At 71.6% G+C, this 55,652-nt stretch carries 53 protein-coding genes (1 of these 53 running past the window's edge); 28 read left to right on the top strand and 25 right to left on the bottom strand.

What is annotated here, in order from left to right; translation table 11 throughout:
• Positions 1 to 234 precede the first annotated feature (234 nt).
• The gene (locus tag ABEA26_RS08035) at positions 235 to 1,572 is read left to right on the top strand and encodes a hemolysin family protein (RefSeq protein WP_345590517.1); all 1,338 of its coding nucleotides are present in this window, start codon (positions 235 to 237) and stop codon (positions 1,570 to 1,572) included.
• On the top strand, positions 1,569 to 2,588 hold the full coding sequence (locus ABEA26_RS08040) for a hemolysin family protein (protein ID WP_345590518.1): 1,020 nt from the start codon (positions 1,569 to 1,571) through the stop codon (positions 2,586 to 2,588). Before ABEA26_RS08035 ends, ABEA26_RS08040 begins: the two co-directional genes overlap by 4 nt.
• Positions 2,589 to 2,797: 209 nt before the next feature.
• Here the strand turns inward: ABEA26_RS08040 and ABEA26_RS08045 are convergent, their stop codons facing one another.
• Together ABEA26_RS08045 and ABEA26_RS08055 are read right to left on the bottom strand one after the other, a co-directional pair.
• Complete coding sequence (locus ABEA26_RS08045) at positions 2,798 to 3,952, bottom strand: WD40/YVTN/BNR-like repeat-containing protein (RefSeq protein ID WP_345590519.1); 1,155 nt, start codon at positions 3,950 to 3,952, stop codon at positions 2,798 to 2,800.
• A gap of 436 nt (positions 3,953 to 4,388) precedes the next feature.
• Positions 4,389 to 5,468 (bottom strand): NADH:flavin oxidoreductase/NADH oxidase, encoded by a 1,080-nt coding sequence (locus tag ABEA26_RS08055; RefSeq protein ID WP_345590521.1) that lies wholly within the window; start codon positions 5,466 to 5,468, stop codon positions 4,389 to 4,391.
• Between the two features lie 181 nt (positions 5,469 to 5,649).
• On the opposite strand from ABEA26_RS08055, the gene ABEA26_RS08060 reads away from it, so the two are divergent.
• Entirely contained in the window at positions 5,650 to 6,012 is a 363-nt protein-coding gene (locus ABEA26_RS08060) for a helix-turn-helix domain-containing protein (protein WP_345590522.1), read from the top strand.
• A 34-nt stretch (positions 6,013 to 6,046) separates the two neighbouring features.
• Here the strand turns inward: ABEA26_RS08060 and ABEA26_RS08065 are convergent, their stop codons facing one another.
• Positions 6,047 to 7,393: an FAD-dependent oxidoreductase gene (locus ABEA26_RS08065; RefSeq protein WP_345590524.1), complete on the bottom strand. Its 1,347-nt coding sequence runs from the start codon at positions 7,391 to 7,393 to the stop codon at positions 6,047 to 6,049.
• 318 nt (positions 7,394 to 7,711) lie between these two features.
• Here ABEA26_RS08065 and ABEA26_RS08070 point away from each other — a divergent pair, with 318 nt between their 5' ends.
• The gene (locus tag ABEA26_RS08070) at positions 7,712 to 8,167 is read left to right on the top strand and encodes a DUF6214 family protein (RefSeq protein WP_345590526.1); all 456 of its coding nucleotides are present in this window, start codon (positions 7,712 to 7,714) and stop codon (positions 8,165 to 8,167) included.
• Positions 8,168 to 8,185: 18 nt separating this feature from the next.
• Here the strand turns inward: ABEA26_RS08070 and ABEA26_RS08075 are convergent, their stop codons facing one another.
• Complete coding sequence (locus ABEA26_RS08075; RefSeq protein ID WP_345590528.1) at positions 8,186 to 8,842, bottom strand: DUF305 domain-containing protein; 657 nt, start codon at positions 8,840 to 8,842, stop codon at positions 8,186 to 8,188.
• Positions 8,843 to 9,051: 209 nt separating this feature from the next.
• On the opposite strand from ABEA26_RS08075, the gene ABEA26_RS08080 reads away from it, so the two are divergent.
• Positions 9,052 to 10,554 carry an LVIVD repeat-containing protein gene (locus ABEA26_RS08080; protein ID WP_345590530.1) on the top strand — a complete coding sequence of 501 codons (1,503 nt, stop codon included), beginning with the start codon at positions 9,052 to 9,054 and terminating at the stop codon, positions 10,552 to 10,554.
• On the opposite strand, the gene ABEA26_RS08085 is transcribed toward ABEA26_RS08080, so the two are convergent.
• From ABEA26_RS08085 to ABEA26_RS08105, 5 genes are all read right to left on the bottom strand, one after another.
• The gene (locus ABEA26_RS08085) at positions 10,542 to 11,360 is read right to left on the bottom strand and encodes a TetR/AcrR family transcriptional regulator (protein ID WP_345590532.1); all 819 of its coding nucleotides are present in this window, start codon (positions 11,358 to 11,360) and stop codon (positions 10,542 to 10,544) included. The two genes, ABEA26_RS08080 and ABEA26_RS08085, sit on opposite strands and share 13 nt — an antisense overlap.
• A gap of 185 nt (positions 11,361 to 11,545) precedes the next feature.
• On the bottom strand, positions 11,546 to 12,205 hold the full coding sequence (locus ABEA26_RS08090; protein ID WP_345590611.1) for an HAD family hydrolase: 660 nt from the start codon (positions 12,203 to 12,205) through the stop codon (positions 11,546 to 11,548).
• A 297-nt stretch (positions 12,206 to 12,502) separates the two neighbouring features.
• Positions 12,503 to 13,180, bottom strand: coding sequence for a phosphatase PAP2 family protein (locus ABEA26_RS08095; protein WP_345590534.1), 678 nt, complete (start codon positions 13,178 to 13,180; stop codon positions 12,503 to 12,505).
• A 76-nt stretch (positions 13,181 to 13,256) separates the two neighbouring features.
• The gene (locus tag ABEA26_RS08100; protein WP_345590536.1) at positions 13,257 to 14,192 is read right to left on the bottom strand and encodes a M56 family metallopeptidase; all 936 of its coding nucleotides are present in this window, start codon (positions 14,190 to 14,192) and stop codon (positions 13,257 to 13,259) included.
• A 157-nt stretch (positions 14,193 to 14,349) separates the two neighbouring features.
• Positions 14,350 to 14,952, bottom strand: coding sequence for a DUF5134 domain-containing protein (locus ABEA26_RS08105; RefSeq protein ID WP_345590538.1), 603 nt, complete (start codon positions 14,950 to 14,952; stop codon positions 14,350 to 14,352).
• A 189-nt stretch (positions 14,953 to 15,141) separates the two neighbouring features.
• Between ABEA26_RS08105 and ABEA26_RS08110 the strand changes: the two genes are divergently transcribed.
• Both ABEA26_RS08110 and ABEA26_RS08115 read left to right on the top strand, forming a co-directional pair.
• Positions 15,142 to 16,830 (top strand): FUSC family protein, encoded by a 1,689-nt coding sequence (locus tag ABEA26_RS08110; protein ID WP_345590540.1) that lies wholly within the window; start codon positions 15,142 to 15,144, stop codon positions 16,828 to 16,830.
• Positions 16,827 to 17,384: a MarR family winged helix-turn-helix transcriptional regulator gene (locus ABEA26_RS08115; RefSeq protein WP_345590542.1), complete on the top strand. Its 558-nt coding sequence runs from the start codon at positions 16,827 to 16,829 to the stop codon at positions 17,382 to 17,384. The genes ABEA26_RS08110 and ABEA26_RS08115 overlap by 4 nt, the downstream gene beginning before the upstream one ends.
• Before the next feature lie 188 nt (positions 17,385 to 17,572).
• Here the strand turns inward: ABEA26_RS08115 and ABEA26_RS08120 are convergent, their stop codons facing one another.
• Complete coding sequence (locus ABEA26_RS08120) at positions 17,573 to 18,337, bottom strand: VOC family protein (protein WP_345590543.1); 765 nt, start codon at positions 18,335 to 18,337, stop codon at positions 17,573 to 17,575.
• A 103-nt stretch (positions 18,338 to 18,440) separates the two neighbouring features.
• On the bottom strand, positions 18,441 to 18,833 hold the full coding sequence (locus ABEA26_RS08125) for a VOC family protein (RefSeq protein WP_345590545.1): 393 nt from the start codon (positions 18,831 to 18,833) through the stop codon (positions 18,441 to 18,443).
• 76 nt (positions 18,834 to 18,909) lie between these two features.
• On the opposite strand from ABEA26_RS08125, the gene ABEA26_RS08130 reads away from it, so the two are divergent.
• Positions 18,910 to 19,449, top strand: a complete 540-nt coding sequence (locus tag ABEA26_RS08130; protein WP_345590547.1) for a GNAT family N-acetyltransferase — start codon at positions 18,910 to 18,912, stop codon at positions 19,447 to 19,449.
• Positions 19,450 to 19,534: 85 nt separating this feature from the next.
• Here the strand turns inward: ABEA26_RS08130 and ABEA26_RS08135 are convergent, their stop codons facing one another.
• Positions 19,535 to 20,218: a glycerophosphodiester phosphodiesterase gene (locus ABEA26_RS08135; RefSeq protein ID WP_345590549.1), complete on the bottom strand. Its 684-nt coding sequence runs from the start codon at positions 20,216 to 20,218 to the stop codon at positions 19,535 to 19,537.
• 227 nt (positions 20,219 to 20,445) lie between these two features.
• On the opposite strand from ABEA26_RS08135, the gene ABEA26_RS08140 reads away from it, so the two are divergent.
• The 4 genes from ABEA26_RS08140 (at position 20,446) to ABEA26_RS08155 (ending at position 24,403) form a co-directional block, all read left to right on the top strand.
• A complete protein-coding gene (locus ABEA26_RS08140; protein WP_345590551.1) occupies positions 20,446 to 21,849 on the top strand; it encodes a DUF6421 family protein in 1,404 nt (467 codons plus the stop codon).
• Positions 21,850 to 21,920: 71 nt separating this feature from the next.
• Positions 21,921 to 22,667: an SDR family NAD(P)-dependent oxidoreductase gene (locus tag ABEA26_RS08145; protein WP_345590613.1), complete on the top strand. Its 747-nt coding sequence runs from the start codon at positions 21,921 to 21,923 to the stop codon at positions 22,665 to 22,667.
• Entirely contained in the window at positions 22,664 to 23,734 is a 1,071-nt protein-coding gene (locus ABEA26_RS08150) for a threonine aldolase family protein (protein ID WP_345590553.1), read from the top strand. Before ABEA26_RS08145 ends, ABEA26_RS08150 begins: the two co-directional genes overlap by 4 nt.
• 96 nt (positions 23,735 to 23,830) lie before the next feature.
• Positions 23,831 to 24,403, top strand: a complete 573-nt coding sequence (locus tag ABEA26_RS08155) for a transglutaminase-like domain-containing protein (RefSeq protein WP_345590555.1) — start codon at positions 23,831 to 23,833, stop codon at positions 24,401 to 24,403.
• Between the two features lie 10 nt (positions 24,404 to 24,413).
• On the opposite strand, the gene ABEA26_RS08160 is transcribed toward ABEA26_RS08155, so the two are convergent.
• Positions 24,414 to 25,142 carry a lysophospholipid acyltransferase family protein gene (locus tag ABEA26_RS08160; protein WP_345590557.1) on the bottom strand — a complete coding sequence of 243 codons (729 nt, stop codon included), beginning with the start codon at positions 25,140 to 25,142 and terminating at the stop codon, positions 24,414 to 24,416.
• A 299-nt stretch (positions 25,143 to 25,441) separates the two neighbouring features.
• Here ABEA26_RS08160 and ABEA26_RS08165 point away from each other — a divergent pair, with 299 nt between their 5' ends.
• From ABEA26_RS08165 to ABEA26_RS08185, 5 genes are all read left to right on the top strand, one after another.
• Complete coding sequence (locus ABEA26_RS08165; RefSeq protein ID WP_345590559.1) at positions 25,442 to 25,822, top strand: TlpA family protein disulfide reductase; 381 nt, start codon at positions 25,442 to 25,444, stop codon at positions 25,820 to 25,822.
• Between the two features lie 145 nt (positions 25,823 to 25,967).
• Positions 25,968 to 26,477, top strand: coding sequence for a flavin reductase family protein (locus ABEA26_RS08170; protein ID WP_345590561.1), 510 nt, complete (start codon positions 25,968 to 25,970; stop codon positions 26,475 to 26,477).
• A 221-nt stretch (positions 26,478 to 26,698) separates the two neighbouring features.
• A complete protein-coding gene (locus tag ABEA26_RS08175) occupies positions 26,699 to 27,484 on the top strand; it encodes an electron transfer flavoprotein subunit beta/FixA family protein (protein ID WP_345590563.1) in 786 nt (261 codons plus the stop codon).
• 82 nt (positions 27,485 to 27,566) lie between these two features.
• Positions 27,567 to 28,529, top strand: a complete 963-nt coding sequence (locus ABEA26_RS08180) for an electron transfer flavoprotein subunit alpha/FixB family protein (protein WP_345590565.1) — start codon at positions 27,567 to 27,569, stop codon at positions 28,527 to 28,529.
• A 158-nt stretch (positions 28,530 to 28,687) separates the two neighbouring features.
• Entirely contained in the window at positions 28,688 to 29,986 is a 1,299-nt protein-coding gene (locus ABEA26_RS08185) for a DUF6986 family protein (protein WP_345590567.1), read from the top strand.
• 132 nt (positions 29,987 to 30,118) lie between these two features.
• Here the strand turns inward: ABEA26_RS08185 and ABEA26_RS08190 are convergent, their stop codons facing one another.
• Entirely contained in the window at positions 30,119 to 31,195 is a 1,077-nt protein-coding gene (locus ABEA26_RS08190; RefSeq protein ID WP_345590568.1) for a LacI family DNA-binding transcriptional regulator, read from the bottom strand.
• A 213-nt stretch (positions 31,196 to 31,408) separates the two neighbouring features.
• On the opposite strand from ABEA26_RS08190, the gene ABEA26_RS08195 reads away from it, so the two are divergent.
• From ABEA26_RS08195 to ABEA26_RS08205, 3 genes are all read left to right on the top strand, one after another.
• Positions 31,409 to 32,362, top strand: a complete 954-nt coding sequence (locus ABEA26_RS08195; protein WP_345590569.1) for an ROK family protein — start codon at positions 31,409 to 31,411, stop codon at positions 32,360 to 32,362.
• A gap of 134 nt (positions 32,363 to 32,496) precedes the next feature.
• Positions 32,497 to 32,691: a hypothetical protein gene (locus tag ABEA26_RS08200; RefSeq protein WP_345590570.1), complete on the top strand. Its 195-nt coding sequence runs from the start codon at positions 32,497 to 32,499 to the stop codon at positions 32,689 to 32,691.
• 163 nt (positions 32,692 to 32,854) lie between these two features.
• Entirely contained in the window at positions 32,855 to 33,898 is a 1,044-nt protein-coding gene (locus ABEA26_RS08205; RefSeq protein WP_345590571.1) for an NUDIX hydrolase, read from the top strand.
• Positions 33,899 to 34,012: 114 nt separating this feature from the next.
• Here ABEA26_RS08205 and ABEA26_RS08210 read toward each other — a convergent pair whose 3' ends face one another.
• Positions 34,013 to 35,368, bottom strand: coding sequence for a dipeptidase (locus ABEA26_RS08210; RefSeq protein WP_345590572.1), 1,356 nt, complete (start codon positions 35,366 to 35,368; stop codon positions 34,013 to 34,015).
• Between the two features lie 145 nt (positions 35,369 to 35,513).
• Here ABEA26_RS08210 and ABEA26_RS08215 point away from each other — a divergent pair, with 145 nt between their 5' ends.
• The gene (locus ABEA26_RS08215; RefSeq protein WP_345590574.1) at positions 35,514 to 36,845 is read left to right on the top strand and encodes a geranylgeranyl reductase family protein; all 1,332 of its coding nucleotides are present in this window, start codon (positions 35,514 to 35,516) and stop codon (positions 36,843 to 36,845) included.
• Here the strand turns inward: ABEA26_RS08215 and ABEA26_RS08220 are convergent.
• Positions 36,835 to 37,287, bottom strand: a complete 453-nt coding sequence (locus tag ABEA26_RS08220; RefSeq protein WP_345590575.1) for a nitroreductase family deazaflavin-dependent oxidoreductase — start codon at positions 37,285 to 37,287, stop codon at positions 36,835 to 36,837. The genes ABEA26_RS08215 and ABEA26_RS08220 overlap by 11 nt on opposite strands.
• 243 nt (positions 37,288 to 37,530) lie before the next feature.
• On the opposite strand from ABEA26_RS08220, the gene ABEA26_RS08225 reads away from it, so the two are divergent.
• Complete coding sequence (locus ABEA26_RS08225) at positions 37,531 to 38,271, top strand: TetR/AcrR family transcriptional regulator (protein ID WP_345590576.1); 741 nt, start codon at positions 37,531 to 37,533, stop codon at positions 38,269 to 38,271.
• Between the two features lie 196 nt (positions 38,272 to 38,467).
• On the opposite strand, the gene ABEA26_RS08230 is transcribed toward ABEA26_RS08225, so the two are convergent.
• Positions 38,468 to 38,752, bottom strand: coding sequence for a DUF6332 family protein (locus tag ABEA26_RS08230; RefSeq protein WP_345590578.1), 285 nt, complete (start codon positions 38,750 to 38,752; stop codon positions 38,468 to 38,470).
• A gap of 75 nt (positions 38,753 to 38,827) precedes the next feature.
• On the opposite strand from ABEA26_RS08230, the gene ABEA26_RS08235 reads away from it, so the two are divergent.
• Positions 38,828 to 39,226 (top strand): MarR family winged helix-turn-helix transcriptional regulator, encoded by a 399-nt coding sequence (locus ABEA26_RS08235; RefSeq protein WP_345590580.1) that lies wholly within the window; start codon positions 38,828 to 38,830, stop codon positions 39,224 to 39,226.
• Positions 39,227 to 39,317: 91 nt separating this feature from the next.
• On the opposite strand, the gene ABEA26_RS08240 is transcribed toward ABEA26_RS08235, so the two are convergent.
• The gene (locus tag ABEA26_RS08240; RefSeq protein ID WP_345590581.1) at positions 39,318 to 40,058 is read right to left on the bottom strand and encodes a maleylpyruvate isomerase family mycothiol-dependent enzyme; all 741 of its coding nucleotides are present in this window, start codon (positions 40,056 to 40,058) and stop codon (positions 39,318 to 39,320) included.
• Positions 40,059 to 40,212: 154 nt separating this feature from the next.
• Here ABEA26_RS08240 and ABEA26_RS08245 point away from each other — a divergent pair, with 154 nt between their 5' ends.
• Positions 40,213 to 41,052, top strand: a complete 840-nt coding sequence (locus ABEA26_RS08245; protein ID WP_345590583.1) for an aldo/keto reductase — start codon at positions 40,213 to 40,215, stop codon at positions 41,050 to 41,052.
• Between the two features lie 111 nt (positions 41,053 to 41,163).
• On the opposite strand, the gene ABEA26_RS08250 is transcribed toward ABEA26_RS08245, so the two are convergent.
• A complete protein-coding gene (locus tag ABEA26_RS08250) occupies positions 41,164 to 42,336 on the bottom strand; it encodes an MFS transporter (RefSeq protein ID WP_345590585.1) in 1,173 nt (390 codons plus the stop codon).
• A 213-nt stretch (positions 42,337 to 42,549) separates the two neighbouring features.
• Here ABEA26_RS08250 and ABEA26_RS08255 point away from each other — a divergent pair, with 213 nt between their 5' ends.
• A complete protein-coding gene (locus ABEA26_RS08255) occupies positions 42,550 to 43,716 on the top strand; it encodes an ROK family protein (RefSeq protein ID WP_425587798.1) in 1,167 nt (388 codons plus the stop codon).
• A gap of 110 nt (positions 43,717 to 43,826) precedes the next feature.
• Here the strand turns inward: ABEA26_RS08255 and ABEA26_RS08260 are convergent, their stop codons facing one another.
• From ABEA26_RS08260 to ABEA26_RS08290, 6 genes are all read right to left on the bottom strand, one after another.
• Entirely contained in the window at positions 43,827 to 45,206 is a 1,380-nt protein-coding gene (locus tag ABEA26_RS08260) for a GH1 family beta-glucosidase (protein ID WP_345590587.1), read from the bottom strand.
• A gap of 55 nt (positions 45,207 to 45,261) precedes the next feature.
• A complete protein-coding gene (locus ABEA26_RS08265; RefSeq protein ID WP_345590588.1) occupies positions 45,262 to 46,089 on the bottom strand; it encodes a carbohydrate ABC transporter permease in 828 nt (275 codons plus the stop codon).
• A 5-nt stretch (positions 46,090 to 46,094) separates the two neighbouring features.
• A complete protein-coding gene (locus ABEA26_RS08270) occupies positions 46,095 to 47,048 on the bottom strand; it encodes a carbohydrate ABC transporter permease (RefSeq protein WP_345590589.1) in 954 nt (317 codons plus the stop codon).
• Between the two features lie 12 nt (positions 47,049 to 47,060).
• A complete protein-coding gene (locus ABEA26_RS08275; RefSeq protein WP_345590591.1) occupies positions 47,061 to 48,347 on the bottom strand; it encodes an ABC transporter substrate-binding protein in 1,287 nt (428 codons plus the stop codon).
• A 2,654-nt stretch (positions 48,348 to 51,001) separates the two neighbouring features.
• A complete protein-coding gene (locus ABEA26_RS08285) occupies positions 51,002 to 52,204 on the bottom strand; it encodes a cysteine desulfurase-like protein (protein ID WP_345590593.1) in 1,203 nt (400 codons plus the stop codon).
• Between the two features lie 295 nt (positions 52,205 to 52,499).
• Positions 52,500 to 52,838 carry an aspartate/glutamate racemase family protein gene (locus ABEA26_RS08290; protein WP_345590594.1) on the bottom strand — a complete coding sequence of 113 codons (339 nt, stop codon included), beginning with the start codon at positions 52,836 to 52,838 and terminating at the stop codon, positions 52,500 to 52,502.
• Positions 52,839 to 53,138: 300 nt separating this feature from the next.
• Here ABEA26_RS08290 and ABEA26_RS08295 point away from each other — a divergent pair, with 300 nt between their 5' ends.
• The 3 genes from ABEA26_RS08295 to ABEA26_RS08305 all read left to right on the top strand — a co-directional run.
• Complete coding sequence (locus ABEA26_RS08295; protein WP_345590595.1) at positions 53,139 to 53,420, top strand: hypothetical protein; 282 nt, start codon at positions 53,139 to 53,141, stop codon at positions 53,418 to 53,420.
• Between the two features lie 89 nt (positions 53,421 to 53,509).
• Positions 53,510 to 55,072, top strand: a complete 1,563-nt coding sequence (locus ABEA26_RS08300; RefSeq protein WP_345590596.1) for a hydantoinase/oxoprolinase N-terminal domain-containing protein — start codon at positions 53,510 to 53,512, stop codon at positions 55,070 to 55,072.
• Positions 55,065 to 55,652, top strand: partial view of an S-methyl thiohydantoin desulfurase family protein gene (locus tag ABEA26_RS08305; RefSeq protein WP_345590597.1) — the 5' portion only. It continues 492 nt past the right edge of the window; the window shows 588 of its 1,080 coding nt (coding positions 1–588); the start codon lies at positions 55,065 to 55,067; its stop codon lies off the right edge, out of view. The genes ABEA26_RS08300 and ABEA26_RS08305 overlap by 8 nt, the downstream gene beginning before the upstream one ends.

Below are 55,652 nucleotides of genomic sequence, written 5' to 3' on the forward strand. Positions count from 1 at the left end.
GTCGGCATGGGCTCCTTCTTCGGCGTCCTGCTGACGGGGATGGGGCGACGTGCCCGTGCCGGTCCGGCGTGGGCGGCGATCGGGAACCTGTTTTCGGCCACAATCGTTTTCGTACCGACACGTCCAGACGAGGAGTCATCGCTTGTCCGCCAGATCGACGGACCCTTCGGGGCGCAGTCCCCGGCCATCCCGCCCGGTACTTCCTGAGCTCGGCTCGCGGCGGGGTGGTGTCGGATGAGTGCCGTGGAAGCCTGGCTGGGTGTACTGGCGGTGTTCGTGCTGACCGCGGGCACTGGCTACTTCGTCGCCCAGGAGTTCGCGTACGTCTCCGCGGACCGGCTCGCCCTCGCGCGTGAGGCCGACGCCGGGGACCGGAAGGCCGCCCGCGCCCTGACGGTGCTGGAGCGGTTGTCGTTCATGCTCTCGGGCGCCCAGCTCGGCATCACCGTGACGGGTCTGGTCGTCGGTTTCATCGCCGAGCCGTCCGTCTCCGCGCTGCTGAGACCGGTCCTGTCCGGAGTCGGCATCCCCGACGGCGCCGTCACCGGCATCTCCGTCGTGCTCGCCTTCGTCCTGGCCACCATCGTGCAGATGGTGCTGGGCGAGCTGGCCCCGAAGAACCTCGCCATCGCCGTCCCGGAACGGTTGGCGAAGTCACTGGCCGGCTCCACGCTGGCCTATCTGAAGGTCGTCGGCCCGGTGGTCCGGATCTTCGATGGCGCGGCGAACAGGCTGCTGCGCAAGGTCGGCATCGAGCCGGTCGAGGAACTGCACCACGGCGCCACCCTGGAGGAGCTGGGCCATCTGATCGGCGAGTCCCATGAGCAGGGACAGCTGCCGCGCGGCACAGCCGAGCTGATCGACCACGCGCTGGAGTTCTCCGACCGGACGCTGCACCAGGTGATGGTGCCGCGCGTCGACGCGGTCTTCGTCCGCAAGGAGGCCACCGCGGCCGAGGCCATCGACCTCATCGGCAAGCACGGCCACTCCAACTACCCCGTGCTCGGCGACCACCCGGACGACGTCGCGGGTGTGCTGGGCGTACGGGAACTGATGGGGCTGCCCGCCGACCGGCTCACCTCCACCGCGGCCGGCGCGTTGGCCCGGGGGCCGCTGCTGCTGCCGGACACTCTGCCGCTGCCGGACGCCGTGGAGCGGATGCGGGAGCGGGACGACGAGTTCGCCGTGGTCCTCGACGAGCACGGCGGCGTTGCGGGCGTCGTCACCTACGAGGACGTCGCCGAGGAGCTCGTGGGTGACATCGCCGACGAGTCCGACACCGTCACCGAGGTCGCGGTCGCGGACGACGACGGCTGGCTGGTGGACGCCGGGCGGCGTCTGGACGAGGTGGCCGAGGTCACCGGCGTCGAGCTGCCCGAGGACGACGACTACGACACCGTGGCGGGCCTGATCGTCGACCGCCTCGGCCGTTTCCCGGCCATCGGCGACCACCTCACGGTGACACTGCCCGACGGCGAGGACGTGGCGATCGACGTACGCACCCTCGACCGGCACGTACCGGAACGAGTCCGGATCGAGCGGCTGCCCGAGAAGACGGAGAAGCAGGCATGAGTTTCCCGATGGCGCTCTTCGTCACCGTCCTGCTGCTCGTAGGCAGTGGATTCTTCGTCGCGGCCGAGTTCGCGTTGGTCGCCGCCAAACGGCACCGCATGGAGAAGGCCGTGGCCGACGGGCAGCGCGGCGCCAAGGCGGCCCTGGCCGGTATGCGCGAGCTCTCGCTGATGCTGGCCGGCGCCCAGCTCGGCATCACCGTGTGCACTCTGGGCCTGGGTTCGGTGTCCAAGCCCGCGATCTCCCACGAACTGGACCCCCTGCTGCACAAGCTGGGTCTGCCCACCGCGCTCAGCTACGGTGTGGCCTTCGCCGTGGCGATGATCGTGGTCGTGTTCCTGCACATGGTGCTCGGCGAGATGGCACCCAAGTCCTGGGCCATCGCCCACCCCGAACGCTCCGCGATGCTCCTCTCCGCGCCCTTCCGGGCGGTCGTGAAGGCCGTACGTCCGCTCATCTGGGTCCTCAACCGGATCAGCAACGCCCTGGTCCGGCTGTGCCGCGTCAGCCCGCGCGACGAACTGGCCTCCGTCCACAACCGGGAGCAGCTCACCCACCTGGTGGAGGAGTCGGAACGCCTCGGCCTGATCAGCGAGACCGACTCCGACCTGCTCACCCGCTCACTGACCGAGCCGGAGACCCCGGTGCGCGACCTGCGGGTCCCGGCGGCCGACATCACCGCGGTCGACGCCGACGCCCACGCGGAACAGATCCTCGCCCTGGCCGCCGGCACCGACCGCACCCGGCTACTGGTCCGCGCGGGCGGGGAGGTGCTCGGCTCGGTGCACGCCCGCGACGTCCTGGTCGCCCGGGCCCAGGGCCGGCCCACCAACGCCCGCGCCCTGGCACGCCCCGTGCCCGAACTGGCCGAGGAGACCACGGTGGCCGAAGCGATCGAGTTGCTGCGCCGACGTCGGGCCTCCCTCGCGGTGGTCCGCGACGGTACCGGCGCTCTCACCGGCATGGTGAGCCTGGACGACCTGCTGGCCCGCTACCTCCAGCCCCAGGGGGCCTGACCGCCCGTCTCGCACCGAGCGCTCCGCCCCGCCCCACTCGGGTCGGACCGGGGCGCACTCGTCCCCGCCCCCATCCCCTCCCCCACCGGGGCCGTCATCGCCTCGCCTCCGGCCAGAGGCCCGCGAGACGGACCGGAGGGGCCGCCGACAGAGCCACCGCGCCTGAACCCCACCCGGAGGAGCGCCGGCCGCCGGGGTGGCCCGACGGTTCATCCGACGGCCGCGGCCCGCACGCACAGCACGTCCGGGAGGTGCGAGGCCAACTGGCGCCAGCTGTCCCCGTCGTCGGCCGACGCGAACACCTCGCCGTTGCGGTTGCCGAAGTACACGCCCGCCTGTTCCGCGTCGTCGGTCCACAGCGCGTCGCGCAGCACCGTGCCGTAGTGGTCCTCCTGGGGAAGCCCCGCCGTGAGCGGTTCCCAGGTCCTGCCCGCGTCCGCCGTGCGGTAGACCCGGCAGCGGCGGCCGGCCGGGACCCGGTCCGAGTCGGCGGTGATCGGGAACACGTACGCCGTGTCGCCGCGGTGCGGATGGGCCGCCACCGCGAAACCGAATGTGGACGGCAGGCCCTCGCCGATGTCCGTCCACCGGGCACCGGCGTCGTCGCTGCGGTACACACCCCAGTGATTCTGCAGATACAGCCGGTCCGGTGTCACCGCGTCGCGTGCGACCTTGTGCACGCACTGGCCGAACTCCGGGTTCGGGTCCGGCAGGAACACCGCGGAGACCCCGGAGTTGGACGGCGCCCAGCTCGCTCCGCCGTCGCCCGTGCGGAACACGCCCGCGGTCGAGACGGCGACCGTCACCGACTTCGGGTCCCGCTCGTCGGTGAGGACGGTGTGCAGCCCCTCGCCCCCGCCGCCCGGCACCCACTGGGACCGCGTGGGGTGCTCCCACAGGGGGCGGACCAGCTCGAAGCTCTCGCCGCGGTCCTCCGAGCGGTACAGCGCGGCCGGTTCCGTGCCCGCGTAGACCACGTCGGGCTCCGCGACGGACGGGTGCAGCTGCCAGACCCGCTCCAGCGAAGCACCCGTCTCCTTGGGGAACCTGACGGCCGGCCGTGCCGGTTCCGTCCAGGTGCGGCCCAGGTCGTCGGAGTGGAACACCGACGGTCCCCAGTGCGCGCTGTCACCGCCGGCCAGCAGCCGCGGGGTCCCGCCGCGCGTGTCGAGGGCGACCGAGTAGACGGCCTGTGCGTTGAAGTAGGGACTCTCGTCGAACTCCCAGGCGCCACCCCGCCGGCGCCCGATGAACAGGCCCTTGCGGGTGCCCACGGCGAGCAGTACCTCGGTCATGCCGATCACCTCCGCGGCGTCGTCGTCGACGCCTTTGTCCCGGACACGGGCCAGTCTGCACCCCGGCACTGACAGTCACCTCCGGAAAGGCTGTCGCCGCAGGTCGGGACGATGGTCTCGGGTCCGGCGAGAGGACGCGCGCGCCGTTCAGGTCTCGCCGGACAGCGCCCGCGGACGACGTGCGCCATCTGCTCGCAGACCCGGTCCTGTCCTCGGAACTCCTCCCGGCCCACTGCCCGGGCACGGCCCTGCGTGAGCCCTGTACGGACTACCCGCGGGAGCGGGGGCCGGTCAGGTCCGGGCGAGGGACACCCGGACCTGAGGCGACGGGATCAAGCCACCGTCACGCGTCACTCATAGGCGGTGTCGGACGTCGCGTACGTGCGATGCGTGCCGTCGGGCCCGAGTCGTTCGAGTCCGGCTCGTCCGGGCGGCGTGCGTCCGGGCGGGCCGGACTCGGCGGTCGCGCGCGGGCGCGTGCCGCAGCGCGCGACGACGCTTCGCCTCACATGCCCCAGCCGTACTGGTCCGGCATCCGGACGTCCTCGCCCAGCTCCCGCGCCGCGTGCTGGGCCCAGGACGGGTTGCGCAGCAGCTCGCGGCCCAGCAGCACCGCGTCGGCCTCGCCGTTGGCCAGGATCTTCTCGGCCTGCCCGGACTCGGTGATCAGGCCGACGGCGGCGACCGGAAGGGTGGTCTCGGCCTTCAGGCGCGCGGCGAACGGGACCTGGTAGCCGGGTCCGGTCGGGATCCGGACGCGCGGGACGTTGCCGCCGGTGGAGACGTCGAGGAGGTCGATGCCGTGGGCCTGGAGGTCGCGGGCGAAGCGGACGCTGTCGTCGGCCGTCCAGCCGCCCTCCTCCAGCCAGTCGGTCGCGGAGACGCGGAAGAACAGCGGCTTGTCGTCGGGCCACACCTCCCGTACGGCGTCGACGACCTCCAGGGCGAACCGGGTGCGGTTCTCGTACGAGCCGCCGTAGGCGTCGGTGCGGTGGTTGGAGTGCGGGGAGAGGAACTCGTGGATCAGGTAGCCGTGGGCACCGTGGACCTCGACGATCTCGAAACCGGCGGCGAGGGCCCGGCGCGCGGCGTCCGTGAACTGGCCGACCACGTCCTGGATCTGTGCGACCGACAGTTCGGTCGGCACCGGGTGCCGCTCGTCGAACGCCAGGCCGCTCGGGGCCAGCGGCTGCCAGCCGTACGCGTCGGGGCCCACGGGCGCCCCGCCCTTCCAGGGCTGCGCGGTCGAGGCCTTGCGGCCGGCGTGGGCCAGCTGGATCGCCGGGACCGTGCCCTGGGAGCGCAGGAAGTCCGTGATCCGGCGGAACGCCACGACCTGGGTGTCGTTCCACAGGCCGAGGTCCTGCGGGGAGATGCGGCCCTCCGGCGACACGCCGGTGGCCTCGACGACGATCAGCCCGGTGCCGCCCATCGCGCGTGCGCCGTAGTGCGCGAAGTGCCAGTCGCCGGGGACGCCTGCCGACGGGCCCTGCGGTGCGGCGGAGTACTGGCACATCGGCGGCATCCAGACCCGGTTCGGGATCGTGGTGTCACGCAGCTGTAGGGGCTGGAAGAGGGCGGTCATCAGAGCTGCTCCCTTGGTCGCGGCAGGACGGAACGGCTCGTACGATAACTCTCGTAGTACGGAGGCTGTCAAACTACGACGCCCTTCGTACAATGTTCTCGTACACTGAAGACCGATGAACGCCCAGACAAGGCCCTCCTGCTCCTGAACGGTGGGCCTTCCCGGACGAACTGGAGCCGCCGTGACCCCCGCTGCCACTGCCGCCGGCACCCGCGACCTGCCGCACCCGGCGCGCGAGGAGATTCGGCTGGAAGGGGTGCTGCACGCGCTCTCGGACCCGGTGCGGCTGCGGATCGTGCGGGATCTCGCCGTCGACAGTGACGAGCTCTTTTCCTGCTCGTACTTCGACCTGCCGGTCACCAAGTCCACCACTACGCATCACTTCCGGGTACTGCGCGAGAGCGGGGTGATCCGGCAGACCTATCGGGGCACGGCCAAGATGAACGGTCTGCGCAGGGGTGACCTGGACGCTCTCTTCCCCGGCCTGCTCGACGCCCTTCTGGCCGCCGCCGCCCGCCAGGTCTCCCGCCTCGGCACCGGCTGACGGCGGGCTGGGCCAGGCGTACCGGCCGGCGTACTCAGGCCGTCGCCGTCCGTGCCGCCGCCAGCAGTGCCTCCCAGTCGGGCAGCTTCACCACGCGCCGTCCCAGTGCGGCGCCGAGGCCCGCCTCGGCCCGCTCGATGGCCTGCCAGCCGGCCCACTCGACCGGCTCGACGCCTTCGGTGCGCAGGAGGCGGAGGGGGTCGGCGGGGAGGTCCCGGCGTACGAGCGAGGCGGCGTCCGCCAGCAGGGACGTCACCGTCTCCTTCGCGCACGGGCGGTTGGTGCCGATGACGCCGGTGGGCCCCCGCTTGATCCAGCCGGACACGTACTCGCCGGGGGCCACGGCGTCCGCGCGCAGGACGCGCCCCGCCCGATGCGGCACCGTCCCGCTCGCCGCGTCGAACGGCAGTCCCTCCAGCGGCACCCCGCGGTAGCCCACCGACCGCAGCACCAGTCGGGCCTCGATCTCCGTGTACCGTCCGGTGCCCGTCACGCCGCCGCACCCGTCCGGCACCGTCCGTTCGAAGCGCACGGTGCCCACGCGGCCGTCGTCGTCCGCCGTCAGCTCCACCGGGCGCAGGAAGAAGCGCGGCCGGATCCGGCGGGCGGTTTCCGGCGCGGTCCGCTCGGCCCAGCCGCGCAGCACCTCCACGTTGCGGCGCTGCGTACCGGGCAGCCCGGAGGGGTCCCCGTACGCCGGGTCCAGTGCCAGCTCCGCAGGGTCCACCAGGACCGCCGTGTCCGGCAGAGCGCCCAGCTCGCGCAGCTCCTTGGTGGTGAAGCGGGCCTGCGAGGGGCCCCGCCTGCCGACCATGTGCACGTCGGCCACCCGGCCGGCGGCGAGCGTGTCGAGCGCCGCCTGCGGCATGTCGGTGCCGCTCAGCTCGGCCACCCCGCGGACCAGTATCCGCGCCACGTCCACGGCGACGTTGCCCACCCCGATCACGACCGCCGACCGCGCCCCGCGCAGGAAGCCGTCGTCCACGGCGTCCGGATGGGCGCTGTACCAGGACACGAACTCGGTGGCAGACCAGCTCCCCGGCAGATCCTCGCCGGGGATGCCCAGCCGCCGGTCGGTGGCGGCGCCCACGCAGTAGACCACCGCGTGGTACAGCTCCCGCAGCCGGGCGGTGGGCACACCCCCGGGGCCGACCGGGACGCCGCCCAGGAACCGAACCCGCTCGTCCTCCAGGATCGTGCGCAGGGTGTTCTGGAGCGACTTGATCTTCTCGTGGTCCGGCGCCACGCCGTATCTCACCAGTCCGTACGGGCAGGGCAGACGGTCCAGGACGTCCACGAGCACGTCACGGTCGAGCTGGACGAGGCTCTGGGCGGTGTAGCACCCACTCGGTCCCGAGCCGACGACGGCGACACGCAGCACGGCGGAACTCCTTGTCCGGGAGCCGGAGGGTCCGAGAGCCGGAGGGCGCGGGAGCCGGGACGGCGCGGGAGCCGGGACGACACGAGGGCCGGAGGGCGCGGGAGTCGGACGGTCCGGAAAGTCGGAGGGGTACTGATGTCTCCAGCATCCCACCGCTTCGGCTCCGCTGACAGGGTGCTGCGCCCGGTGAACGGTGTGTGTTTACGCGTGTGCTGTTCTTATGGAATGTGATCATGAGGTTACGTACGGTGTGTGCTCGAAGCGTCCTTCGTTGATCGTTCTCTTCAGCTTTCCGACCGCTGTCCGGACGACGGTGAGATGTCCGTGCGGCACACTTGGGTGGTGAGCGAGGGCGGCACCACCGCCTCGTGGTTCGACGTGCGGCTGACGTTCGCCGACGGCGCCCGGGTGGACGCGCTCGCCGTGCTGTCCGGCCAGGAGGTGCGGGTCGAGGACGTACGCGCCGAGCCGCCGCTGTCCCTCGACGACCTGGCCGTGCTCGCCGAGTGGCTGGAGAATCCACTCTTCGAGGCCTGCGTGCCGGCCTCCGCCCGTGCCGTCCCGGCCGCCACGCGGCGTGCGCGCCCCGCGTGGCCGGGCGGCAGGGAAGGGCGTCGGCTCGTCGCGCGGGAGTACCGGGCGGCCCGGGACGAGGGCGGCGACCCGGTCCTCGCGGTGATGTGCGCGACCGGGCACAGCCGGCGGAAGTCGCTCAGGCTGATCGGCCAGGCGCGCGACGAGGGCTTTCTGGCTCCGCGTCGCGCACGGCGCTGACGCGCTTCGGGCGGGCCGTCACAGCATTTCGCGCATCCGGGAGATCTCGCTCGTCTGCTGGGCGACCACGTCGTCGGCCATCTCCTCGACCTGCACGTTGTTGCCCTGCGACTTCACCTCCGTGGCCATGGTGATCGCGCCTTCGTGGTGAGTGATCATCAGCGTGAGGAAGAGCTGGTCGAAGGCCTTGCCCCGCGCCGTGCGCAACTCCTCCAACTGGGCCTCGGTCGCCATCCCCGGCATGGCGGCGTGATCGTGGCCGCCGCCCGCCTCCTTCTCGCCGTGGTTCCTCAGCCAGCCTTGCATCGCCGTGATCTCCGGTCCCTGTGCGACGGAGATCCGTTCGGCGAGCGCTTTTACCTGGCCGGACTCGGCGTGCTCCGGGACGAGTCCGGTCATCTCCAGCGCCTGTGCGTGGTGCTGGATCATCATCCGCGCGTAGGAGACGTCCGCCGAATTGGGGGAGTCGTCGTCCGCACGCTGTTCCTCGGCGTCCTTGGCGGAAAGTGTCCGGTTGCCCTCGCCCGGTTTGCCCGGAGCGATCACCGAGGGTCCGGCCGCGGCCGCCGCCCCGGTGTCCGAGCCGGAGTCGCAGGCCCCGAGCGCGAGCACGGCCAGCGCGGTCAGTGAGGCCACGACGAGCGAGGCACGGGACGGCGCAGGGCGAAGGGACACAACGACCTCCTGTGGCTGGGGGCGCCCCCGATGGGGGAGGGATGGCGAACGCCTTGTGGGTGCGGTGACCGTCCTGACACGCTTCCGCGCGTCAGTGATCAGAAAACTTCATTGTGTGTTTGCTGCCCCCTGTTGATATGTGCATGCTCAATACGATACTGCGGAGGTGCGTGAACCGTTCCGACAGGAACGGACGTAGGGAGGAAACAGTGACCCTGTTCAACGACCCGCGAACGCGGCGCAGACGGCTGGGAGTCGCGGCCGTCGCCGCCGGACTCCTGTCCGCACTTCTCACCGCCGGCCCGGCCATGGCGATCCCCGACCCCGGGGACGGTCCGGCCACGTCGAAGGAGGTGTCCAAGAGCGCCCGCGCCGAGGTGCGCGACGCCATCGAGAGCGGCGAGATACCCGGCCCGGACGAGATAGTCCACTCGGACAACATCGAGCACCTGGCCAACATCCCCAAGGACGCGCTCTCCGGCACCAATTCCGACCTGGCCTTCCAGGGCCGGTACGCCTTCGCCGGCAACTACGACGGCTTCCGCATCTTCGACATCAAGAACCCGAAGAAGCCGAGGACCGTCGCCCAGGTGCTGTGTCCCGGCTCGCAGAACGACATCTCCGTCTCCGGTGACCTGCTGTTCCTGTCGACCGACTCCTCGCGCAGCGACGACAGTTGTGACAGCACCACGCAGCCGGCGACCGAGAAGTCCTCCTGGGAGGGCATGAAGGTCTTCGACATCAGCGACAAGCGGAACCCGAAGTACGTCGCCGCCGTCGAGACCGCCTGCGGCTCGCACACCCACACGCTGGTGCCCGAGCGCAGGAACGTCTACGTCTACGTCTCCTCGTACTCGCCGAACGCCGCCTACCCCGACTGCCGGCCACCGCACGACGGCATCTCCGTCATCAAGGTGCCGCGCAAGGCCCCCGAGCGGGCGGCTGTCGTGGACTTCCCGGTGCTGTTCCCCGGCGAGGGCCCCGACGGCGGCGGCAACCCGGGCGGGCCCACCAACCCGGGTGTCTCCAAGACCACCGGCTGCCACGACATCACCGTCCTGCCCTCGAAGGACCTGGCGGCGGGCGCCTGCATGGGCGACGGCATCCTGTTCTCCATCAAGGACCCCGAGCGGCCGAAGGTCGTCGACCGGGTCCAGGACAACGTCAACTTCGCCTTCTGGCACTCGGCGACCTTCAACCAACGGGCGAACAAGGTCGTCTTCACCGACGAGTTGGGTGGCGGGGGCGCCGCGACCTGCAACGCGGAGATCGGCCCGAACCGCGGCGCCGACGGCATCTACGACATCGTGGGCAGGGGCGACCACCGCGAACTGGTCTTCCGCAGCTACTTCAAGATCCCCCGCCACCAGGCGGACACCGAGAACTGCGTGGCCCACAACGGTTCGCTGATCCCGGTCAAGGGCCGGGACATCATGGTCCAGGCCTGGTACCAGGGCGGTGTGTCCGTCTGGGAGTTCACCGACTCCGAGCGTCCGAAGGAGATCGCCTACTTCGAGCGGGGCCCGCTGGCCATGGACGGCGTCACCACCGGCGGTTCCTGGTCGGCCTACTACTACAACGGCTACATCTACTCGAACGACATCGCCAAGGGCTTCGACGTCCTCAAGCTCAGCGACCGGCGCACCGACCCGGCCAAGCGGGTCCACCTGCGGGAGCTCAACACGCAGACGCAGCCGGACTACTTCGACTGAGCCGCCCGGTCGGTCCCCAAGGTTCCGGCCGCCCGGGCGGCCGGATCGGTGTGACCGATTCGGCCGGCCTGATCGGCCTGATCGGTCGGGCCGGTCGGGCCGGTCGGTCGGTCAGGCCCGGTCGGGTCAGTCCTGACCGGCAGGCCCCGCACGCCGGTCGCAAAGAACCGCGACAGGTCCGTGTCGTGTCCCGTCCCGTCGGGCGCCTCGGAGTCCGGCGGGACTCCCAGCTCCCACTCCAGCCGGTAGCGCTTGAACAACTCGGCGCGCAGCACCGGCACGGGCATCGGCACCCCTGGCACCAGGGCGGCGAACACGGCGCCCATCAGCAGCGCGCGCAGCATCGGGTAGTCGCGGTCGACGTCCCATGAGCCGTGCCGGGCCACGGTGTCCCGCAGCAACTCCGCCAGCCGCCGCTGCTCCGGGCACGGCACGAAACCCACCTCGGCCTGAAGCAGGCCCGCCATGTGCTGGCGCATGAGCACCGGCCGATCGCGGGCCAGCCCCAGAATCGCGTCGATGGCCCGCGCCATCCGCTCCGGCCCCTCGGCGGTGCGCGGGGCGCGCTCCAGCGCCTCCTCCAGCGTGCGGTGCATCAGCCGGTGCACGGCGGACTGCACCAGTTGTCGCTTGCCGGGGAAGTAGTACGAGACCAGACCGCGCGCCGAGCCCGCCCGGTCGGCGATGTCGCCCAGCGTGGTCGCCTCGTACCCGTGCTCGCCGACGAGTTCCACCGTGGCCTGCAGGAGCCGCTCCTTCGAACGCCGCCGCAACTCTTCATTGACCGAGGCGCTACGCGGGGACATCCTGTACTCCTGCGTTGACTGGCTGGCAGCCACCTATAATCGACGCAGGCGGCCGGGCCTTCGACGGACCCGGTCCGACTGCCGTCTGCCTCGGACGACACGGGGGATCGTCCGAGGCGGACGGACGCCCAAGTGGTTGCCTCGGGAAACGTCAGGTGGTCGCCCCAGCTCCTTCCCCGCGCCCTTCAGTGGCAGTTGAGCGCGATGTGGGCCTCCGGTCGGCGCACCAGGTCCAGCACCGGCCGCAGCCCGGCCGGACGTTCGGTCACCGGCAGGTGGTCCACGAAGTGCACCCCGCATCCGAGGGCCGCCGCACCGCCGTCCGCCCGCCGGTCGTCCCCGACCATCAGCGTCTGCCCCGGCTCGGTGTCGAGAGCCGCGCAGGCGATCTCGAACAGTCGCGGGTCGGGTTTGCGGATGCCGTGCTCGTACGACAGGACGTACGTGTCCACGTACCGGTCGAGGCCGTGCGCGCGGAAGGCCGGACGCAGGTCCCAGCCGATGTTGCCGACGACGCCCACGGCGACTCCGTGCCCGCGCAGGGTGCTCAGCACCTCGGCGGCATCGGGGTACGGGTTCCACGCGCCCGGCGTCATGTGCCGGTCGTACAGCGCGTCGTGAAGGCCAGGGTCCGGCAGCGGCACCTGCCGGGAGAGGCCGGTGTACGCGGCCCGGTGCGACGCGGAGCTCTGGTCCCGGACCTCCCACACTTCGGCGAGTTCCTCCGGCACCCGCAGCGGGTTCGCGCCGCCGGGCAGCGCCCCCGCGGCCTGAAGCGCCCGGGCCGTCTCGGCCGACCCGGTGCCGGACAGTGTCAGACCGGCGTCCGCGAGCGCTGCGCGCAGCCAGGCTTCGGTGGACTAGACACGGAAGAGGGTCCCGGAAAAGTCGAACAGCACGGCAGCCATGGGGCGGATCCTATGAGGCGTAGTTCCCCTCCGGGGAGAGGGACCCGGCCGCGGCAGGCCGTCGACGTACGTGAACGGTTCAGACGGCTCTGTCCCCTCCTCGACCGGCCACCCACGCGTCGAGACCGGCGCGCGAAGCGGATCGCGCGGCCGTCGGCGCCGGGCCGGACGGCAGTCCGCGGTTCGGGCGGCCGGCATGCCGGTAGGCGTACCGGTGGCCGCCCGCCGGGGTGGTCACGGGTGCCGGTACCGGTGCCGGTGGACCAGTACCGCCAGGGCCACGACCAGGGCGCCCAGGAGCCAGCCGCCGCCGACGTCCGTGGCCCAGTGGACGCCGAGCCACACCCGCGTCACGCCGACGCCGGCCACGGAGACGACCGCCACGGCCAGGGCGGTCAGGCGCAGGGCGCGGGCGGCGCCGTAGTAATGGACGAGCCAGACCAGGAGGCCGCACACGAACGTGGCGGTCATGGCGTGGCCCGAGGGGAAGGCCGCGTAGTGCGCGGAGTCCACGGGGTCGGGCCAGACCGGGCGGGCGCGGTTCACCGCCGCCTTCAGCGCCTGCTGCGCCAGACTGCCCAGCAGACAGGTCATCCCCAGCCACACGGCCGTCCACCGGTCCCCGCGCCGAATCCACAGCCACAGCACCACCACCGCGCACAGCAGGCGCATCGTCCACGTGTCCCACACCCAGTCGGTGAGGATCCGCATCGCGTGTGTGATGCCCGGTTCGTCGACCGCCCAGCGGTGCGTCGTGTCGGCGATGTCGTCGTCCAGGCTGATCAACGGGCGCCACTCGAGGGCGACCAGGGTGAGCAACAACGCGGAGCACACGACCAGCACGCAGGTGACGCGGAGGGCTGTGCGGGGCTGCGGTGGGCCGGGTGGTGAGTCGGTGCGCGGCGTCTGCATGCTGCGATACTCGCCGACCCGGGGGGTCCTGGGCCAATTCCCGGGGTCCCCTCCGGGGCGGAAGAGCGGCGAGGGACTATCCCAGCGCCCGCAGCCCCGGCACGAAAGCCACCAGTACCGGCACCACCGGGACCACCGCGGCAGCCGCGGTCAACCGCAGCCTTCGGGTCGCCGTCAGCCGGTTCGGCGGAGTGAGCAACCGGTGCACCCGCTGGGGGACGTGCGCCCGGGTGGTCGGGCACGGGCCGAACACGCCCCGGTCCTCGTTGAGTGCGACCAGCGCGAGGGCGGTCGTCAGCCGGCCGAAGCTGCGGGAGGCCACATCGTCGGCGGCGAGTTCGACCAGGCGGTGCATCTCGTCGCGGAACACGGCGAAGACCGGAACCTGCGGAAATCCGTCCGCCAGCGCGGCCGAGCAGTGCAGCAGCCAGTCGTGCCGCGCCCGCGCGTGCCCCTTCTCGTGGGCGAGGACCGCGTCGAGCCGGCGCCCTTTGAGGCGGCGCAACGCGGCTGTGGTGACGACCAGTTGCGGGGGAGTACCGGGCAGCCACCAGGCCTCGGGCCGTTCACCCTCCAGGACGACGAGCGGCGCCGATCCGGGTGCCTCGCCGGGCAACGCCGGTGCGCGTAGCAAGAGTTCGGACCGGCTTCGGCGGCGCCGGGTGCGGGCCCGCACGATCTCCCGGGCGAGCATCGCGACGCTCCACAACCCGCCGCAGGCCAGCGTGACGGCGGTCGTGTCCGCCCAGAGGCCGGACGTGCCGAGCGCGTAGGCCTCGACCACCGGGCCGGGCGCCGTCGCGAAGACGGGCCCGCCCACCGCGTGCCATGCCGCCGCCGCGCTGAACGTCATCGACAGCGCGCAGCACACGAGCACGGCCGCCACCGCGCACTGCCACACCCACAGGGCGACCACCGGTTCCCGGTCCGGCCAGTCGGCCCGGGCGAGCAGCCTGGGGGCGAGCACGGCGGTGAGGGCGCCGAGCAGCAGCAGTGCCGCGGGGAGAGTCATGGGGGCAGCCTATGAGTGTCGCGCTCCGGACAGTACGGCCCGCCGCGCAAAGTGACGCAGGCAACGGTTGCGGACGGGGAGCGTCGCGTGTGTGGTGAGGTCCGGCGCGGTTGCCGCGTATCGGGTGTCCCGCATTTCGCGCGGCGGTTGCCGGATGTCACATGGTCAGGAGCATGGCCAGCATCGCGATCCCCATGGAGAGCCGGCAGGCCCGCGCCAGCTCCGGCCGGTCGCCCCACCCGGCCACAGGTCCGCCTCGGACCACGGGTCCGCCTCGGACCGCCGGACCACCGCCGGTCGCCGGAGCGCCTCCGGCCACGGCGGGCACGGGTATCAGGCGTACGCCGGTCAGCAGCACGTATCCGGTGAAGTAGAGCAGCAGAGTCCCGGTCAGCACGGGGACCCCGGAGGTGCCGTGCCCGTGTCCGTGGGCGGGTGAGCCGGCCATCGCCACGGCCATGTAGACCATGGCCCCGGCCCCGACGAGATGGTGCAGATGGTGACGCCCGGACCGGGCTGCCCACAGGGCGCGCAGCCCGGCGGCGCCGAACACCACCGCGTAGAGGGGCCAGGCCCATCCGGGCGGGGTGAACACCGCCGCCGGCACGGCCATGGCGGCCATGCCGAACCCCATGAGGGCCTCGCCGCCCGCGGCACGGCGCTGCTCCTCGACGCTGCTGCCCATCCGCAGCAGACAGTAGGCGCCGGTCGCCGCGCAGAGCGCGACCAGCAGCCAGCCGGACGACGCCGGTCCGTGCACAGGTGCCTCCCCGCTCGACGCTTCACGGTCGGTCAAGGACTGCCCGGGCCGTGCGGCGCGCACGCGAGCGCAAGGGTGTACACGGGGGGTATTCGGGGGAGCACGGCGCATCGTGGCCGGTGGGTGGCAGGAGAGGCGCCACATCCAAAGAGACTCTTTACCAGTAAAACACCTGTTAAGGTTGTGCCCATGAGCAGTGCGACCCCCACCTCCGGCATCTCACTCGGCCGACGCCTGTCCCTGACAGGCGTGCTGCGCCTGCGCCGGCCCTCCGAGATCTGGTTCAAGCCCGCCCTGAGCTCGGTCGCCGCCGTCGCCCCGCCCAACCTGATTTTGCTGTCGCTCGGCCGGCTCGACCTGGCGATGTACACGATGGCCGGATCCCTGTGCGCGCTCTACGCGCACAACCGTCCCTACGCCGCCCGGGCCCGCACCCTGGCCTGGGTGGTGCTCGGGATGCTCGGCGGCGTCGCCGTCGCCATGGTCACCGCGTCGCTCACGCAGAACGCCGTCGTCCTCGTCACGGTCGGCGCCCTGCTGGCCGCCGTACAGAAGGCCCTGTGCGACGCCACCCGCGTCGGCCCGCCGGGCAACGTGGTCCTGACCTTCATCAGCTCCGCCGCCCTCTTCGTCCCGCAGACCCTCGGCCAGGTCCCCGGACACCTGGCACTGGCGGCCGCCGCGGGTGCCTGGGCCTGGCTCGTCGGCATGGTGCCCGCCCTGGTCCGTCCGCACGGTCCGGAACGCCGCGCCACCGCCCAGGCCCTGAACGCGGCCGCCGCGTACGCCGACACCCGCGGCACCGGCGACGGCCACACCCAGGCCCGCGCCGCCGGGTACGCCGCCGTGCAGGCCGCCTGGCAGACGCTGCTGTCCCTCCCGGCGACGGGCACCCGTGCCACCACCCGGCACGCTCTGGAGCACCTCGTCGTCCGCGCCGAGGTCGCCCTCGCCGCGCCCGCCGACACCGACCCGGAGCGGCTGCGCGGCTGGGCCCGGACCCTGCGCGGTACCGGCCGGATACCCCGCACCGGCGCCACCCCCAAGGACGCCGAGGAACTCCTCGGCGTGGACACCGAACTCGCCGCCCGCCCCGCACCCCTGTGGCAGCGGCTCGGCCCGCTGACCCCGATCGCCGCCCGCACCGCCCTCGGCTGTGCCCTGGCCGGCTACGCCTCCCTCGCCCTCGGCATCGGCCGCCCCTACTGGGCCCTGGTCACCGCCGCCGCGCTCTACCAGGCCAACATGGCCCTGACCTGGAGTCGTGCCGTCCAGCGTGTGGTCGGCAACATCGCCGGAGTGCTGCTGTTCGCCGCCATCGCCCCGCTCGCCCATCTCGGGCAGGCTCTCCTCGTCCTGCTCTGCCTCGCCCTCAACTTCGGCGCCGAGGCGCTCATCACCCGCAACTACTGGCTCGGCAGCGTCTGTGTGACCCCTATGGCCCTGCTCATCACCGAGTTCGCCGGCTACCAGGCGCCCGGCGAGCTGATCACCGAGCGGGTGGTGGACACCCTGGTCGGCGCCCTGGTCGGCTTCCTGGCAGCCGTCGCCGTCACCAACCGGCGCGCCGGGAACCGCGTCGAACAGGCGGTGACCGCGGCCGACCGCGCCCGCGAACACGCCGCCCGCCTACTCGCGGAGTCCGCCCCCGCGCCCGGCGCCCTGGAGGCGGCCCGCCGGGGACTGGCCGCGGCGCTGACCGACCTGCGGGCCACCGTGGACGCGGCGGCCGGCGAATGGTGGGGGCGTGCCCTTCCCCAGGAGAGGGTCGTGCTCGCCGAGCAGTCCGGACACCGTACGCTCGCCGCAACGGTGCGACGCCAGGCAACGCGTCCGTACCGGGACACGGGAACGAGAACGGAGGACGTACGGCCATGAGCGCAACCGACGGGGGCTCGGCGACCGAGGGTGACGCGAGAGGCGGACCGGGCGGTGACACCGTCGCCGCGGTCGTGCGGCAGTGGCGGGCCGTCCACCCCGACCTGGATACCGGCCCGATGGAGATCATCGGCCGTATCAACCGCTGCTCCGCCCTCCTCCAGCAGGCCGAGGACGCACCGCTGCGCCGGGCCGGCCTCAGCCGCGCCGAGTTCGACCTGCTCGGCGCGCTGCGCCGCACCGGGCACGAGCTGACCCCCGGCGACCTGGCCCGCGAGACCTTCTCCTCCGGCGCCGCCGTCACCAAGCGCCTCAAGCAGCTCACCGAGCGCGGCCTGGTGGAGCGGCGTGGCGACACCCGCGACCGCCGGGTCGCCCACGTCCGCCTCACGGACGCCGGTCGCGACCTCGTCGACGGCATCCTGCCGGAACAGCTCGCCTACGAGTCCGCCGTCCTGTCCGGCGTGGACGGTACCGAGCAGGGGGAGCTGGCCGCGCTCCTCGGGGCACTGCTGGGCCGACTGGAGGGCCGCCTGGAGGCGCTGCGGGTCTGACGTTAGACCGTCCCGACGTCCCGACGTCCCGACGTCAGTTTGGTGCGGTCGGGCCGTCACGATCCGGCGCTCGGAGCACGTTGCGGACCGTGCGGCGGTGGTGAGGGCCAACTCGTTTCACGCGCCGGCCGGTCCTGCCACACGGTGTGTACCGCGCGGCAGCGTGTACCCGCGGGACTTTCCCCGGCTCAGCGCTCGTCGCCGGCCCGGTACACCCCGAACATCGCGCCCTGCGGGTCCCGCAGTACCGCGATACGTGGTCCGTCGGGAGGCGAGGTGGGCTCCATGAGCACGTTGCCGCCGCCGTCGGTCGTGTCGACCGCGGCGGTGTCCACGTCCGTCACCGCGAAGTACGGCAGCCAGTGCGCGGGCACCTCGTGCGGGAACTTGTCGTCCATCGTCACCATGCCGCCGAAGTCCGCCCCGTCGATCCCCCACTGCGGATAGCGGTCCGAGGCGGTGACGGTCCAGCCGAACACCGTGGTGTAGAAGTCGGCGGCCCGGTCGGGCTCCCGGGTCAGCAGTTCCACCCAGCCCAGTGAGCCGGGGGCGTTGAAGAGTCCGGCTCCCGGGAACGAGCGGCCCTGCCACAGCTGGAACACCGCGCCGGTCGGATCGGCGGCCACCACGAACCGGCCCGAGTCGAACACCTCCGTGGGCCCCTGCGGCACCGCCCCGCCGGCCGCCGACACCTGCCGTACGGCGGCGTCCGCGTCACGCACGGCGAACGACAGGTTCCACGCGACCGGCTGGGCCTGTTGGTACAGCGGCGCCAGGGCGGCGACCGCCGCGTCGCCGAGGCGGGCGATCGTGTAGCCGCCCGCCTGCTGCCGGGAGTCCGTCTCGGGGCGCCAGCCGAACAGCTTGGTGTAGAACAGCTTGGCCGCCGCCAGATCGCTGGTCCCCAGCTCTGCCCAGCAGGGCCCGCCGGGCACCGGTTCGTGGAGCTTCATCGCGTGGGGCGTCCTTCCGCAGAGCCGGGGAGCGTCCGTCCCCCTCCAGCACGCTAAGGCCGGGCCCGGACCGCGGCCATCCGGCACGTAGCGCCCCGGTGGCTCAGATGCCCGGCCGGTAGCGCAGCGGATGGTCCGCGGGCACCTCCACCAGCACGATTCTCGTGCCGTCCGGGTCCTCGATCCACATCTCCACCAGACCCCACGGCTCCCGGACCGGAGGCCGGACGATCTCGACGCCCTTCGCACGCAGCTCGTCGTGGGCCGCCGCCGCGTCCTCCACCTGGAGCCACAGCTTCAGCGCGGGGGAGAGAAGCTCCTCGGAGCGGCCGGAGACCTCCAGGAAGCCACCGCCGAGGAAGTAGACGGTCCCCCGCTCGGGACCGGTGCCGAACTCCCGGTGGACGGCGAGGCCGAGCCGCTCGCCGTAGAAGGCGCGGGAACGGTCGGGGTCGGTGGGGCGGAGCAGGATCCGGCTGCTGAGTACATGAACCATGCGCCCCGAGCCTACTGGCAGCGTTACTCTCATCGGTGCCCGCGCCGCGCCCGAGAACGAACCGGAGACGCCTCCCATGGACACCGCCGCCAGCCCGCTGACCTTCCGTGACGCCACCGACGCGGACGTGGACGAGATCGTCGCGCTCATAGAGTCCGCGTACCGAGGGGAATCCAGCCGGGCCGGGTGGACCACCGAGGCGGACATCCTCCAAGGCCGGCGTACGGACCCGCAGGGCGTACTGGAGGTCGTCAAGGCACCGGAAAGCCGCCTGCTGACGGTCGAGCGGGACGGCGGGATCGTGGCCTGCTGCCAGTTGGAGCACCGCGGGGCGCACGCGTACTTCGGGATGTTCGCCGTCAGCCCGGTGCTCCAGGGAGGGGGCCTGGGCAAGGCGATCATCGCGGAGGCCGAGCGGCAGGCCCGCGAGGCGTGGGGCGTGACGGAGATGCACATGACGGTGATCTCCGTACGCGAGGACCTCATCGCCTGGTACGAACGCCGCGGCTACCGCCGTACGGGGGAGATGACCCCCTTCCCGTACGGCGACGAGCGTTTCGGCATCCCGCAGCGGGACGACCTGCGGTTCGAGTTGCTGGTCAAGCCGCTGGTGTGACGTGCCGCCCGACGGTCGCCACGTCATCCTTCGCGTCGTCCTCCATGCCGATCCGCTCGACCCTCCATGCCGATCCGCTCGACCTTCACGCGGTGAAGCGGCCGGTGCGTTTGATCTCCGGGTAGTCGGTGGTGGCACCGTCCAGGCCCAGGGCGCGCACCAGCCGCAGGTGGTCCTGGGTGTTCACCGTCCAGCAGAAGACCCGCAGACCGGCCTTGCGGGCCCGCTCCACGATCTCCAGCGTGATCCGGTTGATGTCCAGGCACAGCGTGCCCGCACCGGCGTCGACGGCACGGTCCACGACCTCGGGGCCGTAGTACTGCGCGACCAGGGCGGTCCGGACCCCGGGCACCAGCCGGGCGATCTCGGCGACCGCCTCGTCGTGGAACGAGATCACCTCCACCCGGTCCACCAGGTCTCGCCGGCGCATCACCTCGGCGAGCGTCCGTGCGGCCGTCACGTCCTTGATCTCGGCCTGCAACGGCACCGACACGGCGTCGAGCACCTCCTCGAAGACGGGGACGCGCTCCCCGCGGCCCGCGTCCAGCGCGCGCAGCTCCTCGAGGGTCTGTTCGGAGATCGCGCCCGTGCCGTCGGTGGTGCGGTCCACGTCCGCGTCGTGCATGACGACCAGCGCGCCGTCCTTGCTCAGGTGCAGGTCCAGTTCGACGACGTCGAGGCCGGCCTGCTCGGCGGCGACGAAGGAACGCAGGGTGTTCTCGGGTTCGACACCCATCACTCCGCGGTGACCGATGGTGAGGAAGTTCAAGGCTCGACTCGCTTCCGTCGACGGCGGCGATGGCAGGGCGCAGCCTAACGGCCCTGCGGGACCGTTTCCCCTCTGCCGCGCCTGGTATACGGGGCGCGGCATCCCGCAGGAAAAAATGCGGTGAAGCCTAGGGTCGGGCAGGATAATTTACGGAAGCTCCCCTTGCTGGGAGAAACCACCTATGCCTACGGTGTCCTGACGTGAGCTTCTCCCGTGGAGGATGGGACATGACGGAAATTCTTGTGCAGGTGGGTATGGAGGAGAATATTCCTCCAGTGAGCAGGGTGGTGGAGCACCCGGCATGGCCCGTGCTCAAGGATGCCGTGGAGCGGATCCGGCCATGGCAGTCCAAGGACGGGTCGATCGACTTCGACGCCGAGGACGCTCCCGGCCGGGCCGCCGCCGAGGACGCCGTACGCCGTGTCGCCGGCGCGGTCGAGGAGCTGTCCCCGCTCCTCCCGCACGACCGCGCCTACCACGAGGCCCTGGTGACGGACCTCGGGCGCTGGGCCGACGGTGGTTTCCAGGTGCCCGACTTCCTGGACTCGCTGCTGGCCTTCCAGCCGGCCGCGGACCGTGCCGACGGCCTCCAGCACCTGGTCGTCTTTCCGATGTACACGCAGAACGGCAACCCCGACCGCAACCTCGAAGCGGTCGTGCTGCGCATGGTCTGGCCCGACTGGCTGGCCGAACTGGAGCGCACCCGCTACGACAACCCGCTCTTCTGCGGCATCACCTTCGAGGACTTCACGGCCGGCTACGACACCAACTCGGCCGTCCTCTTCCCGGAGACCATCGCCGTGCGCGAGGCGCCGGAGCGCTTTTCATGGGGCGGCATCTTCTGCGACCGCGAGGCCGCCCGCTTCCGCCGTGTCACCGAGGCCGCTGTCGGGATCCTGGGCCTGGAGCTGCCCGAGGACGTCGCCGCGATGGTCGACGACCAGAAACGCTGCGAGGAGGCCTTCGTCCTGTGGGACATGGTCCACGACCGGACCCACAGCCACGGCGACCTGCCCTTCGACCCGTTCATGATCAAGCAGCGCCAGCCGTTCTGGATGTACGGCCTGGAGGAGCTGCGCTGCGACCTCACCGCCTTCAAGGAAGCCGTGAAACTGGCGGACGACGGCGTACCGCAGGCCCGTGACGTGCAGTACGCGGTCCTTTTCGACCGCATGTTCCGCTTTCCGGTCACCGGCGAACGCGTGCGCAACTACGACGGTCTCGGCGGCCAGCTCCTCTTCGCCTACCTGCACAAGCACGACGTCGTGCGCTGGACCGACAACAAGCTCTTCATCGACTGGCAGCGCGCCCCGCAGGTCACCAACCAGCTGTGCACCGAGATCGAGACGCTGTATCGGGACGGTATCGACCGTCCCAAGATCGTGCACTGGTTCGCCGGGTACGAACTGGTCTCTACGTACCTCGCCCCGCACCCGGGCTCGAAGTGGGCCAAGGGCCCCGACGCCCTGGACCTGACCCTGCCGCCGCGCAAACTCGTCGACGACGTGCTTCCGGACGAGTTTCCACTGAGCATGTTCTACGAGGCACTGTCCAAGAAGCTGAAGAGTGTGATCGCCTCGACCCGGGGCATCACGGCCACGACGGACGGCGCCGAGCGGGCCGCCGCGTGAGCGACGGCGGCGGCACGCGGGAACACGCCCAGCAGGCACAGGCACAGGCACAGGCACAGGAGGCGAGGACCATGGGGAACGGGGCGCTCGACGGCGCGGTGATCGCGGTCGCCGGAGCGGGCGGACCCGCCGGACGGGCCGCGCTGTTGCGGCTCGCCGAGGCGGGTGCGACGGTCGTCGGCTCGGACAACGACCCGGAGCGGCTGGCGGAGGCGGTGGACGCGGCGCGCTACGCGCAGGGCGGCGCCACGGTCACCGGTGAGACCGTCGACCTCCTCGACCTCGACTCCACCCGTGCGTGGGCCGACCGCATCGAGAAGGACTTCGGCCGGGTCGACGGCGTGGTCCACCTCGTCGGCGGCTGGCGCGGCAGCCAGACCTTCACCAAGACCGACCTCGGTGACTGGGACCTCCTGGAGAAGCTGCTGATCCGCACCGTCCAGCACACCTCCCTCGCCTTCCACGAGGCGCTGCAGCGCAGCGACCGCGGCCGCTACGTCCTGATCAGCGCGGCGGGCGCGAGCAGCCCCACCGCGGGGAACGCCGCCTACTCGGCCGCCAAGGCCGCCGCCGAGGCGTGGACGCTGGCCATGGCGGACTACTTCCGCAAGGCGGGGGGCGAGCAGGGACCGACGTCCGCGGCTGCGATCCTGGTGGTCAAGGCGTTGGTGCACGACGCGATGCGCGCCGAGCGCCCCAACGCGAAGTTCGCGGGCTTCACGGACGTACGGGACCTCGCCGAGGCCGTCACCGGAGTCTGGGAGAAGCCCGCCGCGGAAGTGAACGGAAACCGTCTGTGGCTGACCGAGAAGCCGTGAACCCACCGAAGACCGATGCGCGTCGCCATCACGACCCCGAGGTCCGCGGTTTCGCCAGTGACAACTACGCCGGGGCCCACCCGGAGGTGCTCGCCGCCCTGGCCCTGGCCAACGGCGGGCACCAGGTCGCGTACGGCGGGGACGAGTACACCGAGAACCTCCAGCGCGTGATCCGCAGCCACTTCGGCTCCGGCGCCGAGGCGTTCCCGGTCTTCAACGGCACCGGCGCCAACGTCGTCGCGCTCCAGGCGGTCACCGACCGCTGGGGGGCGGTGATCTGCGCCGAGAGCGCGCACATCAACGTCGACGAGGGCGGTGCCCCCGAGCGTATGGGCGGCCTGAAGCTGCTCACCGTCCCCACCCCCGACGGCAAGCTCACGCCCGACCTGATCGACCGGCAGGCGTACGGCTGGGACGACGAGCACCGCGCGATGCCGCAGGTCGTCTCGATCACCCAGAGCACCGAGCTCGGCACGCTGTACACGCCGGACGAGATCCGCGCCATCTGCGAGCACGCCCACGCGCACGGCATGAGGGTGCACCTGGACGGCTCCCGGATAGCCAATGCCGCCGCGTCGTTGGACGTGCCCATGCGGACGTTCACCAACGCGGTCGGCGTCGACCTGCTCTCACTCGGCGGCACGAAGAACGGCGCGCTGTTCGGCGAGGCGGTCGTGGTCCTCAACCAGGACGCCGTGCGCCACATGAGGCATCTGCGCAAGCTGTCGATGCAGCTCGCCTCCAAGATGCGCTTCGTGTCGGTACAGCTGGAGGCGCTGCTCGCCAAGGACCTGTGGCTGCGCAACGCCCGGCACGGCAACGAAATGGCCCAGCGCCTGGCCGAGGGTGTGCGCGCCGTGCACGGGGTGGAGATCCTCTATCCCGTGCAGGCCAACGCGGTCTTCGCCCGGCTGCCGCACGAGGTGAGTGAGCGTCTGCAGAAGCGGTTCCGCTTCTACTTCTGGGACGAGGCCGCGGGCGACGTGCGCTGGATGTGCGCCTTCGACACCGCCGAGGACGACGTCGACGCGTTCGTGGCCGCCCTCAAGGAGGAGATGGCGCGCTGACGGCTGGGTCTCCCCGGCGACACGACTATGCATAGGTATGCGATCACCTGAAAAGTCATTGACCGATGGGTGATCGCTTTCCTATGCTCTGCGAGTATGGAGCTGATCCAGAAATCCCCTGACCTGTCCGCCTACCTGGCCGCCGATGAGGTCATCGATCATGATCACCCGCGCGTACGGGAGGTGGCCGGGCGGCTCGCCGAGGAGGCGGAGGACTCGTATGCCTATGCGCGACTGGCTTTCGAGTTCGTGCGCGACACCATCCCGCACTCACAGGACTCGGGTGACCCCCGCGTCACCTGGCGCGCCTCCGACGTCCTGGAGCGGCGCACCGGCATCTGCTACGCCAAGGCCCACGCGCTGACCGCGCTGCTACGGGCCGAGGACATCCCGACCGCCCTGTGCTACCAGCGCTTCGACGTCGTGCACGGGCTGGTCGCCGTGCGGTTCAACGGTGCCTGGCACCGGCAGGACCCGCGCGGCAACAAGCCCGGCGTGAACGCCCAGTTCTCCCTGGGGCGGGAGCTGCTGGCCTTCACGCCGGACACCGCGGCCGGCGAGGCCGACTACCCGGACCTGTACGCCGAGCCGCATCCGGCCGTGGTGGACGTACTGAAGGCGGCCATCGACCGGCCGCACCTGTGGGCGACGCTGCCGCCCGCCCTGTGACGCGCTCGGCTCAGTGGGCCTCGGCCGTGCGCAGCTGCTCCTGCGTCGGGGCGGTGCCGCCGAGATGGGCCGGCATCCACCAGGTGTCGTCCGCTCCCTTGGGGCGCACCGGGTAGGCGCGCTGTGCGGCCTCCAGCAGCTCCTGCACCCGCTCGCGCAGCCGCCGGGTGATGGCACCCGCGTACTGCTCGCGGGATGCCTCCATGGCCTCGCCGACCCGGATCGTGATCGGGGTGTGGCTGCGCTTGAAATTGCGCGGGTGCCCCTTGGTCCACAGCCGCTGCGTGCCCCACACGGCCATCGGGATCAGCGGGACGCCGGCCTCCTGCGCCAGACGCGCGGCGCCCGACTTGAAGCTCTTCAGCGTGAACGACTCGGAGATCGTGGCCTCCGGGAAGACTCCGACGATCTCGCCGGACCGCAGCGAGTCCAGGGCGTGCGCGTACGCCGCCTCGCCCTGCTTGCGGTCCACCGGGATGTGCTTCATGTTGCGCATCAGCGGACCGGAGACCCGATGCCGGAAGACCGACTCCTTCGCCATGAAGCGCACCAGCCGCTTCTGGGGCAGCGCCGCCAGGCCGTCGAAGATGAAGTCCAGGTAGCTGATGTGGTTGCTCACCAGTACGGCGCCGCCCGAGCGCGGGATGTTCTCCGAACCCTGGCAGTCGATCTTGAGGTCCCACACCTTGAACAGGGCGCGGGCGAGACCGATGGCCGGGCGGTAGGCGAGTTCTGCCATGGGCGGGTCGGACCCTTCCTTGTCGGCCTGGGAAGGGGGCTCCCAGTCGAAAGTTACGCAGCCGTAGGTTTTCGGCTTGTCGCAGATCGTGCCCCAAGAACGGCCGGTGTACCAGCCTTCGTGCCCGCTCGCGGCGAGATCCTCATCACGTCATCCGCCGTTTCATGGCCGAAAAACGACGGTGAGCCGGGAATCTTCGCCGGCCCGTGAACGCTGCACGTGTGGACGACCGGACCGGTCCGCGCTGGACCAGGACCAGGGCCGGGCTGGTGGCGCGCACGGGTGACGTGCGCTCATGAGTGCCGCGGCGGCGGCAGAACGGAGGCGTGCGGGTGAGTGGGCAGGGCGACGGTGGGCGACTCGACACCTCCGGCCCGCGGCTCGAGGCGGCCGACCTCGGCGCCGAACTCGGCGCCCGCGCCACGCTCGTCCAGTTCTCCAGCGCGTTCTGCGCTCCCTGCCGGGCCACTCGGCGGATCCTCGGCGAGGTGGCAGGCATGGTCCCCGGCGTCGCCCATGTCGAGATCGACGCCGAGGCCCGCCTCGAACTCGTCCGCGCACTCGGCGTACTCAAGACCCCGACCGTCCTGGTCCTCGACGCCGACGGCCGCGTCGTGCGGCGCGCCGTGGGGCAGCCACGCAAGGCGGACGTGATCGCCGCACTGGGCGTGGCGGTGTGATTACCGCCACGTCTCCGGTGAGGCGTTCTCCACAGCTTCCCCCTCCCAGGACGTATTTGACTGTGTGTGCCACCCGTCGTCAGCCGGCCCGTATGCCTCCGCTCCCTCTCCTCGGGCCGAGGCGCAACGCAGAAGGACATTCCGAATGACGGCCACACCCGACCTCGCCGCGCCGCGGCTCGCCACCTCCGACCTGCTGCGGTCCGTCTTCCGGCGGCACGCGGCGGGGGTTTCCGTGATCACCGCGCGCGGTGACGCCGGCCCGGTGGGTTTCACGGCCACGTCCCTGACCTCCGTGTCCGCCGAGCCGCCGCTGCTCTCCTTCGGTATCGGCACCGACTCCTCCAGCTGGCCCGCGGTGTCCGAGGCCGAGTACGTCGGCGTCCACCTGCTCGGCGAGCACCAGCAGGACCTCGCGGCCACGTTCGCCCGCAGCGGCGCCGACCGCTTCGGCCCGCCCACCGCCTGGCGCGAGGGCCCCGAGGGCGTGCCCGTGCTGGACGACGTCCTCGCCTGGGTCGTGTGCCGCGTGGTCGGCCGGGTGCCCGCGGGGGACCATCGCATCGTGCTGGCGGAGGTGCTCCTCGGTGACTCCGCGGGCGTCGGCGGCCCTCTGCTGTACCACCAGGGGCGTTACAGCGGACTGCGTGACTGACCGGTCACCGGGACACTTCTCTGCGAAGCCGTCGGGTTCCGGTTACGCTGCGTTGCGAAGGTCACAGTTCAAAGCGCTTGCTTAGCGGGAAAGAACTGGGTGTACTGACGAGTAATATTCCGGGCGGAGCGCAGGTCGCCCCGACCGGGATCGGCCGCTTGGGGCGCCTATGCTGCCTGCAAGAGGCAGCACTGAAATGTCGATGCAGTAGGAGAGCCGGCGTGAGCTTGAGGATCGTTGTCACTGTGAAGTACGTGCCCGACGCCACTGGCGACCGGCACTTCGCCGATGACCTGACCGTCGACCGGGACGACGTGGACGGGCTGCTCTCCGAGCTGGACGAGTACGCGGTCGAGCAGGCGCTGCAGATCTCGGAAGCAGGCGACGACGTGGAGATCACCGTCCTGACGGTGGGTCCGGAGGACGCCAAGGACGCGCTGCGCAAGGCGCTGTCCATGGGCGCGGACAAGGCGATCCACGTCGAGGACGACGACCTGCACGGCACCGACGCCATCGGCACCTCCCTGGTGCTGGCCAAGGCGATCGAGAAGGCCGGCTACGACCTGGTCATCTCCGGCATGGCCTCCACCGACGGCACCATGGGCGTCGTACCGGCGCTGCTCGCGGAGCGCCTGGGCGTGCCGCAGGTGACGCTGCTGTCCGAGGTCTCCGTCGAGGGCGGCACGGTCAAGGGCCGCCGCGACGGCGACTCGGCCACGGAGCAGCTGGAGGCGTCGCTGCCGGCCGTCGTGTCGGTCACCGATCAGTCGGGCGAGGCGCGCTACCCGTCCTTCAAGGGCATCATGGCGGCCAAGAAGAAGCCGGTTCAGGCCTGGGACCTGTCCGACCTCGACATCGACGAGGACGAGGTCGGCCTCGAGAACGCCTACACCACGGTCGACTCGGCGACCGAGCGCCCGGCGCGCACCGCGGGCACGATCGTCAAGGACGAGGGCGAGGGTGGCAAGCAGCTCGCCGCCTTCCTCGCGGAGCGAAAGTTCGTGTAGCCCCTCGCGGGCCAGAGGTTCGTCTGAGCCCCGGATTCGCCGACCGCCCCTCACATCTCGCAAGCAGGAGAGAAGAAGTCCCATGGCTGAAGTTCTCGTCTACGTCGACCACGTGGACGGTGCCGTCCGCAAGCCCACCCTGGAGTTGCTGACGCTCGCCCGCCGCATCGGCGACCCGGTCGCCGTGGCCCTCGGCAGTGGCGCCGCGGACACCGCCGCCACGCTCGCCGAGCACGGCGCGGTGAAGGTCCTCACCCACGAGGCCGCCGAGTACGCCGACTACCTGGTCGTACCCAAGGTGGACGCCCTCCAGGCCGCCCACGAGGCCGTCTCCCCGGCCGCCGTGCTGGTCCCCTCCTCCACGGAGGGCAAGGAGATCGCCGCCCGTCTGGCGCTGCGCCTGGGCTCCGGCATCATCACCGACGCCGTCGACCTGGAGGCCGGCGACAAGGGCCCGGTGGCCACCCAGTCGGTGTTCGCCGCCGCCTTCACCACCAAGTCCCATGTCTCCAAGGGCACCCCGGTCATCACGGTCAAGCCCAACTCGGCCGCCGTCGAGCCGGCCCCGGCCGCCGGCGTGGTCGAGGCCCTGTCGGTGTCCTTCTCCGCCCAGGCGACCGGCACCAAGGTCACCGCGCGCACGCCGCGTGAGTCGACCGGCCGCCCGGAGCTGACCGAGGCCGCGATCGTCGTCTCCGGCGGCCGTGGTGTCAACGGCGCGGAGAACTTCGCGATCATCGAGGCGCTGGCCGACTCGCTCGGCGCGGCCGTCGGTGCCTCGCGCGCCGCGGTGGACGCCGGCTGGTACCCGCACACCAACCAGGTCGGCCAGACCGGCAAGTCGGTCTCGCCGCAGCTCTACATCGCCTCCGGCATCTCGGGCGCGATCCAGCACCGCGCCGGTATGCAGACCTCGAAGACCATCGTGGCGGTCAACAAGGACGCCGAGGCCCCGATCTTCGAGCTGGTCGACTACGGCGTCGTCGGCGACCTCTTCGACGTCGTCCCGCAGCTGACCGAGGAAGTCAAGACCCGCAAGGGCTGACATCCACTCGTTGCGCCTGCCGAGGCCCCCGCGACCGTCCTTCCTGGTCGCGGGGGCCTCGGCGTCTGCGCAGGATGGTGTTGACCCACGCGGGACCGACAGATAACTTCGCTCTACGGATTATTGATTCCGTTCAGCGGAAAGCAGGAGGATGTGGGATGGGTCAGCAGGAGAAGGTGGCGACGAGTCTCGCGGGCGCCGTCGGCGAGGAGATCAGTGCCTCCCTCGCACCGGTCGACGCGGAGCTGGAGCGCCGCTACCCCGGAGACCCGGGCACCCGCCAGCCCGTCCACACGGTCTACGTCCCCGGCGACGTCTTCGCCGCCGACACGATCCGCTCCTGGGGCGACCGGGCGCTGGCCGCCCTCGACGAACACGCCCCCGACGCCGCGTCCTTCGCCGCCGTCCTCGGCCTCACCGAGGACCTCGCCGAGCCGGTGTACACCCGCGTACGCGCCAAACTGGAGCGCGAGCCGATCGAAGACCTCCGCGTCGACTTCGAGGACGGCTACGGCAACCGCACGGACGCCGAGGAGGACGAGGCCGCCGCCCGCGCGGCCCGGCTGATCGCCGAGGCGTACGAACAGGGCACCGCGGCCCCGTACATGGGCATCCGCATGAAGTGCATGGAGGCTCCGGTGCGCGCCCGGGGCATCCGCACGCTCGACGTCTTCCTCAGCGGTCTGATGGAGGCCGGCGGCCTGCCCGACGGGCTGGTCCTCACCCTGCCGAAGGTGACCTACCCCGAACAGGTCACCGCCATGGTGCGGCTCCTGGAGGCCTTCGAGAAGGCCCGCGGCCTGGAGCCCGGCCGCATCGGCTTCGAGATCCAGGTCGAGACCAGCCAGTCCATCCTGGCCGCCGACGGCACCGCCGCCGTCGCCCGTATGATCCAGGCCGCCGAGGGCCGCGCCACCGGCCTGCACTACGGCACCTTCGACTACAGCGCCTGCCTCGGCGTCTCCGCCGCCCACCAGGCCAGCGACCACCCGGCCGCCGACCACGCCAAGGCGGTCATGCAGGTCGCCGCCGCGGGCACCGGCGTGCGGGTCTCGGACGGTTCCACCAACGTCCTGCCCGTCGGCCCCACCGAGAAGGTCCACGACGCCTGGCGCCTGCACTTCGGTCTCACCCGCCGTGCGCTGGCCCGCGCCTACTACCAGGGCTGGGACATGCACCCCGGTCACATCCCGACCCGGTACGCGGCCGTCTTCGCCTTCTACCGCGAGGGCTTCGAGCAGGCCGCCGCCCGCCTCGCCCGCTACGCCAACCGCACCGGCGGCGACGTCATGGACGAGCCCGCCACCGCCAAGGCCCTGAGCGGCCATCTGCTGCGCGGACTGGACTGCGGCGCCCTCGACATCGGCGAGGTCGCCCGGCTGACCGGCCTGACCCGCGCCGACCTGGAAGGCTTCTCGTCCCCGCGGCGCGGTGATCTCACGGCATCGGCGCAGTAGGCGGCCGGATCCCGGGGAGTGGTTCGTCCGTCCGGCCTGGAGCGCACTCACCGCTCCAGGCCGGACGCCGTCATCCCCGGCGAGCAGTCGCGTACCCCCCGCGGGGACCCCCGGCCGTCCGTCATGGGCCGCTCACTGTGACGGTGGGAGCTCGCCCGAGCCCCGGGTGACCAGCCTGGTCGGCAGTTCGATGCGGTCGGGCGCGAGCAGTGTGCCGTCCAGCTGGCGGAAGAGCCGCTCGGCGGCGGTCCGGCCGAGGGCCGCGGCGTCCTGAGCGACCACGGTGACGCCCGGCTGGAGCAGGTCGGCCAGCTCGATGTCGTCGAAGCCGACGAGGGCGACGCCGCGGGTCTGCTCGGCGAGGACGCGGATCACGGTGACCGTCACCCGGTTGTTGCCGGTGAAGATCGCGGTGACCGGGTTCGGGTCGGCGAGCATCTCCTCGGCGGCCCGGCGTACCCGCACGGGGTCGGTGACGCCCAGGGACATCCAGGAGTCCTTCGCGGGTATGCCCGCGTCCTCCATGGCGGCCCGGTAGCCGCGCAGCCGCTCGGCGGCTGTGTGGATGCGGGGCATGTCACCGATGAAGCCGATCCTGCGGTGCCCGTGCGCGATGAGGTGGGCCACGCCGTCGCGGGCACCGCCGAAGTTGTCGGACACCACCACGTCCGCGTCGATCCGACCCGCCGGACGGTCCACGAACACCGTGGCGACGCCGGCCTTCAGCTCCGGCTCCAGATACCGGTGGTCGTCCCCGGCGGGGATCACCACCAGCCCGTCCACGCGTCGCGCGCACAGCGCCAGCACCAGTTCCTGCTCGCGGTCCGGGTCCTCCGCGCTGGACCCGTTGATCAGCAGGGCGCCGTGGGCGCGGGCCACCTCCTCCACGGCGCGGCTGAGCGGCCCGTAGAAGGGGTCGGCGAGGTCCTCCAGGACCAGGCCGATGCTGGCGGTACGGCCCTTGCGGAGTACCCGCGCGCTGTCGTTGCGGCGGAAGCCGAGCGCGTCGATGGCCTCCTGGACGCGGCGTTCGGTCTCGGGGGTGACGCCCGGCTCCCCGTTGACCACCCGCGAGACGGTCTTGAGGCCGACCCCCGCCCGGGCGGCCACGTCCTTCATGGTCGGGCGGTTGCCGTATCGGTTCCCGGGAAGGTGGGCTGCGCGGCGGGTCGTGTCGGGCACGATGCGGTGTCCTGTCCTGTCGTCCACGGGATTGCGTCGGCTCCTGTTGTCCACGGGGATGTGTCGGTCATGGGTTTGTATGAGGATGTGGCGTCGAGCATAGAGCCTGGACAACGTTGTCAGATGCGGGGGACACTGTTCGTCGCACTCTCCGGTCCTCGTCCCCACCGCGGGACCGGTTCGCTGCGTGTTCTTGTGTTCGTCATTCTTCATTCGGTCCGACGGGGAGATCCGACTCTGATGCACACCGACCTCGTGGCAGCGCTGGACATCGGCGGCACCAAGATCGCCGGCGCGCTGGTGGACGGCCACGGCCGTATCCAGGCGCGTGCCCAGCGCGCGACGCCCGCCCAGAAGGACGGTGACACCGTGATGCGGGCCGTCGAAGCCGTGCTCACGGAGCTGACCACGTCGCCGCTGTGGGGACGGGCCACGGCCGTCGGCATCGGCAGTGCCGGCCCGGTGGACGCCTCCGCCGGCACGGTCAGCCCGGTGAACGTGCCCGGCTGGCGCGACTACCCGCTCGTCCGGCGGGTCCGGGAAGCCGCCGGTGACCTGCCCGTCGAGCTGATCGGCGACGGTGTGGCCATCACGGCGGCCGAACACTGGCAGGGCGCGGCCCGCGGGCACGACAACGCGCTGTGCATGGTCGTCTCGACGGGCGTCGGCGGTGGTCTGGTCCTGGGTGGCCGGCTGCACCCCGGACCGACCGGCAACGCCGGTCACATCGGCCACATCAGCGTGGACCTGGACGGCGATCCGTGCCCGTGCGGCGCGCGCGGCTGCGTGGAGCGCATAGCGAGCGGTCCCAACATCGCGCGGCGCGCCCTCGACGCCGGATGGCGTCCCGACCCCGACGAGGACACCTCGGCCGCGGCGGTCGCCGCCGCCGCCCGGCTGGGCGATCCCGTCGCCGTGGCGTCGTTCGAGCGGGCCGCGCAGGCGCTGGCCGCCGGTATCGCCGCCACCGCGACCCTCGTCGAGATCGACATCGCCGTGGTCGGCGGGGGCGTCGCCAAGGCGGGCGACGTGCTTTTCGACCCGCTCCGCAAGGCCCTGACCGCGTACGCGACCCTGTCCTTCGTGCGGCGCCTGGAGGTCGTCCCCGCTCAGATGGGTACCGACGCGGGGTTGGTGGGAGCGGCCGCGGCGGCGCTGACGAGGACGGCGGGGGCGGCTCCGGCGGGGGTCTGAGCGTACGCGGGGCACTCCCGGCGGCCGCGGCGCCCTGGCGGCCGGCTCAGCAGGATGGTGGTGTTTCGCTGCCCGGAGGTGCCACATCAGTGGCCGGCCGTGACCGCCACCCGGCCGACGCAGTTGGACCAGCCATGAAGAAGCGCAGCATGCTCGCCCTCGCGTCCCTGGCCACCGGTTTCGTCGTCGCGGCCGTCACGCCCTCCCACGCCGCTCCGAGTGAACTCCCGCTCGGCCTCGACGTGGAGGACACCGTCAGCACCGTCCAGGACACGGTCGCCACCGAGAACCTGCCCCTGGGCGACGGCGACCTCGGGCAGCGGGGCTGACGTACACCGTCCGACGCATCACCCGCGCCACCCGCACCACGCGGCGCCGGTGCCCCTTCCCCGAGGGGCGCCGGCGCCGCCGCCGTAAGCCCTCATCAGCGCCTGGTTTCCGTGGCAGGGTGGAGCGGGCAAGCCTCAGGGGGCCAACAGAAGAGGGGGACCTGTGACCGTCGTCTGGATCAACGGCGCGTTCGGTGCGGGGAAGACCACCACCGCACGGGAACTGATCGAACTGATCCCGAACAGCACACTCTTCGACCCCGAGGTCATCGGCGGAACGCTCGCACACCTGCTGCCGCCCAAACGCCTCGCCGAGGTCGGCGACTTCCAGGACCTGCCGATCTGGCGCCGCCTCGTGACCGACACCGCGGCCGCGATGCTCGCCGAGCTCGGCGGGACCCTCGTCGTCCCCATGACCCTGCTGCGGCAGGAGTACCGCGACGAGATCTTCGGCGGCCTCGCCGCCCGCCGCATCGCGGTCCGGCACGTCCTGCTCGCTCCGGCGGAAACGATCCTGCGGGAGCGGATAACGGGTCGCGAGATACCGGAGGACCTGATCGACGGAGAGATACGCGTACGGCAGTGGTCGTACGACCACATCGAGCCGTACCGGGCCGCACTCGCCTCCTGGCTGGCCGCCGACGCCCACCCGGTCGACACCGGTGCGCTCACCCCGTACGAGGCCGCCGTCAGGATAGCCGAGGCCGTCGGTACCGGCTCCGCGCCGGCCTGCGACATCGTGCAGACGCCCGAGCCCACCGCCGAGACCGTCGCGGCCGGTGTCCTGCTCTTCGACGAACAGGACCGGGTGCTGCTCGTCGACCCCACCTACAAGCCCGGCTGGGAGTTCCCCGGCGGCATCGTCGAACCCGGTGAGGCGCCCGCCCGCGCCGGGATGCGCGAGGTCGCCGAGGAGACCGGGATCCGCCTCGACGACGTACCCGCCCTGCTGGTCGTCGACTGGGAACCGCCCACGCCCCCGGGCTACGGCGGTCTGCGTCTGCTCTTCGACGGCGGTCGGCTCGACTCCGCCGACGCCGGCCGTGTCCTGCTGCCCGGCCCCGAGCTGCGCGCCTGGCGCTTCGTCACCGAGGAGGAGGCCGCCGGCCTGCTGCCCCCGGTCCGCTACGAGCGGCTGCGCTGGGCGCTGCGAGCCCGGGAACGCGGTGCGGCACTGTACCTGGAGGCGGGCACCCCGGTCGGCTGACGTCGGCCGACCGCCCCGTAGGTACGCGCCGATTCCCGCGTTGCCTCCGCCGCCCGGGCGGTCACCGGGTCGCTGTCACCGAGGCGGGCCACCCCCGTTCCCGACCGGGACCGCTCAGCTCGCCGCGTAGTTGCGCAGGAACAGGGCCTCCGTCACCGACAGCCGCTCCAGTTCCTCGGGGGACACGCTCTCGTTCACGGCGTGGATCTGCGCCTCCGGCTCGCTCAGGCCGATCAGCAGGATCTCCGCCCGCGGGTAGAGCCCGGCCAGGGTGTTGCACAGCGGGATGGAGCCGCCCTGACCGGCGTACTGCATCTCCTCGCCCGGGTACGCTACCGCCATCGCGTCCGCCATGGCCCGGTACGCCGGGCTGGCGGTGTCGGCGCGGAACGCCTGGCCCTGACCGATCTGCTCGACGCCGACCCGCGCACCCCACGGCGTACGCGCCTCCAGGTGGGCCTGGAGCAGCTTGGTGGCCTCGGCGGCGTCCACGCCCGGCGGCACCCGCAGGCTGACCAGCGCGCGGGCGCCCGCCTGCACCGACGGGGTGGCGCCGACGACCGGCGGGCAGTCGATGCCGAGCACCGTGACGGCCGGCCGCGCCCAGATCCGGTCGGCGACCGAGCCGGAACCGATCAGTTCGACGCCGTCCAGTACCCGGGCGTCCCGGCGGAACTGCTCCTCGTCGTAGACCAGGCCCGCCCACTCTCCGTCCGCCGCGAGTCCGTCGACGGTCGTCGAGCCGTCCTCGGCGCGCAGGGAGTCCAGTACGCGGATCAGGGCGGCCAGCGCGTCGGGCGCCGCGCCGCCGAACTGACCGGAGTGCAGGTTGCCTTCGAGCGTGTCGACCTTCACTCGGACGAGCGTCATGCCACGCAGCGTCGCGGTGACCGTCGGCAGCCCGACCCGGAAGTTGCCCGCGTCGCCGATGACGATGGTGTCGGCGGCCAGCAGCTCGGGGTGCTGTTCTGCGTACCGCTCCAGGCCGCCCGTGCCCTGCTCCTCCGAACCCTCGGCGATCACCTTGACGTGCACCGGCACGCCACCGTTCGCCTTCAGCGCGCGCAGTGCGAGCAGGTGCATGAGCACGCCGCCCTTGCAGTCGGCCGCGCCGCGCCCGTACCAGCGCCCGTCGCGCTCGGTCAGTTCGAACGGCGGGGTCGCCCAGCCGTCCTCGTCCAGCGGCGGCTGCACGTCGTAGTGGGCGTAGAGCAGGACCGTCTTCGCGCCCTCGGGTCCGGGCAGGTACCCGTAGACCGACTGCGTGCCGTCCGGCGTGTCGAGCAGGTCGACGTCCTGGAAGCCCTCGGCGCGCAGAGCGGCCGCTATCCAGTTGGCGGCGCCCACGCTCTCGCTGCGCGGGAACTGGTCGAAGTCCGCCACCGACTTGAAGGCCACCAGCGCGGTGAGTTCCTCCTTCGCCCTGGGCATCAGGGAGGAGACGGTCTCGGCGACCGGATTCGACGACATGGGCACGCTCCTTGTGGGTGCGACGTTGTACCGAGGAGTACTGGGATTGGTAGGCCCGATCCTCCCACAGTGGCCTGCGGCGATGCCCGCCGTAGGATGCGGGGGTCAGGTGCGGCATGCGGTTTGTTGGGAGCAGTAGACCATCGTGAGCAGCGAGAACTCTTCGGCGGACGACACGCGTCAGGTCTGGGACGTGGTCGTGGTGGGCGCGGGACCGGCGGGGGCCTCGGCCGCCTATGCGGCGGCGGTCGCGGGGCGGCGCGTGCTGTTGCTGGAGAAGGCGGAGCTGCCCCGCTACAAAACCTGTGGCGGCGGCATCATCGGTCCCTCGCGCGACTCCCTTCCGCCCGGCTTCGAGTTGCCCTTCCGGGACCGTGTTCACGCGGTGACGTTCTCGAACAACGGGCGGTTCACCCGGACCCGGCGGTCCCGGCAGATGCTGTTCGGGCTGATCAACCGGCCCGAGTTCGACCAACAGCTCGTCGAGCACGCGCAGAAGGCGGGCGCCGAGCTGCGCACCGGGGTATCGGTGACGCGGGTGGAGCAGCACGGGTCTGCGGTGCCGGACCGGCGCACGGTCGCCGTCGTCCTGCAGGGTGGGGAGACGGTGCTGGCGCGGTCCGTCGTCGGCGCGGACGGCAGTGCCAGCCGGATAGGGGCACACGTCGGGGTGAAGCTCGACCAGGTCGACCTCGGTCTGGAGGTGGAGATCCCGGTGCCGGAGACGGTGGCCGAGGACTGGAAGGGGCGGGTCCTCATCGACTGGGGGCCGCTGCCCGGCAGTTACGGCTGGGTCTTCCCCAAGGGCGACACGCTCACGGTCTGGGTGATCTCGGCGCGCGGCGAGGGCGCGGCGACCAAGCGGTACCTGGAGGATTTCGTCGCCCGGCTCGGCCTCGCCGGCTTCGAACCGAGTATCTCCTCCGGACATCTGACGCGCTGCCGTGCCGACGACTCGCCGCTGTCGCGCGGGCGGGTCCTGGTCTGCGGAGACGCGGCGGGGCTTTTGGAGCCGTGGACCCGTGAGGGAATCTCCTTCGCCCTGCGCTCCGGACGGCTCGCGGGGGAGTGGGCGGTGCGACTCTCCGAGGCGCACGACGCCGTGGACGTGCGCAAGCAGGCCCTGAACTACGCCTTCGCGATCAAGGCCGGGCTCGGCGTCGAGATGAGCGTCGGCAAGCGGATGCTGGCGCTGTTCGAGCGCCGGCCAGGGCTCTTCCACGCGGCCCTGACCGGTTTCCGCCCGGCCTGGAAGGCGTTCAAGGACATCACCCAGGGCTCGACCTCGCTGGGTGAGCTGGTCCGCAGCTACCCGCTGGCACAGCGGGCGCTGGCGGCTGTCGACCGCCGGACCGCGGTCGCGGGGGACTCCGCAAGTACTGCGGGTGGCTCGGGTGGCTCGGGCGGCGCGAGTGCTTCGGATGCTCCGAGTGGTCCAGGTGCTGCGGGCACTACGGGTGACGAGGTCAGCTCCTGACCTCGATCCGGAAGACGGGGTGGTCGGCGGCGGACGCCATGATCTCCTCGTCGGAGGACTTGGCGGTGACTCCCTGGAAGTACTGGTTCACCTCCCACCCCCACTTCTCCAGGTAGGTCCGCAGGATCGGGAGCTTGTGCTCGTCGGGGAGTTCCACCGCGGTGAAGGCGCGGACCTTGCGTCCGACGCGCAGTTCCCCGCCTCCGGCGGCGCGCATGTTGCGTACCCACTGGGAGTGACCGCGGGCCGAGACGAGGTACTGGCCGTCGCCGTGGACGTGGGGGTTCACGGGGATCCGCTGCATCTGCCCGCTCTTGCGGCCGCGGACGGACATCTCCGCGGCGCCGGCGAGACTGACACCGTGCCGGGCCAGCCAGCCGATGACGCCGTTGAGCCGGACGGTGACCGGGCTGCCCTTGCGGTAGTACGGCGTTGATGACATCGGTGACCCCCAGGTCGCTTAGGTGTGAGAGCGATAATGCGAGCGCCGCTCGCTTTTGTGAGCACCGCTCTCGCTTCGTGTTCGAGTGTGCCTGACATCGGCACGGGAATCAAGAGCAGTGCTCTCGCTTGCGTGCGGCGCCCTTCCTTGTGTGCGTTGCTCGTGTCCGCGTGCGCTGCTCTTGTGTGCGTGCACTGCTCTCGTTTGTGTGCACTGCTCTGGCGACGTGAGACACTGGACCACATGAGCAACACCCCACGGGGCGCCCGAGCCCGCGCCCGGATCGAGGTCACCGGCGCCATCAAGGACGTGGCGCGCGCACAGCTCGCGGCGGAGGGCGCAGCCAAACTCTCGCTGCGGGCCGTGGCCCGCGAGCTGGGCATGGCGTCGTCCGCCATCTACCGCTACTTCCCCAGCCGCGACGATCTGCTGACCGCCCTCATCATCGACGCCTACAACGCGCTCGGCGAGGCCGCGGAGGCGGCCCACGACGCGGCGGCCGACGCCGGACCCACCCGCCGCTGGACCGTGGTGTGCGAGGCGGTACGCGCCTGGGCGCTGGCGCATCCCCACGAGTACGCACTGATCTACGGATCACCGGTGCCCGGCTACACCGCGCCCGTGGACACAGTCCCCGTCGCCGCCCGGGTGGCCCACGTGTTCATGAGCATCCTGCGCGACGCACACCGCGGACCGGGCCTCGCCAAGCCGCCGCTGCCCGCCGAGCTGAGGACCGAGGCCCACCGGATGGCCGCGGACTTCGCCCCCGATCTGCCGCCGGAGACGGTGGCGGCGTTCACGGCGGCCTGGGCCGAGTTGTTCGGGCTGGTCGGGTTCGAGGTGTTCGGACAGTTCAACCGGGTCGTGGACGACCGGGAGACGTTCTTCCGTCACGCGGCGGAGCGGCTCGCCCACGCGGTGGGCCTGGTTTTCCCCAGCCTCCCCTCGGCGGGTGAGGCGCCCCTCACCCGGACGGAACCGTAGGCGGGGACAGTAGTGCCAGGTACTGGCGCAGGACGCGTGCGTGCAGGGACCGCAGCCCGAGCGCCCGCTTCCCCTCGGCGTTCGGCGAGCCGACCTGCGCAGGAAGTTTCGGCATGAGGGCTTCCGGGGTGGCGGTACAGACCGTGTTCCCGAGTACACCGAGGACCGGAGCCGAAGCCGAACGCTTCGTCCTGGCCTATGAGTCGGGGCTGGCGCGGCCGGGTCGGCTCGGTTGGTCACCCCGTGTGAACCGAACCAGCACGCTCGCCACGCGGACGAAGAACACCACGACGGCCAGCACCGCTCCCGAGCCGACGAGTACGTCCCGCACACCGGCCGGCGGTGCGAAGAGATGCGCGGGTCCCGCCACGGCCCCGAACAGCACGGCCGCCGCGAACGCCGCGCTGCACAGCGCGTATCCGATCTCGACCGTGATCGCGTCCCGCTCGCCCTGCGTACGCCGTCCCCCGTAGGTGTTCATGCCGGCCAGTTTCCCAGACCCACGCCGATTCGGCAGCCGGACGCCGACCGCGACCGCTCTGCTACGGTGCGCCCCATGGCGGCGAAGAACGTCGAACAGGCGCTCGTGACCCAGTGGCGCGGCATCCTGGCCCTGCACGCCCGCATCCAGTGTGAACTCGACCGCGCGCTGCACCGGCACGGTCTGTGCGGAAGCGACTTCGAGGTTCTCGACGTGCTGGCCGGTGCGCTGGACGAGGACGATTCAGGCCCCTACGGATACCGGGTCCAGCAGATCTCCGAGCGGGTCCACCTGAGCCAGAGCGCGTTGTCGCGGCTGGTCGCCAGGTTGGAGGAGGACGGACTTGTCGAGCGCTCCATGTGCCCCGAGGACCGGCGGGGCGTGCGGGTGGCGCTCACCCCGAAGGGACGGGTCATATACGGCCAAGTACTCCCGGTGCAGCGGGCGGTGCTGCACCGAATGCTGACCGACTGACCGACTGACCGACTGACCGACTGACCGACTGACGGACCGACCGACTGACGGACGGACGGACTGACGGACCGGCGTCGCCGCGCGGCCCGGCTCAGTTCCAGGTGACGCCCGACCTCGCCCGCCACAACGCGGCGAGCGAGGCGTCGCCGGTCACCTCCGGGAGCGGCCCGCGGTTCCACAGCGCCGAGTAGAGCTGTGCGGCCGGTCCGTTCAGCTCGCAGTCGGCGTTCCCGGCGTCGTCCCGTTCGGTCACGGGAGGCTCGGCGGACAGTCGTACGGTCCACACGGAGCCCGGCGGGTCCGTCGCCCGTACTCGCAGTGTCCGGGGCACCTCGGTGCGCACCGCGCTCTTCGGTCGGGCGTGGAAGGCGCACAGCAACTCGTCGATGCCGTCCACCGCGAAGTCCACGCCGATGCCGGTGGGGTCGCCGCCCCTGGCCGACTCGGCGTCGATCCGGTGCACGGTCGTCTCGTGCGCCTGTCGCCGGGCCCAGAACGCCAACGGCGACGGCGCGGGCAGGAAGTGCCAGCAGCGCAGGTCGGGCGAGGCGTCGGCGAGTGCGTCGACGAGCTGTTCGTGCCCCTCCCGGAACCAGGCCACCAGCGCGGTGCCGTCGAGCTCGGGCAGGCCCCCGTCGGGCCGCGGGCCGGTGTGCCCCTCGGAGACGAACGCCGTTGCCCAGCGGTGCACCATACCGGTGTGCCGCAGCAGGTCCCGCACCTGCCAGCCGGGGCAGGTCGGCACCTTGGCGCCGGTGCCCGCCGCCTCGGCGGCCGTGGCCAGCAACGTCCCCTCGGTGCGCAGGACTTGGACGAACATGGTGATCTCCATGACTGGCAGTGTGCCGGATGGAGCGGGCTCCGGGGCAGCCCCGAACGACCTGCCGCTCCCTTGGGTCAAGCCTTGTCGCGAACCGGCGGCGGCCAACCGGTCATGGTCAACTGGCCTGTTAACGTAGCCTCGTTGAACGGGGAAAGGGCAGCGCGTGACATCGACCGTGTTTCGTATCGGCGGGGATCTGGAAGTACGACGGTTGGGGTTCGGTGCCATGCACCTGGCCACGGAGCCGGGGCCACCTCGCGCGAACGCTCTCTCGGTCGCCAGACGGGCCGTCGAGTTGGGCGTCACGCTGATCGACACCGCCTACATGTACGGCGGGGGAGCCAACGAGGAACTCCTGGCCGAGGCCCTGCACCCTTACGCGGACGGACTGCTGATCACCACCAAGGTCGGCGTCGCCCGATCGGGTCCTGCGGGAGAATGGAAGCTCGACGGCCGGCCGGCCGTGCTGCGCGATCAGGTCGAGCAGGCCCTGCGCCGGCTGCGCGTCGAGCGGATCGAGTTGCTCCAGCTGCATCGCGTCGACCCGGACACGCCGCTCGCCGACCAGGTGGGCACGCTGCGGGACCTGCGGGCAGAGGGCAAGATCGGTCGGATCGGGCTGTCCGAGGTCACCGTCGACCAACTCGATCAGGCGCGAACGATCGTCGATGTCGCCAGCGTGCAGAACCGGTACAACTTGCTCGACCGCGAGCACGAGCCCGTACTCGCGGCCTGCGAAGCGGCGGGGATCGCGTTCCTGCCCTGGCGCCCGGTCGCCTGGGGCGAGGCGGGGGCAGAGGCCGAGATCGCTTCCGTGGCGGCCGAGCTCGACGCCGGCCCCACGCAGGTCGCGCTCGCCTGGCTCCTCGGCCACTCACCTGTCATCCTCCCGATCCCCGGCACCAGCCGGACCGATCACCTGGAGGAGAACCTCACTGCGGGACGTCTTGACATTCCCACCGCGCACCGTGATCGTCTCGACCGTCTGGCCAAGGTCGCATAGGCAGGACACAGCGCGGCTGCGAGGGCGTTCCAGCGTGGTCCCCCGGGCAGTGCTCGGCGTGATCCGCCGCGCAGTGATCAGCCCGATCCTCCGGAGAGGGGGCCTGGAGGTTCAGCCCGTCGCCGCCGCGCGCCGGGTCGTCACCGCGACGAGCACCGCGACCGCCGCGAGCGCCGCCACCGTGGTGAGCGCGGCCGGCAGGGAGAACCAGTCGGCCATGAACCCGATCGCGGGCGGCCCGAGCAGCATGCCACCGTAGCCCAGGGTGGACGCGGTCGCGACGCCGCTGGGGCCGCCCAGTGCCCCGGCCCGCTCGATCGCGACCGGGAAGATGTTGGCGAGCCCGAGCCCGGTGATCGCGAAGCCGAACAGCGCCATCCACACGGACGGGGCGAGTGAGCCGAGCAGCATGCCGGCCACGGCGGTCGTGCCGCCGGCCACCACCGTGGTCGTCCGGCCGAGGCGCTCCAGCAGCGTCGTGCCGGTCAGCCGGCCGACGGTCATGGCGAGCGCGAAGCAGGAGTAGCCCGCCGCCGCCAGGCCCGGCGAGGCGTCGAGGTCCTGCTCCAGGTGCAGGGCGCCCCAGTCGGCCATGGCCCCCTCGCCGTACGCCGTGCACAGGGCGATCAGGCCGAAGGTGATGACGAGGCGGCGGGTACGGCGGTCGAGGCGGCGCGGCGCGCTCTCGTCCTCGGGTGTGCGGTCCGGCGGCACGGCGGGTTCGCAGCGCAACAGGGCGCGTCCCGCGACCAGGGTGACGAGCAGGCCGATCACGGTGAGACCGAGCAGGTGTCGTATCGGTGACAGCGAACCGGCGACGAGCCCGCCGAGCCCGGCGCCGACCATGCCGCCGAGACTGAACGCCGCATGGAAGCTGGGCATGATCGGGCGCCGCAGGACGGCCACCAGGTCGACGGCGGCGCTGTTGAAGGCGACGTTGATCCCGCCGTACGCGCTGCCGAACACCAGGAGTACGGCGCCGAGGGCGAGCGCGGAGTGGGTGAGCGGGGGCAGGGCGATGCTGAGGCAGAGCAGGACCGCGCAGGCGACGGTGACGGGGTGGCTGCCGTAGCGGCGGACCAGCCGTCCGGTGAGTGTCATGGTGACGACGGCACCCGCCGAGACACCGAGCAGCGCCAGCCCCAGGTCACTGGCCGAGGAGTCGGTCTGTTCCTTGATGGCGGGGATCCGTACGACCCAGCCGGCGAAGACGAAGCCGTCGAGGGCGAAGAAGGCGGTCAGGGCGACGCGGAGGCGGATGAGGTTGTCGCTGGGGCCCGGCACGGCGTTGTGCGATCGGGTTTTGTTTATTTGCGGCACAAAATCAGGCTAGAGGCGGAGGCGGGGGAGGAGCAAGGGAGTCCGGCCGGGCACGGGGCCACGGGGCGGGGTCCTCGGCGTCGCATACGCTCGACACCACCATGAAGAACACCCTCATCCCCCCTGGAGCCGAAGGCCGACAAGGCCACGGTCAGACGGCACAACCTCAGCCTGGTCCTGAGAGCCGTGCACGACGCGGGGGAGGCGACCCGGGCCGGTATCGCCACGCATGTCGGACTGACCCGGGCGGCGGTGTCGTCCCTGGTCGAGCAGTTGCTGGAGCACGGCTTCGTCTCCGAGTGGGGCAAGACCAGCAGCGGTCAGGCGGGCCGGCCCGGCACCGTCCTGAAGGTGGCCCGGTCGGGCCCGGCCGGCCTGGGTGTCGAGATCAACATCGACTACGTCACCGTGTGCGTCGTCGACCTCGCCGGCACCGACCGGGTCCGGCTCGTGGAGCACTTCGACAACCGCGGGGTACAGCCCTCCGAGGTACTGGCACGCGCGGCCCGGCTGGCGGCGCGCGCCATCGGCTCGGCGGCGGAACAGGACCTCGTGCCGGCCGGAGTCCATGTCGCGCTGCCGGGCCTGGTGACCGGCGGCACCGTGCGCCAGGCCCCCAACCTGGGCTGGCAGCGCGTCGCGGTCGAAGGCCTGTTCGCCCAGGCGCTCCTCGCCCTGCGCCCCGCCCACCGCCCTCTGCCGGTCAGCTCCGACAACGAGGCCAACGCCGCCGCCCTCGCCGAGCTGTGGTTCGGCGCGGGCACCGAGGGCGTGCGCAGCTTCCTGTACCTGACCGGCGAGATCGGCATCGGCGGCGCCCTGGTGCTCGGGGGTGAACTGCTGCGCGGCGCGCACGGTTTCGCCGGGGAGATCGGGCACATGGTCGTCGACCCGGACGGACCGCTGTGCCGGTGCGGGGCCCGCGGTTGCCTGGAGCAGTACGCCGGACAGGCCGCGCTGCTGACGGCCGCGGGCATCGACGCGGACGCGGGCGTGCAGGGCGTCGCCGAACTGGAACGCCGCGCCCGGCGGGGCGACCCGGTCGCGCTGTCGGCGATCGAGCGCGCCGGACAGCGGTTGGGCGTCGTCCTGTCGGGCGCGGTGAACCTCTTCGACCCCGACGCGGTGATGCTCGGCGGGGTCTACCGCGAGCTGATGGACTGGCTGGCCCCTGCCGTGGACCGGGAGCTCGCCCTGCGCGTGGTCTCCGGGCTGTGGAGCGAGGACGGGAAGCGGCTGCGGGCCTCCTCGTCTCTCGGGGACGCGGCCCGGGGTGCGGCCGGGGTGATCGTCCGTGAGGTGCTGGCCGACCCGGCGGCGTGCGCGGAGCGGGAGCAGGGCTGAACGCGGGGGCCGCCCGGCCAGGGCCCCCGCGTTCAGGGGGCAGTCGCGCTCCGGCCGTCGTACCGGTCAGCCGCGCTCCGGCTCCCTGCCTCCTGCCCCCGCGTTCCAGGTCAGCCCCGGTTGGCGGCGATCATCTCCCGGTACCAGCGGTAGCTGTCCTTCGGCGTGCGCTCCTGCGTGTCGTAGTCGACCCGGACGATGCCGAAGCGCTTGTCGTAGCCGTACGCCCACTCGAAGTTGTCCAGCAGCGACCACACGTAGTACCCGCGTACGTCCACTCCCGCGTCCATCGCCGCCCGCAGCGCGGTGAGGTGATCGCGCAGGTAGGCGACGCGGTCGGCGTCGTGCACCGCGCCGTCGGCGGCCGGCGCGTCGTCCTCCGCCGAGCCGTTCTCCGTGATGTGGATCGGCGGCAGCGCGTCACCGTACTGCTTCTTGAGCTGGACGAGCAGGTCGGTGAAGCTGTCCGGGACGACCGGCCAGTTCATCGCGGTGTGCCGGACGCCCGGGTGCCGGACCTCCTCGTAGCGGTTGTCCGTGGCCACCCGCAGCGCCGGGTCGCTCTCGCGGTGCGGGGCGTCGGCGACCACGATCGGCCGGTAGTAGTTGACGCCGAGGAAGTCCAGCGGCTGGGAGATCAGCTCCAGGTCGCCGTCCCGCCGGAAGTCCTCCCCTGTGATCAGCTCGCCCCAGGTCTCCTCCTCGGTGGCCGGGTAGCGGCCCGCGAGGATCGGCTCGGTCCACACCAGGTTGTGCTGGGTGTCCGCGCGGACCACGGCAGCCAGGTCGGCGGGGGAGTCGGTGGCCGGCAGGTTGCGGTCGAGGTTGAGCGTGATGCCCACCTCGCGCACCCCGGCCGCCCGCAGGGCGCGCACCGCCAGACCGTGGCCGACCAGCAGGTGGTGGGCGGCGGCCACGGCGCCCCGGCCCTCCTTGGCGCCGGGCGCGTGCCTTCCGATGGAGTAGCCCAGGAAGGAGCTGCACCACGGCTCGTTGAGCGTGATCCAGCGCGGCACCCGGTCGCCCAGGTGCTCGGCGACCACGGCCGTGTACTCGGCGAACCGCTCCGCCGTCTCCCGCACCCGCCAGCCGCCCCGGTCCTCCAGGGCCTGCGGAAGGTCCCAGTGGTAGAGGGTGGCGGCCGGCTCGATGCCCGCCGCGAGCAGCTCGTCGACCAGGCGGGAGTAGAAGTCCAGGCCCTTCTGGTTCACCGCGCCCGACCCCTGGGGCACGATGCGCGGCCAGGCGATCGAGAAGCGGTACGAGTCCACACCCAGGTCGCGCAGCAGCGCCACGTCCTCGGGGTAGCGGTGGTAGTGGTCGCAGGCCACGTCACCGGTGTCCCCGTTCACCACCAGACCGGGGGTGTGGCTGTACGTGTCCCAGATCGACGGACCGCGTCCGTCCTCCCGTGCCGCGCCCTCGATCTGGTACGAGGCGGTCGCGGCGCCGAGCACGAAACCGGGCGGAAAACTGGGGAAGTCACTCATGCTGTGCAGCTCATCTCCATGTGTACGAGGGTGCACACCGGGGTGCACCCGGGGGTCACTTGACGGAACCACCGGTGATGCCGGCGGCGATGTACTTCTGGGCGAGGACGAGCAGGATCGCCGCCGGTATCGCGGAGAGCACGGAGGCGGCCATCACCGAGCCCCAGTCGCCGACGTGCGCGCCGATGTACTGGTAGATACCCAGCGTGATGGGCTTGACGTCGTCCGTCGTGTTCAGGGTGAGCGCGAACATGAAGTCGCTCCACGAGAACAGGAACGCGAACAGCCCGGACGTGATCAGCGAGTTGCGGCTCATCGGCAGCACGACCCGCACGAACGTCCGCACCGGCCCGGCACCGTCGATCTGCGCGGCCTCGATCACCTCGCCCGGGATCGACACCATGAAGGCGCGCATCAGCACGATGGAGAACGGGATGCCCAGCGAGGCGTCCGCCAGCATCAGGCCGAAGTAGGAGTTGACCAGGCCCAGGTCGACGTACGAGTTGTAGAGCGCGTTGGCGATGACGATGCCCGGCACCATCTGCGTGATCAGCGTGCCGAACACGATGGTGCGCGAGCCGCGCAGCCCGAACCGCGCCAGGCCGTACGCCGCCGGCGCCGAGACCGCCAGGCAGATGGCGACCGCGCCGAGCGAGACCGCCAGCGAGGTCAGCAGGTTGCCGCCCTGGTCGCTGATGGCCTTGGAGAACCCGGACAGGTCCAGGCTGCCCGGCACCGGGTCGACCTGGAGCAGCCCGGACTCGGGCTGGAGCGCGGTGTTGAGCATCCAGTACAGCGGGAACAGCATCACGCCGAGGACGAGTACGCCGGCGACGGTGGAACCCCAGCGGCGCCGGGAGGCTGTGGGCGTGTGGGAGGCCATGGACGTCACTTCCCCTCGGTGCGGTTGGCCCGCAGGTAGAACACCGCGAACACGGCGGAGATCAGGATGAGTACGTTGCCGACGACGGCACCCGCGCCGAAGTCCAGCTGCACGAAAGAGTTCTGGTACGTGAGTGTGCCGAGCGTCTGGGTGGCGTCGGCCGGCCCGCCGTCGGTGAGGGCGAGGATCAGGTCGAGGATCTTGACCGTCGACATGAAGCCGAGCACGAGCACGACGGTGATGACGGGCTTGAGCATCGGCAGGGTGACGGAGCGGAAGGTCCGCCACGCCGAGGCGCCGTCCAGGGCGGCGGCCTCGTGCAGTTCCTTCGGGATCTCCTGGAGACCGCCGTAGAGGATGACCATGTTGAACGGGATGCCGATCCAGATGTTGACCAGGATGACCGACACCAGGGCCATCTCCGGGCTGGTCAGCCATGGCGTGCTGCCGCCGATCCCGACGGTTTCCAGGAACGAGTTCAGCACGCCCGTGTCCTGGTCGAGGATGCGCCGCCAGACGATGCCGGACACCACCATGGGCACCAGCCAGGGCAGCAGGATCAGCGAACGGAGCACCCCGTTCAGCGGGAACCGGCGGCTGAAGAACACCGCGAGCGCCATGCCGATGCAGAACTGCCCGACGAGCGAGCCCGCGGTGAAGACGAGGGTGTGCCACAGCGCCTTGCCGAACAGGGCGTCCTGGAACACGTTGGACCAGTTGTCGGCGCCGTTGAAGGGCGCCTCACCGGTGAAGAAGGTCTTCGGTGTGTAGTGCTGGAAGCTCATCACGACGTTGCGGACGAGCGGGTAGCCGAAGAACAGCAGCATGAAGACGACGGCGGGGGCGACGAACCCCCACTGGGCGAGCCGGCGCCGGCGCCTGAGCCGGTCCGGGTCCGGCGCGGCGGCCGTCTTGGACGCCTTGGCGGGCGTCTGGGTGGTGACGGTGGACGTGGTCATGGGCGCGTTTCCTCAGTTCCCGCTCGTGGCCCGCTGCTGGGCGCGCTTCAGGGCGGTCTCACTGGACTGGCCGGTCAGAGCGGACTGGAAGGCGCTCTGCAGGGCGAGTGACACGCTCGACCAGCCGGCGCCGAGCTTCGCCGTCCGGGACCGCGCGACGGCCACCTGGTCGGCGAGGGAGTCCAGCTCGGGCACCTGTTCGCGCCAGACGGCGGCGGCCTCGGCGTTGGCCGGGACCATCCAGCTGTTGAGCGCGTAGGTCAGCTGTTCCTTCTCGCTCGCCAGACAGGCGACGATCTTGCCTGCGGTCTTCTCCCGCGCCTCGTCACCGGTGTTGGGCACGGTGAGTACGGCGCCGCCGAGCGGCCCCACCGAGTCGTCGCCGGCCTCGGGCACGGGGATGGGCGCGATGCCCCAGTTCAGCGACTTGTCGCTGTTGAGGGTCTCCACCTGCCACGGCCCGTTGATCATCATGGCCGCGTTGCCGGCCATGAACTGGTCGTTGACGTCCGCCTGCGTCCAGTTGACCGTGGACTTCGAGAGCGAGCCGTCCTTCAGCAGGCCCTTCCAGTAGTCGAGGGCCTCGACGACCTGCGGGCTGTCCAGGTCCGTCTCGTCACCGCCGTTGGACCACATGAACGGCGTGAACTGGAAGACGCCGTCCTCCGCGCCGCCCGCGCTGAGCGCCAGTCCGTACTGGTTGCCCCGCGTGAGCTTCTCGGCGCTCTCCCGCAGTTCCTCCCACGTGGCGGGCACGTCGAGGCCCGCCTTGTCGAGGACGTCCTTGTTGTAGAAGAGCGCGAGCGTGTTCACCGACCGGGCCGCGCCGTAGTACGTCCCCTCGTAGGAGCCGAAGTCGACGATGCCCTCGGGGATGCCGATGGTGCTCAGCCCGAGGGATTCGAGGTCGGTCAGCCCGCCCGCGTCGGCGAACGTCGGCATCTCGGACGCGTCGAACTGCACGATGTCGGGCAGCGACTTGGACGACGCCATCCGCAGTGCCTTCGTCATCACCTGCGACGCCGGGACGCTCTGCTGCTCGATGGTGATGCCCAGCTGCTTGCCGCAGCGGGCCATCGCCTCCGCGTCCCAGCGGTGGTAGGACTCGTCGGTCGAGGAGTTCATCACGGTGTACACGTCGGCGTCGCGCTGCTGCCCACAGCCCGTGAGCGCCGCGCCGGCGACCAGGACGGAGACGGCGGCGAACGGGGCGACGGCTCGGCGTGAGCGTCCTCGCCCGCGGTGCGTGGCAGCCGGAGGGTGTGCTGTCAAGGCGAGCGAGGTGAAGCGCTTCGACATGGTGCGGGGCCCTTGCTGTCGTACCGTCCGGCTTCCTTGCCGGACCGTTTTGTTTGATGTGATGACTAATACGTCACGAACGTGCTGTCGCGCTAGAGGAAAGTGGCCCCGGTCTCGTTACTCCGTGGGGTGAGTGGGCTGTTCTGATGGGTAATCACGCCTGTTCAGCGCGGTGAAGACTTCGCGAAGGCCTCCGCGTACGGATTTGTTTTGTGTACGATCAAAACGCTGTGAGACGGCCCCCGTGCTCCCATCCGACAGCTCCCGCCGCACCCAAGGAAGATCATGAAGTTCACCGACGGCTTCTGGCTCATCCGTGACGGCGTGCATCTCTCGTACGCCACCGAGGTACGCGATGTGCGCCCCGAATCGAAGCGCTTCACCACGTATGCCGCCGTGAAGAAGGTGACGCGGAGGGGGGACACGCTCAACGCGCCGCTCCTCACGGTCGAGTGCTTCTCTCCCGCCGAGGGCGTCATCGGCGTCCGCGTCACCCACCACGCCGGCAAACGCCGACCGGGCCCCGACTTCGCCCTGGCGGGCGCGGCGGACGGCGCCGGCACCGTGCGCCAGGACGGCACGGTCACCGAGCTGACCAGCGGCCCGCTGACCCTCCGCCTGGACCGCGAGGGCCCCTGGGGCCTCAGCTTCCACGACGCGGACGGTCGCGAGCTCACCCACGCGGGCGCCAAGAGCACCGCGTTCGCGACCACGGACGACGGCGCGCACCACATGCTGAGCCGGCTCGCGCTCGGCGTCGGCGAGCAGATCTACGGCCTCGGCGAGCGCTTCACCCCGTTCGTCAAGAACGGCCAGGTCGTCGACATGTGGCAGGCCGACGGCGGCACCAGCAGCGAGCAGGCCTACAAGAACATCCCGTTCTACCTCTCCTCACGCGGCTACGGCGTCTTCGTCAACCACCCCGGCTCGGTCTCCTTCGAGGTCGGCTCCGAGTCCGTCGGCCAGGTGCAGTTCAGCGTCGAGGACCAGACGCTGGAGTACTACGTCGTCGCCGGCCCCACCCCCAAGGACGTCCTCACCCGCTACACCGCCCTCACCGGCCGCCCCGCCCTGCCGCCCGCCTGGTCCTTCGGTCTGTGGCTCACCACGTCCTTCACCACCTCCTACGACGAGGCGACGGTGACGTCGTTCGTCGACGGCATGGCCGAACGGGGCATCCCGCTCTCCGTCTTCCACTTCGACTGCTTCTGGATGCGCGAGTACCAGTGGTGCGACTTCCAGTGGGACCCGGACGTCTTCCCCGACCCGGACGGCATGCTCGCCCGGCTCAAGGCCAAGGGGCTGAGGATCAGCGCCTGGATCAACCCCTACATCGCCCAGAAGTCCCCCCTCTTCGACGAGGCCGCCGCCCTCGGACACCTGGTGCGCCGGACGGACGGCGACATCTGGCAGTGGGACCTGTGGCAGGCCGGCATGGGCCTGGTCGACTTCACCAGCCCCGCCGCCCGCGACTGGTACGCCGGAAAGCTCAAGCCGCTGCTCGACCAGGGAGTGGACTGCTTCAAGACCGACTTCGGCGAGCGCGTCCCCACCGACGTCGTCTGGCACGACGGCTCCGACCCGGAGCGCATGCACAACTACTACACGCACCTCTTCAACCGGACCGTCTTCGAACTCCTGGAGAAGGAGCGTGGGCAGGGCGAGGCCGTCCTCTTCGCCCGCTCCGCGACCGCGGGCGGCCAGCAGTACCCCGTCCACTGGGGCGGCGACTGCTGGTCGTCCTTCGAGGCGATGGCCGAGTCGCTGCGCGGTGGTCTGTCCCTGTCCCTGAGCGGCTTCGGCTTCTGGAGCCACGACATCGGCGGCTTCGAGGGCACGCCCGACCCCGCGGTCTTCAAGCGCTGGCTGGCCTTCGGCCTGCTCTCCTCGCACAGCCGCCTGCACGGCTCCTCGTCGTACCGGGTGCCGTGGGAGTTCGGCGAGGAGGCGGTCGACGTCGCCCGCAGCTTCACCCTCCTCAAGCACCGCCTGATGCCCTACCTGTACGGCGTCGCCGCCGAGGCCCACCGCACCGGCGTGCCGATGATGCGGCCGATGGTCCTGGAGTACCCCCACGACCCGGGCTGCCGCCCGCTGGACCGCCAGTACATGCTCGGCTCCGACCTCCTGGTCGCCCCGGTCTTCACCGAGGACGGCGAGGTGGAGGTGTACCTCCCCGAGGGCACCTGGACCCACCTCCTGACCGGCGAGCGCGTCACCGGCCCGGCCTGGCGCACCGAGCGGCACGGTTACGAAGTCGGATCGTAGCCATGTCGTTCTGTGAGCCAAGGAGTTGCTTACGTGAATTGTCTTCCTAAGACCGCTTGGCCTCCGACTTCTGGCTGGACGCCCCGACCCTGCTCGTCCACCCGCCCGCCGGACCCGCCTACGCGGCCGAGGTCACCGTGCCCGACCTGCTGGGCACACCCGCCGCGACGTTCCGTGTGCGGCGGGACGGGGACGCCCTGCGGGTCACCGCGAGCGGCAGTGACCGTCCGTTCACCGTGCGCGTCGCGGGCGGTGCGAGCGCGCAGGGCGCGGGAGAGGTGACCCTCCCCCTGGGATGAGGCACGCGGTGGAGCGTTCGCCCCGGTGACCCGCCGTCCGCGGCGGCTCACCGGGACCTGACGCTCCGCACTCCACTCCTCCGTGCGTCAGCGGGGGAGGGAGTCCAGCGCCGTCAGCAGCCGGTCCACGTCGTCCGCGCTGCTGTACGGCGCGAGCCCGACCCGTACGCCGCCCTCGTCGCCGAGCCCCAGCCGACGCGAGGCCTCCACGGCGTAGAAGGAGCCGGCCGGCGCGTCGACCCCCCGCTCGGCCAGCTCCCGGTAGACGTCGGCCGGCCGCAGGCCCGCCACGGTGAACAGCAGGGTCGGCGTGCGCCGTGCGGCCCGCGAGTACACGGTGATCCCGCCGAGGTCGGACAGGCCCCGCTCGATCCGCTCGCGCAGCGCGTCCTCGTGGGCCTCCAGCGCAGCGAAGGAGGCGACCAGCCGGTCCCGGCGGGAGCCCCGGGCCCGGGGGTCCAGCCCCGCCAGGAAGTCCACCGCCGCCCCCGCGCCGGCCATCAGCTCGTAGGGCAGGGTGCCCAGTTCGAACCGCTCGGGCACGGTGTCGGCGGACGGCAGCAGCTTGTCCGGGCGAAGCGACTCCAGCAGCTCCGCCCGGCCGGTCAGCACGCCCAGATGCGGCCCGAAGAACTTGTACGGCGAGCAGACCAGCGTGTCCGCGCCGATCGCCGCCAGGTCCACCACCGCGTGCGAGGCGTAGTGCACCGCGTCGACGTGGAAGAGCGCCCCGGCCGCGTGGACGACGGCGGCGAGCGCCGGCAGGTCGGGCATCGTCCCGATCAGGTTGGACGCGGCGGTGACCGCGACCAGCCTGGTACGCGGGCTCAGCACCGCCTCGACGTGCTCGGGCCGCAGCTCGCCCGTGGCCGGATCGAAGTCCGCCCACCGCACGGTCGCCCCCGCCGACTCCGCGGCCTGCACCCACGGCCGGATGTTCGAGTCGTGGTCGAGCCGGGTGACCACCACCTCGTCGCCCGGGCCCCAGTCCTTGGCCAGCGTCCTGGACAGGTCGTAGACGAGCTGGGTGGCGCTGCGCCCGAAGACCACCGTCCCCGGAGTGGTGCCGAGGAGGTCGGCCAGGGCGGACCGGGCCCCGGAGACGATCCGGTCCGCGTTGCGCTCGCCCTCGGTGTTCCGTCCCCGGTTGGCGAGCGGGGTGGTCAGCGCCGACGCGATCGCGTCGATCACCGGCTGCGGGGTCTGCGTACCGCCCGGCGCGTCGAACCGCGCGGTACCGGACTTCAGGGCGGGCACGTGCGCGCGGATCGCGGCGACGTCGAGGGCCATGGCTCAACTCCAGGGACGTGAGGGCCGGACGGATGGGGAGGGAGGAACGGACGGACGGACGGGGGAGAGTCGGACGGACCGAAGAGAGTCGGACGGACGGGGAAAGGTCGGACGGACGGAACGGACAGGGCAGACCGCGTCACGCGATGCGGTCCTTCGGCCGGGCGGCAGGTACGTGGTGCGGCTGGGCCGCACTCCGAGCCGCACCTGAGACTCCAGCCACATGATCGCAGCGTCAACGCGTAGCGCCGGACCAGACCGTGCAGCATCGGCAGCACGTTCGGCAGGACGGTGATCACGCCGGTGCGCTCGCCGAGTGCGAGAGAGGTGAGCACGGCGGGCTCGAAGCCGCCGACCACCGGGATGTCCACGATCTCCGTGCCGCCTGCACACCGGGGGCGCCGAAGCAGCTGGCGAACACCGCGTCCGCGCCGTCCTCGGCGGCCTCGCGGACCGTGTCGAGGACGCCCGGACCGGCCAGCGCCTCGTCGTACTCGGACTCGATGGAGGCCGTACCGCTTGCGATACGGCGGACCTCGACCTCCGTTCCGGGCGTCACCCAGGCGCCGGCTTCCCGGCGGACCTCCTCGGTGAACGCGTCGGTGATGACAGGGAGCACGACCGTGAGCTTCACAGCACCTCCAGGTGAGGCGAGCGGGACAGTCAGCCCACCCTGGTGCGGGCCCCCCGGACGCCACAAGGTGCGAGGTGCACAGCCGGGCCACCGTGACCGTGCAGGCCGTACCGGGGACATGGACGAGCCCCTGCCCGGCCGGTTTCCGCCTGTGCACAGTGCCCTGGCGTCAGCCCGTGTCAGTGCCTTATGCACGGTGACCGGCCGAGGCCGGCGGCCTAGTCTCAGCGAACCGCACCGGGCGCCAACCATCCGCTCCCGCCCGTCCCCGCCCGTCCCCACCCGTACTCTGGAGTCCGCATGGCGTCCTCCTCAGGACTCGACGACTACGCGCCTGACCCGCGTGCCACAGGCGGCCCGGTTCCACTGGTTCTCGGGGCGACCCAGCGTTTCGGACGGCTCCCCACCCTCGCCGGCTTCCTGATCACCTGGGCCGTCGCCGCCGGAGTGGGGAAGTCCATCGACTGGGGCCTGCCGTCGATCAACTCGATCGCCGTCGCCTTCGTGCTCTACCTCGCGGCAGCCCGCCTGGGACTGGTCCGCGGGGTGGGGACCGCACCGACCCGCCGCGCCGGCCCCTGACGAACAGCGACGCCCCCGGCGTCCCCGCCGCCTGACCGCGACGCCACCGGCGGGCGCGACCACCGAAAGAGAGAGGCAGGACAACCCACATGCTCCGACTGGGCATCGACGTGGGCGGCACCAACACCGACGCCGTCCTCATCGACGACGACCGGGTGCTGGGCGCCGTGAAAGCGTCCACCACGGCCGACGTCACCGGCGGTATCGTCACCGCCCTCGGCGACCTGCGGCAGGCCACCGGATTCGACCCTGCCGCCGTCCACGCGGTGATGATCGGCACCACCCACTTCATCAACGCCCTGGTGGAGGGCGAGCGCCTGGCGCAGACCGCCGCCATCCGGTTCGGGCTGCCCGCCACCCGCGCCCTGCCCCCGCTGGTCGACTGGCCCGACCGCCTGGCCTCCGCGATCGGCGGCCACAGCTACCTCTGCCACGGCGGTCACGAGTACGACGGCAGCCCCATCGCCGCCTTCGACGAGGCCGAGTTCCGTGCGGTCCTGGACCGGGCCGTCGCCGCCGGCGCCACCTCCTTCGCGCTGGCCTCGGTGTTCTCGCCGGTCAACGCGGAGTTCGAGACCCGCGCCGCCGAGATCATCGACGAGCAGCTGCCCGGTGCCCCGGTGAGCCTCTCCCATGAGATCGGCCGCATGGGTCTGCTCGGCCGGGAGAACGCCACCGTCGTCAACGCCGCCCTGCGCGGCCTCGCCGACCAGGTCGCCACCGGGCTGCTCCGCACGGTCACCGAGGCCGGCATCAACGCCCCGGTCTTCCTCAGCCAGAACGACGGCACCCTGATGGACGTCGACTACGCCCGCCGCTACCCGGTGGCGACCTTCGCCTCCGGCCCGACCAACTCCATGCGCGGCGCCGCGTTCCTGTCCAGGCTGACCTCCTGCGCCGTGGTCGACATCGGCGGCACCACCAGTGACGTCGGCATCCTCCAGCAGGGCTTCCCGCGAGAGGCGTCCACCGACGTCAACGTTGCGGGAGTACAGACCAACTTCCGCATGCCCGACGTGCTCTCCATCGGCATCGGCGGCGGCAGCCACGTCGTGCACCAGGCGTCCGGCACCACCGTCGGCCCCGCCAGCGTCGGCTACCGGCTCGCCCAGGAGGCCCTCGTCTTCGGCGGCACCCGCCTGACCGCGACCGACATCGCGGTGGCCGGCGGGCGCGCCGACGTCGGTGACCGCTCGCTCGTCGCCCACCTCGACAAGGAGGTGGTCGACGCCGCCCTGCGCGTCGTCGACGACCGGCTCGCCGCGGTCGTCGACCGGATGCGGGCCTCCGCCGAACCGGTGCCCGTCGTCGCCGTCGGCGGCGGCAGCATCCTGGTGCCCGAGGACCTCGCGGGCGCCTCCCGCGTCGTCCGCCCCGATCACTTCGCCGTGGCCAACGCCATCGGCGCGGCGATCGCCCAGGTCGGCGGTGAGGTCGACCGGATCTACTCGGTCGTCCCGCAGCAGCGGGACACCGTACTCGACGAGGCCCGCCAGGAGGCCGTCGACCGGGCCGTGGCGGCCGGCGCCCGGTCCGGGTCCGTCGAGATCGTCGACATCGAGGAAGTACCGCTGGCCTACCTGCCGGGCAACGCCACCCGGATCCGTGCCAAGGCCGTCGGAGAGCTGAGCCTGGGAGGCCCCAATGCGTGAGATCACCGCCGACAACCTGCCCGACCTCGCCCGCGGAGCCGCCGTGCTCGGCACCGGCGGAGGCGGCGACCCGTTCGTCGGCCGCCTCCTCGCCCAGCAGGCGCTGAAGCGGAACGGCCCGGTCACCCTCCTCGACCTCGACGAGGCCGACGACGACGCGCTGATCGTCCCGACCGCCTTCATGGGCGCGCCCACGGTGATGCTGGAGAAGCTCCCCTCGGGCGACGAGATCATCGGCGCCATGCGGGCCCTGGAGGATCTCCTCGGCCGCAAGGCGACCCACACCGTCTCCATCGAGGCGGGCGGACTGAACTCGATGTCGCCGTTCGTCGCCGCCGCCGAGGCGGGCGTCCCGCTGATCGACGCCGACGGAATGGGCCGCGCCTTCCCCGAACTGCAGATGCTGCTGCCCACCCTGGGCGGCGTGCGGGCGTCCCCCATGGCGCTCGCCGACGAACGCGGCAACTCCGTCACCCTGCGCACCGACGACAACGCCTGGGCGGAACGCCTCGCCCGCGCCGCCACCGTCGAGATGGGCTGCAGCGCGGCGGTCAGCCTGTACGCGCTCACCGGCCGTCAG

The sequence above is a fragment of the Streptomyces marokkonensis genome, assembly GCF_039539045.1.
In the GTDB taxonomy this organism is placed as follows: Bacteria; Actinomycetota; Actinomycetes; order Streptomycetales; family Streptomycetaceae; genus Streptomyces; species Streptomyces marokkonensis.

Bases quoted from the DNA above. Each gene is read 5' to 3' on its own strand.
- ABEA26_RS08140 (WP_345590551.1), top strand. From the start codon at position 20,446: ATGACGGAAATTCTTGTGCAGGTGGGTATGGAGGAGAATATTCCTCCA.
- ABEA26_RS08120 (WP_345590543.1), bottom strand. From the start codon at position 18,337: ATGAAGCTCCACGAACCGGTGCCCGGCGGGCCCTGCTGGGCAGAGCTG.
- ABEA26_RS08220 (WP_345590575.1), bottom strand. From the start codon at position 37,287: ATGTCATCAACGCCGTACTACCGCAAGGGCAGCCCGGTCACCGTCCGG.
- ABEA26_RS08095 (WP_345590534.1), bottom strand. From the start codon at position 13,180: ATGCAGACGCCGCGCACCGACTCACCACCCGGCCCACCGCAGCCCCGC.
- ABEA26_RS08230 (WP_345590578.1), bottom strand. From the start codon at position 38,752: ATGAACACCTACGGGGGACGGCGTACGCAGGGCGAGCGGGACGCGATC.
- ABEA26_RS08100 (WP_345590536.1), bottom strand. From the start codon at position 14,192: ATGACTCTCCCCGCGGCACTGCTGCTGCTCGGCGCCCTCACCGCCGTG.
- ABEA26_RS08085 (WP_345590532.1), bottom strand. From the start codon at position 11,360: ATGTCCCCGCGTAGCGCCTCGGTCAATGAAGAGTTGCGGCGGCGTTCG.
- ABEA26_RS08270 (WP_345590589.1), bottom strand. From the start codon at position 47,048: ATGACCACGTCCACCGTCACCACCCAGACGCCCGCCAAGGCGTCCAAG.
- ABEA26_RS08225 (WP_345590576.1), top strand. From the start codon at position 37,531: ATGAGCAACACCCCACGGGGCGCCCGAGCCCGCGCCCGGATCGAGGTC.
- ABEA26_RS08040 (WP_345590518.1), top strand. From the start codon at position 1,569: ATGAGTTTCCCGATGGCGCTCTTCGTCACCGTCCTGCTGCTCGTAGGC.
- ABEA26_RS08240 (WP_345590581.1), bottom strand. From the start codon at position 40,058: ATGGAGATCACCATGTTCGTCCAAGTCCTGCGCACCGAGGGGACGTTG.
- ABEA26_RS08235 (WP_345590580.1), top strand. From the start codon at position 38,828: ATGGCGGCGAAGAACGTCGAACAGGCGCTCGTGACCCAGTGGCGCGGC.
- ABEA26_RS08170 (WP_345590561.1), top strand. From the start codon at position 25,968: ATGACGGCCACACCCGACCTCGCCGCGCCGCGGCTCGCCACCTCCGAC.
- ABEA26_RS08035 (WP_345590517.1), top strand. From the start codon at position 235: ATGAGTGCCGTGGAAGCCTGGCTGGGTGTACTGGCGGTGTTCGTGCTG.
- ABEA26_RS08155 (WP_345590555.1), top strand. From the start codon at position 23,831: ATGGAGCTGATCCAGAAATCCCCTGACCTGTCCGCCTACCTGGCCGCC.
- ABEA26_RS08160 (WP_345590557.1), bottom strand. From the start codon at position 25,142: ATGGCAGAACTCGCCTACCGCCCGGCCATCGGTCTCGCCCGCGCCCTG.
- ABEA26_RS08110 (WP_345590540.1), top strand. From the start codon at position 15,142: ATGAGCAGTGCGACCCCCACCTCCGGCATCTCACTCGGCCGACGCCTG.
- ABEA26_RS08260 (WP_345590587.1), bottom strand. From the start codon at position 45,206: ATGAGTGACTTCCCCAGTTTTCCGCCCGGTTTCGTGCTCGGCGCCGCG.
- ABEA26_RS08210 (WP_345590572.1), bottom strand. From the start codon at position 35,368: ATGTCGTCGAATCCGGTCGCCGAGACCGTCTCCTCCCTGATGCCCAGG.
- ABEA26_RS08180 (WP_345590565.1), top strand. From the start codon at position 27,567: ATGGCTGAAGTTCTCGTCTACGTCGACCACGTGGACGGTGCCGTCCGC.
- ABEA26_RS08070 (WP_345590526.1), top strand. From the start codon at position 7,712: ATGTCCGTGCGGCACACTTGGGTGGTGAGCGAGGGCGGCACCACCGCC.
- ABEA26_RS08125 (WP_345590545.1), bottom strand. From the start codon at position 18,833: ATGGTTCATGTACTCAGCAGCCGGATCCTGCTCCGCCCCACCGACCCC.
- ABEA26_RS08195 (WP_345590569.1), top strand. From the start codon at position 31,409: ATGCACACCGACCTCGTGGCAGCGCTGGACATCGGCGGCACCAAGATC.
- ABEA26_RS08145 (WP_345590613.1), top strand. From the start codon at position 21,921: ATGGGGAACGGGGCGCTCGACGGCGCGGTGATCGCGGTCGCCGGAGCG.
- ABEA26_RS08115 (WP_345590542.1), top strand. From the start codon at position 16,827: ATGAGCGCAACCGACGGGGGCTCGGCGACCGAGGGTGACGCGAGAGGC.
- ABEA26_RS08185 (WP_345590567.1), top strand. From the start codon at position 28,688: ATGGGTCAGCAGGAGAAGGTGGCGACGAGTCTCGCGGGCGCCGTCGGC.
- ABEA26_RS08295 (WP_345590595.1), top strand. From the start codon at position 53,139: ATGGCGTCCTCCTCAGGACTCGACGACTACGCGCCTGACCCGCGTGCC.
- ABEA26_RS08200 (WP_345590570.1), top strand. From the start codon at position 32,497: ATGAAGAAGCGCAGCATGCTCGCCCTCGCGTCCCTGGCCACCGGTTTC.
- ABEA26_RS08300 (WP_345590596.1), top strand. From the start codon at position 53,510: ATGCTCCGACTGGGCATCGACGTGGGCGGCACCAACACCGACGCCGTC.
- ABEA26_RS08130 (WP_345590547.1), top strand. From the start codon at position 18,910: ATGGACACCGCCGCCAGCCCGCTGACCTTCCGTGACGCCACCGACGCG.
- ABEA26_RS08285 (WP_345590593.1), bottom strand. From the start codon at position 52,204: ATGGCCCTCGACGTCGCCGCGATCCGCGCGCACGTGCCCGCCCTGAAG.
- ABEA26_RS08265 (WP_345590588.1), bottom strand. From the start codon at position 46,089: ATGGCCTCCCACACGCCCACAGCCTCCCGGCGCCGCTGGGGTTCCACC.
- ABEA26_RS08055 (WP_345590521.1), bottom strand. From the start codon at position 5,468: ATGACCGCCCTCTTCCAGCCCCTACAGCTGCGTGACACCACGATCCCG.
- ABEA26_RS08275 (WP_345590591.1), bottom strand. From the start codon at position 48,347: ATGTCGAAGCGCTTCACCTCGCTCGCCTTGACAGCACACCCTCCGGCT.